At 70.0% G+C, this 55,779-nt stretch carries 51 protein-coding genes, 1 tRNA gene and 2 pseudogenes (2 of these 54 running past the window's edge); 28 read left to right on the top strand and 26 right to left on the bottom strand.

Going from position 1 to position 55,779, the window contains the following annotated elements; all coding sequences use genetic code 11:
• A protein-coding gene (locus FBY35_RS17535; protein ID WP_142214697.1) for a DUF3662 and FHA domain-containing protein crosses the window boundary here: on the bottom strand, positions 1-364 show its 5' portion. Its footprint begins 476 nt before the window's first position; only the first 364 of its 840 coding nucleotides appear in the window; it begins with the start codon at positions 362-364; the stop codon falls past the left edge of the window.
• Between the two features lie 316 nt (positions 365-680).
• Here FBY35_RS17535 and FBY35_RS17530 point away from each other — a divergent pair.
• Positions 681-764: transfer RNA gene (locus tag FBY35_RS17530), tRNA-Leu, on the top strand.
• A gap of 219 nt (positions 765-983) precedes the next feature.
• Here the strand turns inward: FBY35_RS17530 and crcB (FBY35_RS17525) are convergent.
• From crcB (FBY35_RS17525) to crcB (FBY35_RS17515), 3 genes are read right to left on the bottom strand one after another with little or no spacing between them, the layout of a single operon-like run.
• Positions 984-1,358, bottom strand: coding sequence for a fluoride efflux transporter CrcB (gene crcB, locus FBY35_RS17525; protein WP_142214696.1), 375 nt, complete (start codon positions 1,356-1,358; stop codon positions 984-986).
• Positions 1,355-1,702 carry a DUF190 domain-containing protein gene (locus tag FBY35_RS17520; protein WP_142214695.1) on the bottom strand — a complete coding sequence of 116 codons (348 nt, stop codon included), beginning with the start codon at positions 1,700-1,702 and terminating at the stop codon, positions 1,355-1,357. Before FBY35_RS17520 ends, crcB (FBY35_RS17525) begins: the two co-directional genes overlap by 4 nt.
• Positions 1,699-2,178 carry a fluoride efflux transporter CrcB gene (gene crcB, locus FBY35_RS17515; RefSeq protein WP_142214694.1) on the bottom strand — a complete coding sequence of 160 codons (480 nt, stop codon included), beginning with the start codon at positions 2,176-2,178 and terminating at the stop codon, positions 1,699-1,701. The genes FBY35_RS17520 and crcB (FBY35_RS17515) overlap by 4 nt, the downstream gene beginning before the upstream one ends.
• 294 nt (positions 2,179-2,472) lie before the next feature.
• On the opposite strand from crcB (FBY35_RS17515), the gene FBY35_RS17510 reads away from it, so the two are divergent.
• Positions 2,473-4,167 (top strand): sensor histidine kinase, encoded by a 1,695-nt coding sequence (locus FBY35_RS17510; protein ID WP_260848643.1) that lies wholly within the window; start codon positions 2,473-2,475, stop codon positions 4,165-4,167.
• A gap of 41 nt (positions 4,168-4,208) precedes the next feature.
• Entirely contained in the window at positions 4,209-4,889 is a 681-nt protein-coding gene (locus tag FBY35_RS17505) for a response regulator transcription factor (RefSeq protein ID WP_142214693.1), read from the top strand.
• A 180-nt stretch (positions 4,890-5,069) separates the two neighbouring features.
• On the opposite strand, the pseudogene FBY35_RS17500 reads toward FBY35_RS17505, so the two are convergent.
• Positions 5,070-5,438: pseudogene (locus FBY35_RS17500) on the bottom strand (NAD(P)H-dependent oxidoreductase); the annotation flags it as partial.
• Between FBY35_RS17500 and FBY35_RS17495 the strand changes: the two are divergent.
• From FBY35_RS17495 to FBY35_RS17480, 4 genes and pseudogenes are all read left to right on the top strand, one after another.
• Positions 5,435-5,654 (top strand): annotated as a pseudogene (locus tag FBY35_RS17495) (winged helix-turn-helix transcriptional regulator); the annotation flags it as partial. The pseudogenes FBY35_RS17500 and FBY35_RS17495 sit on opposite strands and share 4 nt — an antisense overlap.
• A gap of 228 nt (positions 5,655-5,882) precedes the next feature.
• Positions 5,883-7,424: a DUF2252 domain-containing protein gene (locus FBY35_RS17490; protein ID WP_142214692.1), complete on the top strand. Its 1,542-nt coding sequence runs from the start codon at positions 5,883-5,885 to the stop codon at positions 7,422-7,424.
• A 33-nt stretch (positions 7,425-7,457) separates the two neighbouring features.
• Positions 7,458-8,291, top strand: coding sequence for a hypothetical protein (locus FBY35_RS17485; RefSeq protein WP_142214691.1), 834 nt, complete (start codon positions 7,458-7,460; stop codon positions 8,289-8,291).
• Between the two features lie 73 nt (positions 8,292-8,364).
• Positions 8,365-8,709, top strand: coding sequence for a rhodanese-like domain-containing protein (locus FBY35_RS17480; protein WP_142214690.1), 345 nt, complete (start codon positions 8,365-8,367; stop codon positions 8,707-8,709).
• 16 nt (positions 8,710-8,725) lie between these two features.
• Here the strand turns inward: FBY35_RS17480 and FBY35_RS17475 are convergent, their stop codons facing one another.
• From FBY35_RS17475 to paaA, 6 genes are all read right to left on the bottom strand, one after another.
• Positions 8,726-9,895, bottom strand: a complete 1,170-nt coding sequence (locus tag FBY35_RS17475; RefSeq protein ID WP_142214689.1) for an acyl-CoA dehydrogenase family protein — start codon at positions 9,893-9,895, stop codon at positions 8,726-8,728.
• A gap of 124 nt (positions 9,896-10,019) precedes the next feature.
• On the bottom strand, positions 10,020-11,075 hold the full coding sequence (locus FBY35_RS17470; protein WP_142214688.1) for a 2Fe-2S iron-sulfur cluster-binding protein: 1,056 nt from the start codon (positions 11,073-11,075) through the stop codon (positions 10,020-10,022).
• Entirely contained in the window at positions 11,076-11,579 is a 504-nt protein-coding gene (gene paaD / locus FBY35_RS17465) for a 1,2-phenylacetyl-CoA epoxidase subunit PaaD (RefSeq protein ID WP_142214687.1), read from the bottom strand.
• Positions 11,573-12,289 carry a 1,2-phenylacetyl-CoA epoxidase subunit PaaC gene (paaC, locus tag FBY35_RS17460; protein WP_142214686.1) on the bottom strand — a complete coding sequence of 239 codons (717 nt, stop codon included), beginning with the start codon at positions 12,287-12,289 and terminating at the stop codon, positions 11,573-11,575. The genes paaD and paaC overlap by 7 nt, the downstream gene beginning before the upstream one ends.
• The gene (paaB, locus tag FBY35_RS17455; protein WP_142214685.1) at positions 12,286-12,576 is read right to left on the bottom strand and encodes a 1,2-phenylacetyl-CoA epoxidase subunit PaaB; all 291 of its coding nucleotides are present in this window, start codon (positions 12,574-12,576) and stop codon (positions 12,286-12,288) included. Before paaB ends, paaC begins: the two co-directional genes overlap by 4 nt.
• Positions 12,573-13,538, bottom strand: coding sequence for a 1,2-phenylacetyl-CoA epoxidase subunit PaaA (paaA, locus tag FBY35_RS17450; RefSeq protein ID WP_142214684.1), 966 nt, complete (start codon positions 13,536-13,538; stop codon positions 12,573-12,575). The genes paaB and paaA overlap by 4 nt, the downstream gene beginning before the upstream one ends.
• A gap of 114 nt (positions 13,539-13,652) precedes the next feature.
• Between paaA and FBY35_RS17445 the strand changes: the two genes are divergently transcribed.
• Positions 13,653-14,615 (top strand): DUF5819 family protein, encoded by a 963-nt coding sequence (locus FBY35_RS17445; RefSeq protein ID WP_142214683.1) that lies wholly within the window; start codon positions 13,653-13,655, stop codon positions 14,613-14,615.
• 56 nt (positions 14,616-14,671) lie between these two features.
• Positions 14,672-15,820 (top strand): HTTM domain-containing protein, encoded by a 1,149-nt coding sequence (locus tag FBY35_RS17440; RefSeq protein WP_260848703.1) that lies wholly within the window; start codon positions 14,672-14,674, stop codon positions 15,818-15,820.
• A 135-nt stretch (positions 15,821-15,955) separates the two neighbouring features.
• On the opposite strand, the gene FBY35_RS17430 is transcribed toward FBY35_RS17440, so the two are convergent.
• Complete coding sequence (locus tag FBY35_RS17430; protein ID WP_399208371.1) at positions 15,956-17,197, bottom strand: IS701 family transposase; 1,242 nt, start codon at positions 17,195-17,197, stop codon at positions 15,956-15,958.
• A 107-nt stretch (positions 17,198-17,304) separates the two neighbouring features.
• Here FBY35_RS17430 and FBY35_RS17425 point away from each other — a divergent pair, with 107 nt between their 5' ends.
• Positions 17,305-17,547: a hypothetical protein gene (locus FBY35_RS17425; RefSeq protein WP_142214681.1), complete on the top strand. Its 243-nt coding sequence runs from the start codon at positions 17,305-17,307 to the stop codon at positions 17,545-17,547.
• A 66-nt stretch (positions 17,548-17,613) separates the two neighbouring features.
• Here the strand turns inward: FBY35_RS17425 and FBY35_RS17420 are convergent, their stop codons facing one another.
• Positions 17,614-18,270, bottom strand: coding sequence for a hypothetical protein (locus FBY35_RS17420; protein WP_142214680.1), 657 nt, complete (start codon positions 18,268-18,270; stop codon positions 17,614-17,616).
• 201 nt (positions 18,271-18,471) lie between these two features.
• On the opposite strand from FBY35_RS17420, the gene FBY35_RS17415 reads away from it, so the two are divergent.
• Positions 18,472-19,248 carry an RNA methyltransferase gene (locus FBY35_RS17415; RefSeq protein WP_142214679.1) on the top strand — a complete coding sequence of 259 codons (777 nt, stop codon included), beginning with the start codon at positions 18,472-18,474 and terminating at the stop codon, positions 19,246-19,248.
• A 93-nt stretch (positions 19,249-19,341) separates the two neighbouring features.
• On the opposite strand, the gene paaN is transcribed toward FBY35_RS17415, so the two are convergent.
• Positions 19,342-21,018 carry a phenylacetic acid degradation protein PaaN gene (paaN, locus tag FBY35_RS17410; protein ID WP_142214678.1) on the bottom strand — a complete coding sequence of 559 codons (1,677 nt, stop codon included), beginning with the start codon at positions 21,016-21,018 and terminating at the stop codon, positions 19,342-19,344.
• Between the two features lie 122 nt (positions 21,019-21,140).
• On the opposite strand from paaN, the gene FBY35_RS17405 reads away from it, so the two are divergent.
• Together FBY35_RS17405 and FBY35_RS17400 are read left to right on the top strand one after the other, a co-directional pair.
• Positions 21,141-22,658 (top strand): 3-hydroxyacyl-CoA dehydrogenase, encoded by a 1,518-nt coding sequence (locus FBY35_RS17405; RefSeq protein ID WP_142214677.1) that lies wholly within the window; start codon positions 21,141-21,143, stop codon positions 22,656-22,658.
• Positions 22,655-23,248, top strand: a complete 594-nt coding sequence (locus FBY35_RS17400; protein WP_142214676.1) for a TetR/AcrR family transcriptional regulator — start codon at positions 22,655-22,657, stop codon at positions 23,246-23,248. The genes FBY35_RS17405 and FBY35_RS17400 overlap by 4 nt, the downstream gene beginning before the upstream one ends.
• 55 nt (positions 23,249-23,303) lie before the next feature.
• Here the strand turns inward: FBY35_RS17400 and FBY35_RS17395 are convergent, their stop codons facing one another.
• On the bottom strand, positions 23,304-23,828 hold the full coding sequence (locus FBY35_RS17395) for an Lrp/AsnC family transcriptional regulator (protein ID WP_142215122.1): 525 nt from the start codon (positions 23,826-23,828) through the stop codon (positions 23,304-23,306).
• Between the two features lie 205 nt (positions 23,829-24,033).
• Here FBY35_RS17395 and pdhA (FBY35_RS17390) point away from each other — a divergent pair, with 205 nt between their 5' ends.
• The 6 genes from pdhA (FBY35_RS17390) to FBY35_RS17365 all read left to right on the top strand — a co-directional run bounded on the left by pdhA (FBY35_RS17390) (position 24,034) and on the right by FBY35_RS17365 (position 31,060).
• Positions 24,034-25,173, top strand: a complete 1,140-nt coding sequence (pdhA, locus tag FBY35_RS17390) for a pyruvate dehydrogenase (acetyl-transferring) E1 component subunit alpha (RefSeq protein ID WP_142215121.1) — start codon at positions 24,034-24,036, stop codon at positions 25,171-25,173.
• The gene (locus FBY35_RS17385; protein ID WP_142214675.1) at positions 25,170-26,174 is read left to right on the top strand and encodes an alpha-ketoacid dehydrogenase subunit beta; all 1,005 of its coding nucleotides are present in this window, start codon (positions 25,170-25,172) and stop codon (positions 26,172-26,174) included. The genes pdhA (FBY35_RS17390) and FBY35_RS17385 overlap by 4 nt, the downstream gene beginning before the upstream one ends.
• Positions 26,174-27,577, top strand: a complete 1,404-nt coding sequence (locus FBY35_RS17380; protein ID WP_142214674.1) for a dihydrolipoamide acetyltransferase family protein — start codon at positions 26,174-26,176, stop codon at positions 27,575-27,577. The genes FBY35_RS17385 and FBY35_RS17380 overlap by 1 nt, the downstream gene beginning before the upstream one ends.
• 93 nt (positions 27,578-27,670) lie before the next feature.
• On the top strand, positions 27,671-28,576 hold the full coding sequence (locus tag FBY35_RS17375; protein ID WP_142214673.1) for an NTP transferase domain-containing protein: 906 nt from the start codon (positions 27,671-27,673) through the stop codon (positions 28,574-28,576).
• A complete protein-coding gene (locus FBY35_RS17370; protein ID WP_142214672.1) occupies positions 28,573-29,913 on the top strand; it encodes a molybdopterin molybdotransferase MoeA in 1,341 nt (446 codons plus the stop codon). Before FBY35_RS17375 ends, FBY35_RS17370 begins: the two co-directional genes overlap by 4 nt.
• Before the next feature lie 157 nt (positions 29,914-30,070).
• On the top strand, positions 30,071-31,060 hold the full coding sequence (locus FBY35_RS17365) for an NAD(P)H-quinone oxidoreductase (RefSeq protein WP_142214671.1): 990 nt from the start codon (positions 30,071-30,073) through the stop codon (positions 31,058-31,060).
• Positions 31,061-31,451: 391 nt separating this feature from the next.
• Here the strand turns inward: FBY35_RS17365 and FBY35_RS17360 are convergent, their stop codons facing one another.
• The 5 genes from FBY35_RS17360 to FBY35_RS17335 form a co-directional block, all read right to left on the bottom strand.
• Positions 31,452-31,994, bottom strand: coding sequence for a bacterial proteasome activator family protein (locus tag FBY35_RS17360; protein WP_142214670.1), 543 nt, complete (start codon positions 31,992-31,994; stop codon positions 31,452-31,454).
• A gap of 108 nt (positions 31,995-32,102) precedes the next feature.
• On the bottom strand, positions 32,103-34,964 hold the full coding sequence (locus FBY35_RS17355) for an ABC transporter permease (RefSeq protein WP_142214669.1): 2,862 nt from the start codon (positions 34,962-34,964) through the stop codon (positions 32,103-32,105).
• Entirely contained in the window at positions 34,961-35,722 is a 762-nt protein-coding gene (locus FBY35_RS17350; protein WP_260848642.1) for an ABC transporter ATP-binding protein, read from the bottom strand. The genes FBY35_RS17355 and FBY35_RS17350 overlap by 4 nt, the downstream gene beginning before the upstream one ends.
• Positions 35,723-35,858: 136 nt before the next feature.
• Positions 35,859-36,530, bottom strand: coding sequence for a PadR family transcriptional regulator (locus FBY35_RS17345; RefSeq protein ID WP_142214668.1), 672 nt, complete (start codon positions 36,528-36,530; stop codon positions 35,859-35,861).
• An 897-nt stretch (positions 36,531-37,427) separates the two neighbouring features.
• Entirely contained in the window at positions 37,428-39,044 is a 1,617-nt protein-coding gene (locus FBY35_RS17335; RefSeq protein WP_142214666.1) for a protein kinase domain-containing protein, read from the bottom strand.
• Between the two features lie 340 nt (positions 39,045-39,384).
• Between FBY35_RS17335 and FBY35_RS17330 the strand changes: the two genes are divergently transcribed.
• On the top strand, positions 39,385-40,908 hold the full coding sequence (locus FBY35_RS17330) for a protein kinase domain-containing protein (protein ID WP_142214665.1): 1,524 nt from the start codon (positions 39,385-39,387) through the stop codon (positions 40,906-40,908).
• A 12-nt stretch (positions 40,909-40,920) separates the two neighbouring features.
• On the opposite strand, the gene FBY35_RS17325 is transcribed toward FBY35_RS17330, so the two are convergent.
• Positions 40,921-41,925, bottom strand: coding sequence for a phosphotransferase (locus FBY35_RS17325; protein ID WP_142214664.1), 1,005 nt, complete (start codon positions 41,923-41,925; stop codon positions 40,921-40,923).
• A 468-nt stretch (positions 41,926-42,393) separates the two neighbouring features.
• Between FBY35_RS17325 and pdhA (FBY35_RS17320) the strand changes: the two genes are divergently transcribed.
• The 3 genes from pdhA (FBY35_RS17320) to FBY35_RS17310 are packed head-to-tail and all read left to right on the top strand — an operon-like array spanning position 42,394 to position 45,952.
• On the top strand, positions 42,394-43,542 hold the full coding sequence (pdhA, locus tag FBY35_RS17320; protein ID WP_142214663.1) for a pyruvate dehydrogenase (acetyl-transferring) E1 component subunit alpha: 1,149 nt from the start codon (positions 42,394-42,396) through the stop codon (positions 43,540-43,542).
• Between the two features lie 2 nt (positions 43,543-43,544).
• Complete coding sequence (locus FBY35_RS17315) at positions 43,545-44,525, top strand: alpha-ketoacid dehydrogenase subunit beta (RefSeq protein WP_142214662.1); 981 nt, start codon at positions 43,545-43,547, stop codon at positions 44,523-44,525.
• Positions 44,526-44,539: 14 nt separating this feature from the next.
• Complete coding sequence (locus FBY35_RS17310; RefSeq protein ID WP_142214661.1) at positions 44,540-45,952, top strand: dihydrolipoamide acetyltransferase family protein; 1,413 nt, start codon at positions 44,540-44,542, stop codon at positions 45,950-45,952.
• Between the two features lie 95 nt (positions 45,953-46,047).
• Here the strand turns inward: FBY35_RS17310 and FBY35_RS17305 are convergent, their stop codons facing one another.
• Positions 46,048-46,929 carry a D-alanyl-D-alanine carboxypeptidase family protein gene (locus FBY35_RS17305; RefSeq protein WP_186356999.1) on the bottom strand — a complete coding sequence of 294 codons (882 nt, stop codon included), beginning with the start codon at positions 46,927-46,929 and terminating at the stop codon, positions 46,048-46,050.
• A gap of 289 nt (positions 46,930-47,218) precedes the next feature.
• Between FBY35_RS17305 and FBY35_RS17300 the strand changes: the two genes are divergently transcribed.
• Both FBY35_RS17300 and FBY35_RS17295 read left to right on the top strand, forming a co-directional pair.
• Entirely contained in the window at positions 47,219-47,860 is a 642-nt protein-coding gene (locus tag FBY35_RS17300; RefSeq protein ID WP_142214660.1) for a GntR family transcriptional regulator, read from the top strand.
• Positions 47,857-49,158, top strand: coding sequence for a nitrate/nitrite transporter (locus FBY35_RS17295; RefSeq protein WP_142214659.1), 1,302 nt, complete (start codon positions 47,857-47,859; stop codon positions 49,156-49,158). The genes FBY35_RS17300 and FBY35_RS17295 overlap by 4 nt, the downstream gene beginning before the upstream one ends.
• An 86-nt stretch (positions 49,159-49,244) precedes the next feature.
• Here the strand turns inward: FBY35_RS17295 and FBY35_RS17290 are convergent, their stop codons facing one another.
• Positions 49,245-50,069 (bottom strand): maleylpyruvate isomerase family mycothiol-dependent enzyme, encoded by an 825-nt coding sequence (locus FBY35_RS17290; protein WP_142214658.1) that lies wholly within the window; start codon positions 50,067-50,069, stop codon positions 49,245-49,247.
• A gap of 163 nt (positions 50,070-50,232) precedes the next feature.
• Between FBY35_RS17290 and FBY35_RS17285 the strand changes: the two genes are divergently transcribed.
• Positions 50,233-51,030 carry a carbon-nitrogen family hydrolase gene (locus FBY35_RS17285; protein ID WP_142214657.1) on the top strand — a complete coding sequence of 266 codons (798 nt, stop codon included), beginning with the start codon at positions 50,233-50,235 and terminating at the stop codon, positions 51,028-51,030.
• 23 nt (positions 51,031-51,053) lie between these two features.
• Here the strand turns inward: FBY35_RS17285 and FBY35_RS17280 are convergent, their stop codons facing one another.
• Positions 51,054-51,554, bottom strand: a complete 501-nt coding sequence (locus tag FBY35_RS17280; RefSeq protein ID WP_142214656.1) for an LURP-one-related/scramblase family protein — start codon at positions 51,552-51,554, stop codon at positions 51,054-51,056.
• Between the two features lie 41 nt (positions 51,555-51,595).
• Here FBY35_RS17280 and FBY35_RS17275 point away from each other — a divergent pair, with 41 nt between their 5' ends.
• A complete protein-coding gene (locus FBY35_RS17275) occupies positions 51,596-53,419 on the top strand; it encodes an NHL domain-containing thioredoxin family protein (RefSeq protein ID WP_142214655.1) in 1,824 nt (607 codons plus the stop codon).
• A gap of 11 nt (positions 53,420-53,430) precedes the next feature.
• Here the strand turns inward: FBY35_RS17275 and FBY35_RS17270 are convergent, their stop codons facing one another.
• Positions 53,431-53,802, bottom strand: coding sequence for a hypothetical protein (locus FBY35_RS17270; RefSeq protein WP_142214654.1), 372 nt, complete (start codon positions 53,800-53,802; stop codon positions 53,431-53,433).
• Positions 53,803-53,876: 74 nt separating this feature from the next.
• Positions 53,877-55,169 (bottom strand): M18 family aminopeptidase, encoded by a 1,293-nt coding sequence (locus tag FBY35_RS17265; RefSeq protein WP_142214653.1) that lies wholly within the window; start codon positions 55,167-55,169, stop codon positions 53,877-53,879.
• A 206-nt stretch (positions 55,170-55,375) separates the two neighbouring features.
• Here FBY35_RS17265 and FBY35_RS17260 point away from each other — a divergent pair, with 206 nt between their 5' ends.
• Positions 55,376-55,779: the start of an IS1182 family transposase gene (locus FBY35_RS17260; protein ID WP_142214652.1), read on the top strand. It continues 1,261 nt past the right edge of the window; the window shows 404 of its 1,665 coding nt (coding positions 1-404); it begins with the start codon at positions 55,376-55,378; its stop codon lies beyond the right edge, outside the window.

Here is a 55,779-nt window from a genome sequence, read left to right as displayed (position 1 = left end):
GGGTGCGGCTGCGCACCCGGTACAGGCCGGTGTCGAGGTCGTCCGCCTTCTCCAGGTGGACCTTGATCGGCCCCATGAAGGTGTACCGCTGCTGCTTGGCGTAGTCGCGCACCAGGCCGGACAGTTCGTCGCCGAGCTGGCCGGAGTACGGGCTCAGGCGCTCGAAATCGGGCGCGCTGAGCTCCACGATGAAGTCGTTGGGGACGACAGTCCGCTCGCGGTTCCAGATCGTCGCGTTGTTGTCGCACTCGCGCTGGAGGGCGCCGGCGATCTCGACAGGCTGGACCTCGGACTTGAACACCTTGGCGAAGGTGCCGTTGACCAGACCTTCGAGTCGCTGCTCGAACTTCTTCAGGACTCCCATGAGGCACCTCCTCCGTCGTTGCCGTCCTGATACTGCTTACTGATCGTATCCACGCGTCGGGAAATCGGCTGGTTCCCCTTGTCTGCCCCGTCGATGAGTGTCACCTCTCACACGGATCGTAGAGGCGGCCTCCTGACAGTGTCCCGCACCCGGGGTGCTCCAAGGAGGAGCGGGGGCGGCCGCCTTCCGTTCCCTGTTCCCCGGCACCGTCCGCGAAACAATCGGATGTGAATCCACCCTGTGCAGCGTGCTAATCTTCTGCATGTCGCCAGGCGCTCGCACTGAACAAGTGGGGGACGGGGCGGCAACACCCAATGCGCGGGTGGCGGAATAGGCAGACGCGCTGGATTCAGGTTCCAGTGCCCGAAAGGGCGTGGGGGTTCAACTCCCCCCTCGCGCACAGACAGAGAGAAACCGACGAAACGGGTTCTCACCAGAGACGAAAGTCCTGGTGGGGCCCGTTTCTCGTTGACCGGACGGCTTGCGGGCCTCCGGGGTACCGTCGCAGGGGCCTGCTCGCGCAGTTCGGGGCCCGAACCGTGGCAAACCTCACGGAGCGGGCTCACCACTTCGGTGGTCCTGAGGCGATGCGGTTGGAGTTGATCAGGACACCCAGGGATCAGGCCCAGAGCGCCTCGGCGAACAGGGCGCCGAGGAAGGCCGCGCCGAGCCCGGCGGCCACGCTCGCGGTCACATTGACCGCCGCGTACAACTTCGCGCCGACCTCGACCAGCCGCAACGTCTCGTAGCTGAACGTCGAGTACGTCGTCAGTGCCCCGCACAGCCCCGTCCCCAGGAACAACTGCACGTGTGAGGACGCCGCCCCCGCCGTCACCGCCCCGGTCAGCACTCCCAGTGTCAGACAGCCCACGACGTTGACCGCGAAGGTCCCCCACGGGAAGACCGAGTCGTGCCTGGCCTGCACCGCCCGGTCGGTCAGGAAGCGCAACGGGGCGCCGACCGCAGCCCCCAGCACCACCAGCAGCCAGTTCACTTGGCTTTCTCCCTGCCCGCGTAACGGATGACTTCGCAGTGGTCCATGACGACCAGCCCCTCCGTGACCAACTCGTCGAGTTGCGGCAGGAAGGCGCGGATGCGTTCCTCGTCATCCACGATCACGATCGCCACCGGCAGATCCTCACTCAGGGACAGCAGCCGGACGGTGTGAATCAATGAGGAGGCGCCGAACCCCTCGATGCCCCGGAACACACTCGCGCCCGCCATGCCCGCCTTGTGTGCCCGGTGCACGATCTCCGTGTAGAGCGGTTTGTGGTGCCACAGGTCCGATTCCCCGATGAAGATCGTTACGCGCACCGCCATGCCTGTCAGCCTGGTCATGCCTGCCTCCACGCCACTACGCGGCGCGCCATCCACACCGCACTCCACACCGCCGCCAGCGACGCGAGCGGCGTCAGTCCCAGGTATGCCATCCCTGTACGGGCGTGGCCGCTGTCCACCAGACCCTGAATATCCACCGCATACGTCGAGAACGTCGTGAACCCGCCCAACACGCCGGTACCGAAGAAGGGCCGCACCAACCGGTGCGCCGCCCACACATCGGTGATCACCACCATGAACAGGCCGATCACCGCACATCCGATCACGTTCACGGCCAGCGTCGTCCACGGAAATCCGCCCGGCGGGGTGGGCCACATCAGCGAGGCCCCGTACCGAGCCGTTGCCCCGAGGGCGCCCCCAAGCGCCACCACAGCTACGACTGGGCCCAGCGGGCGTCGCCGGACGGGAGCCGGAGGACCGGCGTCAGGACCAGTGGGCTCATCCACCGACGGAGTGTGAGGGGCTTGCACGGACATGTCTCCTACTCGCAGGTCACCCGGACCGGGCGCGCTCCATCGCAAGTAGGGACCGTTGGCGGCATCCAGGCCGCGGTTCGGGTACGGCGGGCCCCACCGCCGTGCAGAAACCGTCACCGGTCCCTGCACGACAACGCTATCGTCCGCGCCGCCCCGGCGTGAACCAGCGCGCCAAGCCGATCAGACCTGGCGCCGGCCCATCGCCGGGGAGCAGCGTCGAGTGCGACGTTCGTCGCTCCCCGGTGAGACGAAAGTGGGCTGTGGGCGCCAGGGCGGGTTGCTTAGGGTGCGGCTGTGGACGCTTCATCGAGGATCCGGGCGGGCTGGGCGTGGCTGGCGGCACCCGAGCTGTGGTCGAGGCGGCGGACCGCCGGCGAGCTGGTACTCGCGTTGGTGCTCGGCCTCATGGCCGCCGGAACCGAGGAACTGCTGGGCAGTGAGGGACCGAGGCTGCTGCTCGTCGGAGCGTCGGTGGCGCTGCTGTCCCTGCTGCGACGCCGGATGCCGACGCCGGTCCTGGTGATGACCGGGGCGCTGGCGCCACTCCTGAGCGGCTTCGCGCCGCTGCTGATGGTCGTGGGGTGGTCGGCCGGGCGCAGGGTCGTGGGCGCCGGGCGAACGCTGGCCGCGTTCACTGTCGCGTACGCCCTCTTCATCGGCACCACGCTCGTGGACTCCTGGGCGCAGCACGCGCAGATGACGATGGTTCTGCTCTCCACGCTCTACTTCCTGGCGACGACGGTCGTGCCCGGACTGGCCAGCCGCTACTGGACGCAGCGCCGGACCCTGCTGCACACCCTGCAGGAGCGCAACGCCCAGCTCCTGCGGGAGCGGGCGATGGTGGCAGGGCAGGCGCGGCTGCTCGAACGGCAGCGGATCGCCCAGGACATGCACGACAGTCTTGGCCACCAGCTGGCGCTGATCTCCGTACACACAGGTGCGCTCGAGGTGGACCCCGAGCTGACACCACGGCAGCGGGAAGTCGTCGGTGTGCTCCGGGACGGTTCGGTGACCGCCATGCATGAGCTGCGCGAGGTCGTCGGGATTCTGCGGGACGGGGTCGAAGCGCCGCCGCCCGTCGACGAGTCGGGGCGTGCCGCCCGTGGGACGGCAGGCATCGCGGGCCTGGTGGAGGCGGCGCGGGCGGCGGGTAACACCGTGGAGCTGCGGTGCTCGGGCGAGGCGCGGCCCCTTGCGGCGGCGGGCGACCATGCGGCGTACCGCATCGCGCAGGAGGCGCTGACCAACGCGTACAAGCACGCGCCCGGGGCCGCGATAGGCGTGGAGCTGAGATACGAGCCGGACTCGTTCGTCGTCGAGGTCGTCAGCGGGGCTGCGGCGGCGCCCGCTCCCGGCGAAGTGGTCAGTGGCGGCCAGGGGCTGACCGGGCTGCGGGAGCGGGCCCGGCTGGTCGGTGGCATCGTGCACGCGGGTCCGGCGGACGACGGGGGCTTCCGGGTGGCGGGGGTGCTGCCGTACGGAGTCGTGGAGGCGGCGCCGTTCGTCGCGACGGAGGACGACTTTCGCCAGCAGTCGCCGAAGGCCGCGCTCGGGAACGGTGGTCCGGTCATGAACTGGACTGTTTCGGAGCGGGAGCTGGCGATGGGTGGACAGAACAGAAGCCGGGGCGGCGGTCTGGCGCTTGGCTGCGGGATCTCTGTGGCGGCGTTGCTGGTACTGGGGGCAGCGGGTGTCTTCGGGCTGTTCTTCCTGGTGGGCTCGATGAGTGAGGGGATGATTGACCCGGTCGAGTACGAGAAGGTGACGATCGGGGCCCCCGAGGACGAGGTGCGTGACGGGCTGCCGAGCGGGGACACGATCGCGACCGCCGGGCTGAGTGGCAAAGGCCCTGAAAAGCCTGTGGGCTCCGAATGCCTGGTGCTGATGTCCTCGGAGGTGGGGGACAACCTCGACACCGAGCCGGTGTTCCGGTTCTGCTTCAAGGACGGCAAGCTGATCGAGAAGAAGTCCTACGAGGTCAGCCGATAAGCGGGTTGGCCGCATGGGTGCGCGAGTGGGGGGGGGTGCAGGTGACGCAGTCGCCGATCCGGGTCGTCATCGCTGATGACGAGCCGCTCATCAGGGCGGGGATCCGGATGATCCTCACCTCCGACCGCGGGATCGAGGTCGTGGCGGAAGCGGCCAATGGGCGCGATGCGATCGCGTCCGCGCGTTCACACGGCGCCGATGTGGTGCTCCTCGATATCCAGATGCCGGTGATGGACGGGCTGACGGCCCTGGAAGAGCTGCGCAGGGCGGCACCGGCGGCACGAGTGATCGTGCTGACGACTTTCGGCGAGCGCGAGAACGTACTGCGGGCGCTGGAGCACGGCGGCGCGGGTTTTCTGCTGAAGGACACCGCGCCCGCGGAGCTGATCCGGGCGGTACGCGCGGCGGCTGCGGGGGATGCGTATCTCTCGCCCGGTGCGACCCGGCACGTGGTGGATCAGCTCGCCTCGGGGCGGGCGGCGGCCCGCGGCGAGCAGGCGCGGACGAGGGTGGCCGGGCTGAGCAGTCGCGAGCGGGACGTCCTTGCCCTGCTGGGGGAAGGGCTGTCCAACGCGGACGCGGGGCGGCGGCTGCATATGAGCGAGGCCACGGTGAAGACGTATGTGAGCCGGATCCTGGCGAAGCTGGAGTGCGAGAACCGGGTGCAGGCGGCGCTGCTGGCGCGGGATGCGGGGCTGGACGCGGGGTTGGACGCGGGGTGATGTGCGATGGCGCGTGATGCCTGGGCCCTGGCACGGGCGGGCCGGTCTCGTGAACCGGCGGCGTGATGCGTCGTCGTTCGTCGCTCCACGGGGAACATACGTGTTGCATGTTTCACGTGAAACGCCCGCCGGGGAGGACCCTCGGCGGACGTTCGCGCACGGTCGAGACGGTTTGAGCGGTCAGCCGGCCAGGCACGCGGCCAGGGTCTTGCCCTTCTCGGCAGCCTCATCCAGTGCCTTGGTGCGGGAGGCGTTGGCGAGCGGGATCAGTTCCGCCATCTCCGGCTTGGAGTGGGCCAGCGTCAGTTCGGGAACGATGAGGTCGACTTCAGCGCCGAGCATGCCGGTCAGCACCTTCTCCAGGTAGTTCTGAACGTACTCGAAGCCTCGCGCGGGGTACCCGGAGCATAGGAACCGCCGCGGCTGGCGACGACCGTGACCGGGGTTCCGGCTACCGGTCCGTCAGGACCCGCGTTGTGACCGACGACGATCACCTGGTCCAGCCACGCGTTGAGGAGTGGACGGGATCGTGAAGGTGTCCATGGCAGCTGAGGCGTGCCATTCCGGGCATCAGCGAGCGCATGCTCTCGGACCGGCTGACCGGGCTGGGGGCGGCCGGGCTGGTGGTGCGGGAAGTCGACCGGGCCGCCGCTGAGGGTCGCCTACCGGCTGACGGACGCCGGGGCGGCGATGGAGCCCGCGCTCAAGGAGCTGGCGCGGTGGGCGGACGGGCATCTGGCGAAGGGCGAGTCGGGCCACTGCTAGCGCTGCTTCCACTCGTGTGGTGTGGCAGAGGCCAGATGGGCTGGGGGATGTCTCCGGCCGAGTTGTGCCACAGCAGATGGGCCCGGTGTGGTGGATCTTCGCGGGCAGTGGAAGTGCCGAACGTTATCCACAGGGGGAGACGGCTGTCGGGGAGCGGCGGTACGGTCGTTGGCAGTTGATGTTGAAGGTGTACGTGTTCGTGCACGACGACGGGGGAGGCAGCGCTTCATGGGCGAGGCTGAGACGGGGACGCCGACAGGGCGGGCGGAGTTCGACGGAGCGGGCGCCGGCGGGTCCGGGGGTGCCGTGAGGGCACCCGGGGACGCGGCAGGGGTAGGGGCGCGTGTCCCGGTGGTGCCTGGATTCGCACGGCGTCCGGGTCAGGAGGTGGCTGGTGCCCCGGATGGCGCCAGGTCGCCGAAGGAGGCGGGGAAGGCGCTGCGGGACAGGATTCCGCGGGCCTCGCACGACTCGCTCGTACTTCCGGTGGCGCGGCCCGACGCAGTCCAGGCCGTCGAGGAGTCCAGCCGCGGCCGGGTGCCGGAGCTCACGCCGATACGGGTCGGCCGGATGGCCGCCTCGCCGTTCGCCTTTCTCCGCGGCTCGGCCGGCCTGATGGCCCATGACCTGGTGGGCACTCCGGTCACCGGAGTCGGCGCGCAGATCTGCGGTGATGCCCACGCGGCGAACTTCGGTCTGTACGGCGATGCGCGCGGCCGCCTTGTCATCGACCTGAACGACTTCGACGAGACCGTCGTGGGCCCATGGGAATGGGACCTCAAGCGGCTCGCCGTCTCGCTGGTGCTGGCCGGGCGCGTGGTCGGCGCGGACGAAACCGTCTGCCGGGCGGCGGCCTTCGACGCCGTGGGCGCGTACCGGCGCACGATGCGGCTGCTGGCCAGGCTGCCCGCGCTGGACGCGTGGAATGCCATCGCCGACGAGGAACTCGTCTCCCACACCGACGCGCGGGATCTGATCGGCACGCTGGAGCGAGTCTCGGAGAAGGCCCGGAACAACACCAGCGCGCGCTTCGCCGCCAAGTCGACCGAGGCCGTGTCCGACAGCGACTCCGCCCCGGGCGAGGGGGGACGGCGCTTCGTGGACGCGCCGCCGGTGCTGCGACGAGTACCGGACGCGGAAGCGGCGGCCGTCGCCGCGTCGCTGGAGGAGTATCTGAGCACGGTGTCCGAGGACCGGCTTCCGCTGCTCGCCTGGTACTCGATCCATGACGTGGCCTTCCGGGTGGTCGGGACCGGGAGCGTGGGTACCCGGTCATATGTCGTGCTGCTGCTCGACCACCGTGGCGACGCGCTGGTGCTGCAGGTGAAGGAGGCACGGTCCTCGGCGCTCGTTCCGTATCTGAAGGCTGCCGGGTTCCCTGTTCCGGACGTGGAGCACGAGGGGCGCCGGGTGGTGCTCGGCCAGAAGCGGATGCAGGTGGTCAGCGACATTCTTCTTGGCTGGACGACGGTCGACGGACGGCCTTTCCAGGTACGGCAGTTCAGGAACCGCAAGGGCAGCGTGGACCCGGCGGCCCTCGCGCCGGACCAGGTGGACGACTACGGACGGATGACCGGAGCGCTGCTGGCCCGGGCGCACGCGCACAGCGCCGATCCGCGGCTGCTCGCCGGATACTGCGGAAAGAACGAAGAGCTGGACGAGGCGGTGGCCGGCTTCGCCGGGATCTACGCGGACCGTACGGAGGCGGACCACGCGGATCTGCTGTCGGCGATCAAGAGCGGACGGATAGCCGCTGAGCTGGGGGTGTGACCGGGCGCTCGGCCGCGCCCGTAGGCTGGGCGGGTGACCCAGGATGCAGCCGGGGGCCCGACGACCCGGAACGACGAAGAGCAGGCCGCGCAGGCGCGGCCCGAGGCCCGGCTGGAGAAGGCTGTGCGCGCGGCCGAGCAGGCGCTGATCGAGTTCGAGATCGCGCTGGAGACGTTCCGGGTGGAGGTCGAGAACTTCTCCCGGCTGCATCACCAGAAGCTCGGCCCGATGTATGCGCGTCTGGACGAGCTGGATGCCCAGATCGCCGAGGCCACGGCCGCCCGCACCGGCGATCCGGAGGATCTGCGCAAGGCGCAGGAGGCCCGGGCGATGGTGATGCCCATGCCGGGCGTCGACGAGCTGTTCCACGACTGGATGGACTCCGACGGCCTCTCGCCCGAGGCCGCCGCGATGCTCACCGACCAGCCTGTGCGGGCGCCGAAGCGGGTGCGGCCGAGCGAAGAAGCACGCAAGCTCTACCGTGAGCTGGCCCGCAAGGCGCATCCGGACCTGGCTCAGGACGAGGCGGAACGGGTGCGGCGCGACGAGTTCATCACGCGCGTGAACGGCGCGTATGGGTTCGGCGATGTGGCGTTGCTGAAGGAGCTGGCCGCGGAGTGGGAGGCCGGTCCGGTGCCGGCCGAGCAGCGGCTGAGCGAGAGCGAGGAGCTCTATGCCCGGCTCGAGTGGTTGTCGCAGCGCAAGGAGATGCTGACCGCGGTCGCCAAGGAGCTGGAGGAAAGCGCGATCGGCGCGATGCTGCGGATGGCGCCCGAGGACCCGGACCGGCTGCTGGAGGAGATTGCCGAGCAGCTGCTCGCGCAGGTCGCAGAGCGCGAGGCGGAACTGTCCAAACTGGTGCAGTAGGTTTTCTGAGTGGCTCGGGAGACCTGGAGCACGCAGAGCCCTGCCGCCGTACGCACGAGAGAAGGCATAGCCCATGAATTTCGCCCCGCTGCCCGCGGTGGATGCCGCGGCGGTACCGTCCGACGGCCTGGTGCTGGACGTCCGGGAGAACGACGAGTGGGCTGCCGGACATGTCGAGGGCGCACTGCATGTGCCGATGAGCGACTTCGTGGCCCGCTTCGGTGAGGTGACCGAGGCTGTGGCGGACAAGGGCCGTGCCCATGTGATGTGCCGGGTCGGCGGGCGGTCCGCGCAGGTCACCCAGTATCTGGTGCAGCAGGGCATCGACGCGGTGAACATCGAGGGCGGCATGCTCGCATGGGACGGCGCCGGGCGGCCGATGGTCACCGACAACGACAGCCCGGCCTTCGTTCTCTGAGCTTGCCTCCGCGCTGCTAGCCCAGAGGATGGGCCGCCAGCAGCTCGCCCAGCGCCTCCTCGTGGGCGGCTGCGGGGCCGAGCGAGAGTTCGAGCTGCTTGGCCCAGGCGTGATAGCGATGCAGCGGATAGTCGGTGTCCGCGCCGAAGCCGCCGTGCAGATGCTGGGCGGTCTGCACGACACGGCGTACACCCTCCGATGCCCAGATTTTCGCAACCGCCACATCGCCGGACACGGGCAGCGGGCCGCCGACTCCCGCACTCCCCCGCGCCGGGCTCAGCCGCCAGGCCGCCTGCCAGAGGGTCGCCTCCATCGCGCGCAGATCGATATAACGGTCGGCGGCCTGGACGGCGACGGCCTGGAATGTCGCGACCGGAAATCCAAACTGCTCGCGCTTTCCGGTGTATTCACTGGTCATTGAGAGCACCGCCTCACCGAGACCGAGCGCCAGCGCACAGGTCCCGGTCGCCAGGAGCTGGCGCAGCCACTCCCAGGCTCCCTCGGCGGCGATCAGCTCGCGGCTCCCGACCCGTACGGAATCCAGGCTGACCTCGGCGAAGCGCTCGCCGCTGGTGGAGATCTGCTCGGCGAGAGCGAGCCCGCCACGGTCCCGGGGGACCAGCGCCAACACGGCTCGGCCGTCATCGGTGTGCGCCGGTATCGCGATCCGGTCCGCGGACTGGGCCCACGGCACGCCCGTCTGTACGCCGTCCAGCACCCAGCCTTCCCCGTGCCCGTCCCCGTGTGCGGCGTCCCGGCGGGCGGCGACGGCGAGCTCGGCGGGGTCGTGACCGGTGCGGCCATTGGCCCCGACGGTGAGGACCAGCTCACCGCGGCCGACGCGGGGGAGGACCTCGTCGCTCAACTCGGCGCTGCCATAGCGCTCCACTGCCATGGCGACCGCACTCGTCTCCAGCAGCGGTACCCGCGCCAGTACCTTCGCTGACTCACGCAGAATGAGGCAGAGTGCGATGGGATCGAGGCCCGCCCCGCCGTACTGCGGGGACACGACGAGGCTCAGCAGATCCGCGTCCGCGAGCTTGGCCCACAGCGGCCGGTCGAACTCCTCGGCCACCGCGCCCGGGGTGAGCGCGGGAGACGGCACACCATCGGGAGCGACGCCCGAGAAGACCGCCCTCGCCGCCTCGACGGCCGCCTGCTGCTCCTCGGTGAAAGTGAAGTCCACTGTCCTGTCCTCCCACGCACCGGCGCTGCCTACCTATCTGACGGTCCGTCAAGATAGAACAGCTCCTGGAAAAAGAACACAGCGCGGGAGGACCAAGGGCGCGCCGGGCTCGGCGCGCCGGGTCTCAGCGGTCGAAGTCCAACTCCACTTCCGGCGTCGCGGGATGGGACTGGCAGGCCAGCACATAGCCCGCCTCGGTCTCTTCCTGCTCCAGCGCGAAGTTGCGGTCCATTCGCACTTCGCCCGAGACCAGGAACGCCCTGCAGGTGCCGCAGACGCCGCCCTTGCATGCATACGGCGCGTCCGCGCGGCTCCGCAGCACTGTCTCGAGCAGCGACTCCCCTTCCCGGACGGGCCACTTGCCGGACCGGCCGTCGAGAGTCGCGGTGAGCTCGGCGTGGGCCGGAGCGGTCACCGCGACCTTGCTCGGCCCCGAGTCGTCATCCACATGGAAGATCTCCTCGTGGATGCGGCTGCGGTCCACACCGAGCCCGCGCAGTGCGCTCTCGGCACCCCGGACCAGGCCGAAGGGGCCGCACAGGAACCAGCCGTCCACGTCCGCCACCGGCACCAGCGCCGGCAGCAGCCCGGTCAGCCGCTCCTGGTCCAGCCGTCCGGACCCCAGCCCCGACTGCTGCTCCTCCCGGGAGAGCACGGTCACCAGCTGCAGACGGTCAGGGAAGCGGTCCTTGAGGTCGGCGACCTCGTCCAGGAACATCGTCGAAGCCGCGGTGCGGTCGCTGCGTATCAGGCAGAACCGGGCCTCCGGCTCGGCAGCCAGCAGCGTTGCCGCCATCGACAGCACCGGGGTGATGCCGCTGCCGCCGACGATCGCCGCGAAGTACCCGGGGCGGGGGGCGAGGAGGAAGCGGCCCATTGGAGGCATCACCTCGACGGTGTCGCCGACGGCCAGTTCCTTGAGCGCGAACGTCGAGAACTCGCCCCCGTCGACCAGCCGGATGCCCACACGCAGCATCGGATCAGCGTTGGCCGGGGCGGCCGGGGTGCAGATCGAGTACGTGCGGCGGATCTCCTCGCCCTGCACCAGGCGGCGCAGGGCCAGATGCTGGCCGGGGGTGTGGCGGAAGGTCTCGCGCAGCTCGGGCGGCACCTGGAAGGTGACGGCCACCGAGTCGTCCGTGAGCTGTTCGACCTCGCTCACCCGGAGCGGATGGAACATCTACAACTCCTTGAAGTGGTCGAATGGTTCGCGGCAGCTGACGCAGCGACGCAGAGCCTTGCAGGCGGTGGAGGAGAACCTGCTCAGCAGTTCGGTGTCGGTGGAGCCGCAGTGCGGGCAGCGCACGGAGAGCGTGAGCGCCACCGGTCCCTCAGCGGCGTGCGGGCGGGGCGGCGCTATCCCGAACTCGGCCAGCTTGCGCCGTCCTTCTGCGCTGATGTCGTCCGTCGACCACGCCGGTGAGAGAACCTTGACGACCGAGACGTCCGGCACCCCGTGGTCGTGGAGGATCTGCTCTATGTCCGAGGTCATGGCCTCGATCGCGGGGCAGCCGGTGTAGGTCGGAGTCAGTTCCACCTCGACCCTGCCGGGCCCGAGGATCTGGACCCCGCGCAGGACACCGAGCTCCTCCAGGGTCAGCACCGGCAGCTCGGGGTCCGGCACGGAGCCGGCGAGCCTGCGCAGCTCCTCCTCGAGACGCGTGTCGGTCACGTCGGTCACCATGACGCCCCCGGGTGGCTGCGGTGCAGATGCTGCATCTCGGCCAGCATCCGCCCGAAGGACTCGGTGTGCAGGCCCTGGCGGCCCGCCCCCGCCGCCCAGCCGCCGGAACGCGGCCCGTCGGGCACGGTCAGTGTGGACCGCTCCAGGACGGCGCTGACGCTCTCCAGCCAACTGGTCTGCAGTGCCTGCCAGTCGATGTCCAGCCCTTCGACCGGCTGGAACATCTCCCCGGTGAACCGCCACAGCGCGTCGCAGGCGCGCTGCATCCGCTCATGGCTCTCGGCCGTGCCGTCGCCGAGCCGCGCCGTCCAGTGTTCGGCGTGGTCCTGGTGGTAAGCGACCTCCTTGACCGCCTTCGCAGCGAGCCCGGCGAACTCGCTGTCGCCGGCCGCCAGCTGCCCGTACAGCAGCCGCTGGTAGACGGAGAAGTAGAGCTGGCGGGCGACGGTGTGCGCGAAGTCGCCGTTCGGCTGCTCGACCAGCTGGAGGTTGCGAAAGGCCCGCTCCTCGCGCAGATACGCCAGCTCGTCCTCGTCGCCGACGAGGGAGAGCAGCACCCGCGCCTGCCCCAGCAGGTCCAGCGCGATATTGGCGAGGGCGACCTCCTCCTCCAGGACGGGCGCATGGCCCGACCACTCCCCCAGGCGGTGCGAGAGCACCAGTGCGTCGTCGCCGAGGGCCAGTGCCGCGGCGTTCACCGTGGTGGTCACAGGTGCTTCACCCCTTCCGGGATCTCGTAGAAGGTCGGGTGGCGGTAGGGCTTGTCGGCAGCCGGCTCGAAGAACGGGTCCTTCTCGTCGGGCGAGGAGGCGGTGATCGAGGTGGAGGGGACGACCCAGATCGACACGCCTTCGTTTCGCCGGGTGTACAGATCGCGGGCGTTGCGCAGGGCCATCTCCGCGTCCGGGGCGTGCAGGCTTCCCGCGTGGGTGTGGGACAGCCCGCGGCGCGAGCGGACGAAGACCTCCCACAGCGGCCAGTCGGTCGAGCTGCTCATGCCGTCGCCTCCCCGGGCTTCAAGTGCTGTGCTTCATGCTTGCTTGCGTATGCCGCGGCCGCTTCCCGGACCCAGGCACCCTCTTCGTGCGCCCTGCGCCGCTGCGTAATCCGCTGTTCGTTGCAGGGGCCGTTGCCCTTGAGGACTTCCTGGAACTCCGACCAGTCGATCGCGCCGAAGTCGTGGTGTCCCCGCTCCTCGTTCCACCTCAGGTCGGGGTCCGGGAGGGTGAGCCCGAGCGTTTCGGCCTGCGGGACGCAGATGTCCACGAAGCGCTGGCGCAGCTCGTCGTTGGAGTGCCGCTTGATCTTCCAGGCCATGGACTGCGCGGAGTGCGCAGACTCGTCGTCCGGCGGACCGAACATCATCAGCGAGGGCCACCACCAGCGGTTCACCGCGTCCTGTGCCATCTCGTGCTGGGCGGGCGTGCCCCTGGAGAGGGTGAGCAGCAGCTCGTAGCCCTGGCGCTGGTGGAAGGACTCCTCCTTGCAGATCCTGACCATCGCCCTGGCGTAAGGGCCGTAGGAGCAGCGGCACAGCGGCACCTGGTTGGTGATCGCGGCGCCGTCAACCAGCCAGCCGATTGCGCCGACATCCGCCCAGGTCAGAGTTGGGTAGTTGAAGATCGAGGAGTACCTCTGGCGGCCGGCGTGGAGCTTGTCGAGCAGCTCCTCGCGGCTGGTGCCCAGGGTCTCGGCCGCGCTGTACAGATACAGACCGTGGCCCGCTTCGTCCTGGACCTTGGCCATCAGGATCGCCTTGCGCCGCAGTGAGGGCGCCCGGGTGATCCAGTTCGCCTCGGGTTGCATTCCGATGATCTCGGAATGGGCGTGCTGTGCCATCTGGCGCACCAGCGTCGCCCGGTAGGCGTCCGGCATCCAGTCGCGCGGCTCGATGCGCTCGTCGGCGGCTACGGCGGCGTCGAAAACCGCCTCGTAGGTATCCGCAGTCACTGCCGTCATCCGGGCTCCCCTACCGACCGATCGTTCGGTTCATTGACTTCAATGGTGAGTCGACGGCCCGTAGGGTGTCAACCCTGTGGATAACTGAGGTGGACCGATGGGGATCGGGGCGGGATGGACTCCTACGAGGACGAGGACGCCGGAGGCGCCGGGGGCCTGAGCTCCGAGACGCCCGCCGGCCACGGCTTCGAGCCCGTCCCCGCAGCCCGGCGTGAGGCGGTCGGCCGATCCGAGGCCGCACCTCAGTCCGAGCTGACCGAGCCCGAGCTGACCGAGCCCGAAATGCCTGAGGAGCCCGAGCTGCCTCAGGCCGCCATGCTTGAGCTGCCAGCGCCCGAGCTGCCTCACCTCGAAATGTCGCAGCAGGCCGAGCTGCCTCAGCCCGAGCGCAATTCCGGCCCGGGTCCTGCGCCCGCGCGGGGCATCGCGGCGCTCTCCCTCCCGTATCAAGTGGCTGCGGCCCTCTCACTCGCGATCATCGCCGCGCTCGCCTGCGTCCACCTTGCCATGGTGTTCCTGCACGTTGCCCCGCCCAACACGGTGACCAAGAAACACGGCGAAGCGGTCGACGGCTGGATCTATCCCGAGTTTGAGCAGAACTGGAAACTCTTCGCCCCGAACCCGCTTCAGCAGAACGTCGACGTAGAGGTGAAGGTCGAGTACGTCGCCTCCGACGGCAGCCGGGAGATCACCGGCTGGATCGATCTCACCGCCGATGACGGCCAGGCGATCCGCGGCAATCCCCTCCCCAGCCATGTCCAGCAGAACGAGCTGCGCCGGGCCTGGGACTTCTATGTCAATTCTCACGACAACGAGAACCGAGGAAACGGCCTGCGTGGCCAGCTCTCGGAGAACTATGTCCGCCGCATCGTGATGACGCGGCTCGACAAGCGCGACCTGGGAGGCCCGGTCGAGCGCATCCAGCTCAGGTCGTCGACCCGCTCGGTCAAGGCCCCGGAGTGGAGCGACGAGAAGATCGACACCCGCCCCGCCCACCGCGTTCTGCCCTGGTGGACGATCACCGCGGCGGACCTGCCCGGCGGAGTCCGTAACGGTCGTACGGAGGCGAGCCGGTGAGCGACACTCCCGACCGCAGGGCCGCCCGTGCCGTCCAGCACATCACCTCGACGGCCATGGGCCCGTACCAGAGCGCCGTCATCCGGATCGGCTTCGCCGCCACGTGGCTGCTCTTCCTGCTCCGCGAGCTGCCCAACCGCCGTGAAATGTACGGGCCCAACGGCTCCTGGAGCTGGGACATGGCGCGGCAGCTCATCGCGGGCAATGACGCCTTCACGGCCCTTATGTGGGCGGACAACAACGTCTGGTTCGAGGTCGTGTACGGCCTCGCGGTACTGTCCAGCGCGCTGCTGATGCTGGGCTGGCGAACCCGCACCATGTCCGTGCTCTTCATGGTCGGTGTGCTCTCGCTGCAGAATCGCTCCATCTTCATGGGCGACGGCGGGGACAACGTCATCCATCTGATGGCGATCTATCTGGTCCTGACCCGCTGCGGACAGGTCTGGTCGCTGGACGCGCGGCGCACGGCGCGGGCGGTTCCGGATCTGCGAGGCGTGCCACCGTGTGACCGGATGGGCCCGGCACTGTGGGCCGTGCTGGGATTCGCCCTGGTCATAGCCACCTTCCTGAATCAGACCGGCTGGTTCTTCCTGCTCCTTCTCTGGGGGCTCTGGGTGGGGCAGGGCCTGTGGTGGATGGCTGGCCGGTACGCGCCGCACAGCGAACCGCGCGCCCTGCTGGACGTTGTGGCCAACCTCGCGCACAACGCGGCCCTCGTCGTGATCATGGCCGAGGTCTGTCTGATCTACGCCACCGCCGGCTGGTACAAGATCCAGGGCTCGCGCTGGCAGGATGGCACCGCGCTGTACTACCCACTCAAGCTCGACTACTTCACGCCCTGGCCGGCCCTCTCGGACCTTCTCGCCTCCGGCGGCGTGATGGTGATGGTGCTGACGTACGGCACGGTCATCGTGCAGGTCGCCTTTCCCTTCACGCTCTTCAACCGCCGCGTCAAGAACGTCCTGCTCGTGGCCATGATGATGGAGCACGCGGCGATCGCCGTTCTGCTGGGGCTGCCGTTCTTCTCGCTGGCGATGATCGCCGCCGACGCCGTTTTTCTGCCGACCACTTTCCTGATCCGGCTCGGCGGGTGGACGGCGCGCGGCAGGGACCGGCTGCTCTCCCGAATGGGCGGGGCGGGGGGCGCAGCAGCGACGCGGGAGCCAGGACCAGCCCCCGACGCTCGTTGGGTGAGTACCACCTAGTAGTGCTTCGTTAGGTTGCGCCTGGTGGGTGACCGTCTGTCTGGGCCGGGGTCGGTAAGTCTCGGTGGCAGGTGGGGCATGCGCCGGTCCAGCACAGCAGGAGGTCCTGCAGGGTCTGGAGGACTTGGTAGAAGGTCAGGCCGGCGCTTGGGCTTTTGGGTCCAGGCGCCGGAGGGTGAGGAAGGCGTGGGCGGCGGTGACGAGGGTGACGTGGTGGTGCCAGCCGCGCCAGGTGCGGCCTTCGAAGTGGTCCAGGCCCAGCCCGTGCTTGAGTTCGCGGTAGTCGTGTTCGATCCGCCAGCGGATCTTCGCCATGCGGACCAGGTGTCGCAGCGCGGTGTCGGCGGGGAGGCTGGTCAGCCAGTAGTCAGTGGGCTCATCCTGGTGCGGCGGCCATTCGGCGATCAGGGTCTCGGCGGGCAGAACGCCGTCCCACCCGGCACGGCCACCGGCTTCCTCCCGCGCTGCCTTCGTCGCCGCGACACCGGCCGGGCGGACCTCCAGCACGATGAACCGGCTGGTCATCGCGCCTCTGCTGCCCTGGCGCCAGGTGCAACGCCGCAGCCGACGCCGCCCGGCGGTCGTGACCAGGTCTTTCAGGGAGCGGGCCGGCTCGCGGTAACGGGGCAGCCGTGGGGCGCCCATCCGCCCTTCTCGTTCCGGCGCGATGGGCACGGCCTGCCCGGGGTGAGCGCTGATGTCACCGCGAACCGCCACGGCGTAGTCCAGGCCGCGATCGGCCAGCCCGGCACGGAAGGCATGCATCTGGCCGTATCCGGCATCAGCCACCACGACCCGGCCGGGCAGCCCCCACCCGAGCGCCTCATCAATCGCGTCCAGGGCCAGACGCCACTTCTCCCGGTGCCCAACCTCCGCGGGCACCCCTGCCTTCGCGCGACGCCCATCGGCCGGATCAGCCCACTCGGCGGGCAGGAACAGCCGCCAGTTCAGCGGCACGGAGGCGGCGTCGGTGACCGCGTGCAGGCTCACTCCCACCTGGCACAGCGACTTCTTGCCCAAAGCCCCGCACCACTGGCGGGCCGCCCCCGCCGACTGGTCTCCCGCCTTGGGGAAGGAGGTGTCGTCGATCACCCACGCCTCCGGAGAGATCTCCGAGGCCACCTTCGTCGCAACGGACCGCAGCACCGGAACGTGGTCCCACGTCGACTGGCTGACGAACTGCTGCAACGCCTGCATGTTGCCGTCCGGCAGCCGCTCGGCCATCGGCTGGATCGACTTGCGCCGCCCGTCCAGCATCAGCCCACGCAAGTAACAGTCCCCCCACCCGCGCTGATCCTTTCGCTTCAACGACGCGAACGCCTCGGCAACGAACTCGCCAAGGTTCTCCCGCAGTTCCTCGATCTCCCCAAGATCCACGACCAGCAGCATGCACCACCACACGCCACCCGATCAAACCAACCTAACGAAGCACTACTAGAACCGGTTCAACGGCGCCGGCCAGGGGGCGGCTCACGGCCTCCTTGTTGCGGCGGGCTCAGGAGCGCGAACCAGTCCACGGCGAGTACGGCGCCCAGTCCGACGAAGAGGGCTGCGACATGCAGAAAGCGGGCTACGGTCTGCAGCATTGGATCGGGACGGATGTGACCGGACATCCAGCACACGGCGGCCAGGACGGCGCAGCTCAGGAGCCCTGCCGCCACGAGAAGCCCCAGCGGCGTGTGGGCGGCCTCGGACTGCTCCGGGGCTCGATGACCGGCGGCCACTGACTGCTTCGGCCGACCGGCAGAAGCCCCGGACCGATCTCTTGGTCCGGGGCTTGGGCTTCGCGGTGGCTACGGCGTGAAGACCTGCTCCAGGCGGTGGATGGCGCCGTCCTTGCCGGTCTCATACCTGAACACGAGTCCGGAGTCGGGGTGCGCATTGATCCAGTCGATCAGTTCCTGCACGCCGATCCGCTTGTTCTCACTGCTGTCGGTGATGGGGTTGGTGGCGGTGACATACGCGGCCTGGTCGAGAGCCCAGCGGCTGTGTTCGCCTGTGACGACGAAGGGCGCCCCGTCTGTGTCCTTCCCCGGGCAACCCCAGGCACCGTGCTCAACGACCAGGTTCACCTTCCCGGTGCTGCCGTCGAGTTCCTCAACTCGGTAGACGGCGAACTCGTCGGGATCGACATGGTCCGGGCTCGGCGGCTTGCTGGCACAGCCGGCGGCGGGCGCTTTGGTCGCGGGTGATCCTTTGTGCTTGGCGCCGGGCTTGCCGGCCGGCGTGCCGCCAACGCCGGCACCGGGGGACGAGGGGGCTGTGGCGCCCACGCTCGGCTTCGGGTCGGGCTTATGGGCAGTCGTGCTCGGTGACGGAGTTGCCTTGGCTCCCGCGCTCGGCGTCGCCGCCCCGGCGTCAGACCCGTCTTCCTTGCACCCGGTGAGCACAGCGGTCAGTGTGACGGCCGCGAGCGCGAGGACAACGGGTCTGAGTCGGTTGGCATTCATGAGGACGTCCCCCTGTTCACAGGCGGCCCAGTCGGCCGCACCCCCAAGCGGGACCGTAGCAACGGCGTTGTCGCACCGCTGCGCTGGAACTCCCGGTGTCACAGAGCCGGGACAAGCCCGTCACGGGGCACGGACGGTGGTGGCCCCACTGGGGTGTTTGCGATGTGTGAGAGCGGCTGTTCGGCACCGTAGCCTGAGGCGATGAGCGACGACGATGCCACGAAGGCCGTACGGCAATGGAGCGAGGCCGCGCCTGATGTTGTGCTGCTTGACGGCTTCCACGCGCTGAAGCATGCGCTCCGTTTCGGAGCGGACATACGAGTCGGCATCACCAGCGACAAGGAGGCCGTCCTGGCGCTGGCTGCTTCACTTGCCGACGACGTTACGGAACGCATCAGGGATCTTGTCGTCGAGGTACCGGGACAGACCCTGCGGGAACTGGTGCCGAGAGTTCACCCCACGCAGGTGGCCGCTCTTGCTACCAGGCCAAGCCGTCAGGCGAATGTGGCGGGCCTGGTGAGACTGCCGCGGACGTCTCCGATCGTCGTTCTCGACAACCCGCGCAATCTCGGGAATGTCGGAGCCGTGGTTCGTCTTGCTGCCGGGTTCGGGGCCACAGGCGTGGTCACCACCGGCGACCTGGACCCGTGGCATCCCAACGTGGTGAGGGCGGGGGCGGGTCTCCATTTCGCCACTGCCGTGGAACGGCTACCCGTCAGTGATCTTCCACCGGGCCCGCTGTACGTCCTTGACCCGGAAGGGGAGGGCATCAGGGCGGTGGGCATCCCTGGTGACGCGCTGCTTGTATTCGGCTCCGAGCGGCACGGGGTCTCGCCCGAGCTCCGGGGCCGGGCAACCAAGCTGCTGGCCCTCCCGATGCGGTCCCAGGTGTCGAGCTACAACCTTGCGACCAGTGTGGCCATGGCTCTGTTCCACTCGCGCGGTCCGCTACCGGGACCAGAAGCCCAGGTCGGCTGAACGGCGGGCCGTGAACCGAAGGCCCCGCAGCGCCGTGACCCCTGGCAAGGCCGTGACCCGTACGTCCCACGGGTCACGGCCTGCCCAGGTGCCTCAGGCCTGGCGGCGGACTTCCACCACACGGAAGCGGTTGGAGACGAACGCGCCGTCGCACAGAGCCGCGTTGGCCGCCGGGTTGCCACCCGAGCCGTGGAAGTCGGAGAACGCAGCCGTCTGGTTGACGTACACCCCGCCCGTCAGATTCAGGGAGAGCTGCGCCGACTCGTCGAGGCAGACGTCCTCGATCGAGCGCTCGGTCGCTTCCGAGGTCGTGTACGCGCCGACGGTCATCGCGCCCCTCTCGCGGACTGTGCGCCGCAGCAGCTCCAGCGCATCGGCCGTGGAGTCCACGGCGACCGCGAAGGACACCGGGCCGAAGCACTCCGAGAGGAAGACGGCATCGGAGTCGGCTCCCTCCCAGAGCTTCCGGGCGCCGTCGAGCTTGACGATGACCGGCGTACGGACGACCGCGTCCGGGAACTCCGGGTTGGTGATCTTCCGTGAGGGCAGAGCCACCTCGCCCGCTCCGGCCGCCGCGTCCAGGCGCGCCTTCACGTCAGGGTTGACCAGCGCGCCCAGCAGGGCGTTCGCCCGGGCGTCATCGCCGAGCAGGCCGCCCACGGAGGCCGCGAGGTCGGTGACGACCTCGTCGTAGGACTTGGGGCCCACGTCCGTGGTGATGCCGTCCCTCGGGATCAGGAGGTTCTGCGGGGTGGTGCACATCTGGCCGCTGTACAGGGACAGCGAGAAGGCCAGGTTGGACAGCATGCCCTTGTAGTTGTCGGTGGAGTCGACAACGACCGTGTTGACTCCGGCCTTCTCGGTGTGGACCTGCGCCTGGCGGGCGTTCGCCTCGAGCCAGTCACCGAAGGCGGTGGATCCCGTGTAGTCGATGATCTTGATCTCGGGGCGCACGGCCAGGGTCTTGGCGATGCCCTCGCCCGGGCGCTCGACTGCGAGAGCGACGAGATTCGGATCGAAGCCCGCCTCGGCCAGCACCTCGCGGGCCACACGCACCGTGAGCGCGAGCGGAAGCACCGCGCGGGGGTGGGGCTTGACCAGTACGGGATTGCCGGTGGCCAGGGAGGCGAAAAGCCCCGGGTAGCCGTTCCACGTGGGGAAGGTATTGCAGCCGATCAGCAGGGAGATGCCGCGGCCGGCCGTGGTGAAGGACTTCCGCAGCTCAAGGGGGTCGCGCTTGCCCTGCGGCTTGGACCAGTCGGCTGCCGCGGGGGTGCGGGTCTGCTCCTCGTAGGCGTACGCCACGGCCTCCAGGCCGCGGTCCTGGGCGTGCGGGCCGCCCGCCTGGAACGCCATCATGAAGGCCTGCCCGCTGGTGTGCATCACCGCGTGCGCGAACTCATGGGTGCGGGCATTGATCCGCGAGAGGATCTCCAGGCAGACCAGGGCACGGGTCTCGGGCCCGGCCTCGCGCCAGGCGGTCATGCCCGCCCGCATCGCGGGCAGCAGGACGTCCAGATCCGGGTGCGGGTACTCGATACCCAACTCCGGGCCGTACGGCGAGACTTCGCCGCCGGTCCAGCCGTCGGTGCCGGGCTGGTCCAGCTCGAAGCGGGTGTTGCGCAGGGCCTCGAACGCGGCGAGGCCGTCGGCCGGCGCGCTCTCTCCGTACGCCTTGGGGTGCTCGGCGTGCGGCGACCAGTAAGCGCGCGTGCGGATCGCTTCGAGGGCCTGGTCGAGCGTGGGGCGGTGGGTCTCGGTCAGCTGCATGAAGGACCAACTCCTCGTCGAGCTGGGCAGGGAAGGAATGACAGAGTTAGAGTAACCGAACGATCGGTCGGGACAAGGGGGCCGTCGAACCTGTGGACAACTCATCGGGGAGGATCACTCCCATGACCGCCATAGATCAGAGCCGGACCGTCGCCGTGGTCGGCACCGGCACCATGGGGCAGGGCATCGCGCAGGTCGCCCTGGTCGCAGGCCATCCCGTGCGTCTTTACGACGCCGTCGCCGGGCGGGCGGGCGAGGCGGCGGACGCCGTCGGCGCGCGCCTGGACCGGCTGGTCGAGAAGGGCCGGATGGACGCGGCGGCCAGGGATGCCGCCCGCGCCCGGCTGCACCCCGCGGCCGAGCTTGCCGAGCTGGCCGACGCCGCGCTCGTCGTCGAGGCGGTCGTCGAACAACTCCCGGTGAAGCAGGACCTGTTCACGTCGCTCGAGGAGATCGTTGCCGACGACTGCGTACTGGCCACCAACACCTCCTCACTCTCGGTGACTGCCATTGCGGGCGCTCTCAGGCACCCGGGCCGCTTCGTCGGCCTGCACTTCTTCAATCCGGCGCCCCTGCTCCCGCTGGTCGAGGTGGTCAGCGGCTTCGCCACCGAGGAGGCGGCCGCCACGCGCGCGTACGAGACGGCGAAGGCCTGGGGCAAGACCCCGGTGCGCTGTACCGACACCCCCGGTTTCATCGTCAACCGCATTGCCCGGCCCTTCTACGCCGAGGCCTTCGCGGTCTACGAGGAGAGCGGAGCCGATCCGGCCACCATCGACGCGGTGCTGCGCGAGTGCGGCGGCTTCCGGATGGGGCCCTTCGAGCTGACCGACCTGATCGGCCAGGACGTCAACGAGGCCGTGACCCGTTCCGTCTGGGAGTCCTTCTTCCAGAGCCCCAAGTTCACGCCGTCGCTCGCCCAGCGCCGGCTCGTCGAGTCGGGCCGGCACGGGCGCAAGAGCGGGCGCGGCTGGTATTCGTACGAGGAAGGCGCCCTGCGCCCCGAGCCGCACACCGCACCGGCCACCGAGCCGCCGTCCCACATCACCGTCGAGGGCGACCTCGGGCCGGCCCGGGAGCTGCTCGGGATGATCCGGGAGGCGGGTATCGGCGTCCGTGAGGAGGACGAGGACCGGGGCACCAGGATTCTGCTGCCCAGCGGCGGACAGCTGGCCCTGGCCGACGGACAGACCTCCGCGGAGTTCCGCGACGTCGTCTACTTCGACCTCGCCCTCGACTACCGGACCGCGACCCGGATCGCGCTCTCCGCCTCAGAGGTCACCGGCTGGGAGACGCTCAGGCAGTCGATCGGCCTCTTCCAGGCCCTCGGCAAGAAGGTCAGCGTCATCGGGGACGTCCCCGGGATGATCGTGGCCCGTACGGTCGCGATGCTCGTGGACCTCGCCGCCGACGCCGTCGCCAAGGGTGTCGCCACCCCTCAGGACATCGACACGGCGATGCAGCTCGGCGTCAACTATCCGCTGGGGCCGGTCGAATGGGGCCGGCGCCTCGGCCGGTTCTGGGCGCACGAGCTGCTGGACGAGCTCCACGCGCGCGTACCCACCGGGCGCTACGCCCCCTCCCTGGGGCTCTACCGGCAGGGGTACGTTCGGCCGGAGAAGGATGAGGCAGGCGCATGACCACGGCCAAGCGGGACACCTATACGCCGGAGACGCTGCTGACCGTCGCCGTACGGATCTTCAACGAGCGCGGCTACGACGGCACCTCCATGGAGCACCTCTCCAAGGCGGCCGGAATCTCCAAGTCCTCGATCTATCACCATGTGGCGGGCAAGGAGGAGCTGCTGCGCCGGGCCGTCAGCCGGGCGCTCGACTCCCTCTTCGCCGTTCTCGACGAGCCGGGGGCACTGCGCGGACGGGCCATCGAGCGGGTCGAGTACGTCACCCGGCGCACCGTCGAGGTACTGATGGCCGAGCTGCCCTATGTGACCCTGCTGCTGCGTGTACGGGGCAACACGGCCACCGAGCGGTGGGCCATGGAGCGGCGCCGGGAGTTCGACCAGCGCGTGGCCGATCTGCTCAAGGCCGCCGCGGCCGACGGCGATCTCCGTGCGGACATGGACATCCGGCTGGCGACCAGGCTGCTGTTCGGCATGGTGAACTCGCTGGTCGAGTGGTACCGGCCGCATCCCGGCGGCGGTTACGGCGGGGAGGAGGTCGCCGAGGCGGTCGTGCGGCTCGCCTTCGACGGGCTGCGTACGGACTCCTAGAGCACGCGCCCGCGCCTCCGGAGCACGCGCCCGCGCCTGACTTGTGCCACGGGCTCTACTGCAGCGGCTCCGCGTCCGGTGGCGGGCCTGAGCTGCCCGGCCCCGGGTCGAGATCCGTCTCCTCGAAGACCAGCAGCGTGCGCGTGGACAGGACTTCCGGGATGGACTGGAGCCTGGTCAGGACGAGTTCGCGCAGCGTGCGGTTGTCCGGGGTGTGCACCAGCAGAAGTACGTCGAAATCACCGCTGACCAGAGCGATGTGGGCCGCTCCGGGCAGCGCTTGCAGCTGCTCGCGCACCGTGCGCCAGGTGTTCTGCACGATCTTGAGCGTGATGTAGGCGGAGGCACCCTGACCTGCGCGCTCGTGGTTCACCCGGGCGCTGAAGCCCCGTATCACGCCGTCGTCGATGAGCCTGTTGATGCGCGCGTACGCGTTGGCGCGCGAGACATGCACACGCTCGGCCACGGAGCGTATCGAAGCGCGGCCGTCGGTCTGGAGGATCCGAAGGATGTCCCGGTCGATGGGGTCGAGGGGCCGTGCCGGAGGGGTCGGCTCCGTCCGGTCCCCGCCCTCGGCCATTTGTTCAGCTGCCATATCCCCCCGCCTTCTCAGCATGGACGACCTGTCTCCATCTCAGGCTGTGGAGAACCGTTTGTCCACAGGCTGAAGGTGCCTGTAGCCAAAATGCGTCCACGACCGAACAATCGGTAGGGAGGCGGGTCACACTGTCGTGCCGCTTCGTCGTCGCTCCCCTGAGGAGGTGCTCGCGTTGAGAAAGAGCAGCATGACGGTCCAGGAGCTGCCCGGTGCCGCTGCCGCCTACCGGCCCACACCGCCGCCGGCGTGGAAGCCCCGCACCGATCCTGCACCCCTGCTCCCGGACCCGGAGCCGTACCGCGTGCTCGGCACGGACGCCGCTGCCGGCGCGGACCCCGAGCTGCTTCTGCGGCTGTACGCGGAGCTGGTGCGCGGCCGCAGGTACAACGCGCAGGCGACCGCCCTGACCAAGCAGGGCAGGCTTGCCGTCTACCCGTCGAGCACCGGGCAGGAAGCGTGCGAGGTCGCGGCGGCGCTGGCGCTCGAGGAGCGGGACTGGCTCTTTCCCAGCTACCGCGACACCCTCGCGGCCGTGGCACGCGGGCTCGACCCCGTACAGGCACTGACACTGCTGCGCGGTGACTGGCACACCGGATATGACCCGCACGAGCACCGCATCGCGCCCCTGTGTACCCCGCTCGCCACCCAGCTGCCGCATGCGGTGGGACTGGCACACGCTGCCAGGCTCAAGGGCGACGACGTCGTCGCGCTCGCCCTGGTCGGCGACGGCGGCAGCAGCGAGGGCGACTTCCACGAGGCGCTGAACTTCGCGGCGGTGTGGCAGGCCCCGGTCGTCTTCCTCGTCCAGAACAACGGTTTCGCGATCTCGGTACCGCTGGCCAAGCAGACCGCGGCTCCCTCGCTCGCCCACAAGGCCGTGGGGTACGGCATGCCCGGCCGACTCGTCGACGGCAACGACGCGGCCGCGGTGCACGAGGTGCTCGCCGATGCCGTGGCCAGGGCCCGGCGCGGCGGCGGTCCGACGCTGATCGAAGCCGTGACGTACCGCATCGAGGCCCACACCAATGCCGACGACGCGACCCGCTATCGGGTCGAGAGTGAGGTCGAGGCCTGGCGTGCGCACGATCCGATCCGGCTGCTGGAGCGGGAGTTGACGGAGCGAGGACTGCTCGACGAGGACGGCATACGGGCGGCCGCCGACGCGGCCGAGACGATGGCCGCCCAGCTGCGCGACGGGATGAACGCCGACCCGGTGCTCGACCCCATGGACCTTTTCGCGCATGTCTACGCCGAGCAGACCAGCCAGCTGCGGGAGCAGGCGGCGCAACTGCGCGCCGAGCTCGACGCCGAGGGAGAAGCCAGATGACCACGGCAGCGGTGAAGCCGGCCTCGATGGCGCAGGCCCTCCAGCGGGCGATGCGGGACGCGATGGCCGAGGACCCGACCGTCCATGTGATGGGGGAGGACGTCGGCACGCTCGGCGGGGTCTTCCGGGTCACGGACGGGCTGGCCAAGGAGTTCGGCGAGGATCGCTGCACAGACACTCCGCTCGCGGAGGCGGGGATCCTCGGCACGGCTGTCGGCATGGCGATGTACGGGCTGCGACCGGTGGTCGAGATGCAGTTCGACGCCTTCGCCTATCCGGCGTTCGAGCAGCTGATCAGCCATGTGGCGCGGATGCGGAACCGCACCCGGGGCGGGATGCCGCTGCCGATCACCGTGCGTGTGCCGTACGGCGGCGGAATCGGCGGCGTCGAGCACCACAGCGACTCCTCCGAGGCGTACTACATGGCGACTCCGGGACTCCATGTCGTCACGCCCGCGACGGTCGACGATGCGTACGGGCTGCTGAGAGCAGCGATCGCCTCCGACGACCCGGTTGTCTTCCTGGAGCCCAAGCGCCTCTATTGGTCGAAGGCCGAGTGGTCGCCCGACGCGCCGTCCGCGGTGGAGCCGATAGGCCGCGCCGTGGTGCGGCGGCCCGGGCGGAGCGCCACGCTGATCACGTACGGGCCCTCCGTGCCGGTCTGCATGGAGGCCGCCGAAGCGGCCGCGGCGGAGGGCTGGGATTTGGAAGTCGTCGATCTGCGCTCCCTCGTGCCCTTCGACGACGAGACGGTCTGCGCGTCCGTGCGGCGCACGGGACGGGCGGTTGTCGTCCATGAGTCCACCGGTTTCGGCGGCCCTGGAGGGGAGATCGCCGCGCGGGTGACGGAGCGCTGCTTCCACCATCTGGAGGCTCCGGTGCTGCGGGTGGCCGGTTTCGACATCCCCTATCCGCCGCCGATGCTGGAGCGGCACCATCTGCCGGGAGTGGACCGGGTTCTGGACGCGGTGGCGCGGCTGCAGTGGGAGGCGGGGAGCTGATGGCTCAGGTGCTCGAATTCAAGCTCCCCGACCTCGGCGAGGGTCTGACCGAGGCGGAGATCGTGCGCTGGCTGGTGGACGTGGGCGATGTCGTCGCGATCGACCAGCCGGTCGTCGAGGTCGAGACTGCCAAGGCGATGGTGGAGGTGCCGTGTCCCTATGGGGGCGTGGTGACCGCGCGTTTCGGCGAGGAGGGTACCGAACTTCCCGTCGGGGCACCGCTGTTGACGGTTGCGGTGGGGGCGGCGGACCTGAGCGGGAACGGTGCCGACGGCTCCCTTGGCCAGTCCCGTACCGCTGAGGCCGCAGGCTCTTCCGAGGCCGCCGAAGAGTCGTCGGGCAATGTGCTCGTCGGCTACGGGACGGGTGCGCCCGCGGCCCGTCGCCGACGGATTCGGCCCGCTGGGCCCCTCGCGTCCGTTCCGGCGGCGCCCGCGCCCGTGTCCCGCCCGGCTCCTGCCGCGGCTCCGGCGCCCGAGCGGCGGCCGGTCGGCGCGGTGACGGTCGACGACGCGGCACAGAGCGGGCCCGTGCCCGTCATCTCCCCGCTCGTGCGTCGCCTTGCCCGTGAACACGGCGTCGATCTGCGCACGTTGACCGGTTCCGGGCCCGACGGCCTGATCCTGCGCGCCGACGTCGAGTCCGCGATGCGGGCCGTCGAGGCACCGGCCGCGCCCGCGCCCGTCGCAGGGGCACCGGTCTCCGCCGCGGCGCGCGGTGAGCGGGTACCGCTGCGCGGCGTACGCGGAGCCGTGGCCGACAAGCTGTCCCGCAGCCGGCGCGAGATACCGGACGCCACCTGCTGGGTCGACGCGGACGCGACCGAGCTGATGGCCGCGCGGGCCTCGATGAACGCGGCGGGCGGTCCGAAGATCTCGCTGCTGGCTCTGCTCTCCCGGATCTGTACGGCCGCGCTCGCCCGCCACCCGGAGCTCAACTCCATGGTGGACATGGAGGCCAGGGAGATCGTGCGGCTTCCCGAGGTGCATCTCGGCTTCGCGGCGCAGACCGAGCGTGGCCTGGTCGTTCCGGTCGTACGGGACGCCCACAGCCGCTCGGCCGAGTCGCTGAGCGCGGAGTTCGCGCGGCTGACGGAGGCGGCGCGGCAGGGAAAGCTGACTCCAGCCGATCTGACGGGCGGGACGTTCACACTCAACAATTACGGGGTGTTCGGTGTCGACGGCTCCACGCCGATCATCAATCACCCGGAGGCGGCGATGCTCGGGGTGGGGCGGATCGTGCCGAAGCCGTGGGTGCACCAGGGCGAGCTGGCCGTGCGCCAGGTCGTCCAGCTCTCGCTCACCTTCGATCACCGGGTCTGTGACGGTGGCACCGCGGGCGGCTTCCTGCGCTATGTCGCCGACTGCGTCGAGCACCCGTCGGTGCTGCTGCGCAGCCTGTAGCGACCGCCGTAGGCCGGCCCCGGTCACCAGCTGGGGATCAACAGAGATCACCCGGGGCTCCCGGCCCACACGATCGCGGCCCATACTTCAGGCATGACCGCCTATGACGCCATCGTGCTTGCCGGGGGTGCCGCCAAGCGGCTGGGCGGGGCCGACAAGCCCTCGGTGAGCGTGGGCGGGCGAGCCCTGCTCGACCGTGTACTCGGGGTGTGCCGTGACGCGGGGCGCACCGTTGTGGTCGGGGGACGCCGGGCCACGGCGCGCCCCGTGGTGTGGGCGCGCGAAGAGCCCCCGGGCGGCGGGCCGCTCGCCGCGCTCGACGCCGGGGTTCGGCAGGTCGAGGAAGGAGCCGTCCTGGTCCTCTCGGCCGATCTGCCGTTCCTGGGGCAGCGGACTGTACGCCGGCTGATCGGCACCCTTGGCACCAGCGGGCGCGAGGCTGCGCTGCTCTCCGATGCGGGCGGACGCGACCAGCCCCTCGTCGCCGCGTACCGCACCGAGCCGCTGCGCCGTGAACTCGCCCTTCTCGCCACCGAGTACGGCAGTCTGGCCGGGCTGCCACTGCGACTGCTGACACAGGAACTGGACCTTGCCCGGATCGACGCGGAGCCGCTCGCCTCCTTCGACTGCGACACCTGGGAGGACATCTCGGCCGCTCGGGCCCGCATCAGGGAGCATGGGAACGTGCTGGACGAATGGATCACCGCAGTCAAGGACGAACTCGGCATCGAACTCGACGTCGACACAGGCGCCCTGCTCGACCTCGCGCGGGATGCCGCGCACGGCGTCGCCCGCCCCGCCGCGCCGCTCACCACCTTCCTGGTGGGATACGCGGCGGCCCAGGCAGGCGGCGGCGGCCCGGAGGCGGTCGCCGAAGCGGCCCGCAAGGCGGCCGCGCTCGCCGCGCGCTGGGCGGAGGAGGCCGAACAGGAAGCCCCGGGACCCGGTCCCGCGAAGGCTTCCGGGCCTGCCGAGCCGAACGAGGGCGAAGCCGGATGAACGGTCGGGACCAGAAGGCCGAGTCCGACGGCGTCGAGGAAGCCCTTGCGCTCGTTGCCCACCGGACGCGGCACCCAGCCGCCCCGCGTTCGGCCTCCGACGCCTCACCAGCGCCGACGGGTGAGGCGGCCGCGGGCGGGCACCGCGTGACTCCGTGGCCCGACGCCCGGGCCCTCGCCGCGCGTATCGGGCGCGCCGCGCAGCCCCGTATCCGTCGGGTTGCCCTCGATCATGCCCTCGGTCACGTACTCGCCCAGCCGCTCACCGCGCTCTGCGATCTGCCGTCCTTCGACACCTCCGCCATGGACGGCTGGGCCGTCGCCGGCCCCGGGCCCTGGACCGTTCGCGGCGGCGGCTCGATTCTCGCCGGGCACGGCGAAGCCCCGCCGCTCCCAGACGGTGCCGCCGTACGGATCGCCACCGGCGCACGTATTCCTCCCGAGGCCACCGCGGTGATCCGCAGCGAGCACGCCCGTACCGATGCGGCCAAGGGCCAGCTGTACGCCGAGCGCGAGGTGGTCCAGGGACAGGACATCAGGCCGCGAGGGCAGGAATGCCGGTCCGGCGACCAACTCCTGCCCGCCGCCTCCCTGGTGACCCCTGCCGTGCTGGGGCTTGCCGCGGCCGCCGGTTACGACGAACTGGTCACCGCCCAGCGGCCGCGTGTTGAAGTGCTGGTACTCGGCGATGAATTGCTCAGCGCCGGACTCCCCCACGAAGGCCTCATCCGCGACGCGCTCGGACCGATGATCGGGCCCTGGCTCGCTGCGCTCGGCGTCGAGGTCGTCGCCACCCGGCGCCTCGGTGACGATGCCGAGGCCCTGCACCACGCTGTCATCACCTCCGACGCCGATCTCATCGTCACGACCGGGGGCACGGCCGCGGGCCCTGTCGACCATGTCCACCCGGTCCTGCGGAAGGCGGGCGCCGAGCTGCTGGTGGACGGGGTAGCCGTGCGGCCCGGCCATCCGATGCTGCTGGCCCGGCTAGCGCGGCACGTTGAGGGACCGTCCAGGCATCTGGTGGGGCTGCCCGGCAATCCTCTTGCCGCCGTCTCCGGGCTGCTGACCCTCGCGGAGCCGCTGTTGACCGGACTTGCGGGACGGCCGGCGCCCGTTCCGTATCGCGCCCCCGTACGCGACGACGTGCATGGGCACCCGTACGACACCCGTCTTGTGCCCTTCGCCCACCGCGCCGACCGGCTGGTGCCGCTGCACTACAACGGGCCCGCCATGCTGCGCGGAATCGCCGCCGCCGATGGTCTGGCGGTCGTGCCACCGGGCGGGGCGCGGGCCGGCGATGAGCTGGAGGTCCTCGACCTGCCGTGGACCTCCTGAGTTCCGTCGGCCGGCGGCGGAGGGCGTTTCACGTGAAACCTCCCAGCAGGTCGCCAAACGGCTGCTGATCACGATCGTGCGCACGGAGGACAGCGGTGGGGAGCTCGGCCCACGGCCTCCGCACTCAAAGGCCAGGTCGCGGAGTAGCCTCGCGCCCATGCATGCGATCACGATTCCCGAACCCGGTGGTCCCGAGGCGCTTGTCTGGGCAGAGGTGCCCGATCCCGTACCCGGCGAGGGCGAGGTCCTCGTCGACGTCGTGGCCAGCGCCGTCAACCGTGCGGATCTGCTGCAGCGGCAGGGCTTCTACGACCCGCCGCCCGGCTCGTCCCCGTATCCCGGCCTCGAATGCTCGGGGCGCATCGCCGCGCTGGGGCCCGGGGTATCGGGCTGGGCCGTGGGCGACGAGGTGTGCGCGCTGCTGGCCGGCGGCGGATACGCGGAGAAGGCCGCCGTGCCGATGGGGCAGTTGCTGCCGGTGCCGCAGGGGGTGGACCTGGTCACGGCGGCGGCGCTGCCCGAGGTGACGTCGACGGTCTGGTCCAACGTGTTCATGATCGCGCACCTGCGGCCGGGAGAGACGCTGCTGGTGCACGGCGGAGCGAGCGGGATCGGCACGATGGCGATCCAGCTCGCCAAGGCAGTGGGGGCGCGCGTCGCCGTGACCGCGGGCGGGCCCGAGAAGCTGGCCCGCTGCGCGGAACTGGGCGCGGACATCCTCATCGACTACCGCGAGCAGGACTTTGTGGAGGAGCTGCGGAAGGCGACGGAGGGGGCGGGGGCGGACGTCATCCTCGACATCGTCGGCGCGAAGTATCTGGACCGGAATGTGCGGGCGCTGGCCGTCAACGGCCGCCTTGCCGTGATCGGCCTGCAGGGCGGCGTCAAGGGCGAGCTGAACCTGGCGACTCTGCTGGGCAAGCGGGCGGCGGTGACGGCGACGACGCTGCGTGCCCGGCCGCTGGGCGAGAAGGCGTCGATCGTCGCGGCGGTACGGGAGCATGTCTGGCCGCTGATCGAGGCGGGCCGGGTGCGGGCCGTGGTGGACCGGAGGGTGGCGCTGGCGGACGCGGCGGAGGGACATCGGGTGCTGGAGTCCGGGGCGAATGTGGGGAAGGTGCTGTTGGTCTCGCCTGCGGGTGGGTGACGGGCGGAGGGGGTGCCCGGTGCCGCGGTCGCCTGCGGTGCGGGGGACGGGGTTGGCCGGTGCCACGAGGTGGCCCTCTGGTTGCCGCTCCGGGGTTGAGTCGGGACTGCATGACGTACGGCGCGTTTCTGTCGTGTGTGGGCTGCGGGCGTACGCGCGCCACACATCACGCATACGCGCGCCACACATCACGCTCTACGTCCCGACTCCACCCGCTGCGCGGCCCCCTTGCCGGGCAGCTGCAGCTGGTCGCCCCGCGCCGCGAAGCCGGCGCTCCGGGGGTGCGTGGCCGCGAAGCTCCCTCTCGCAAGCCACGGCAAAGACCGGCGGGCCGAGGTGCTTGCACCCCGGCCCGCCCGTCGTTGTGCCGCTCGAAGATTCGCGTTTCCGGTTACAGGTACGGGCCCGAGCGGATCGCGCCGTGCTGGCCGTCCTCGTCGTCCTCGTGGCTCACTCCCGGAGGGAGCGCTCGGCGCATCTGTTCCAGCTGGGCGCGGGCTGCCATCTGCTGGGCGAACAGCGCCGTCTGGATGCCGTGGAAGAGACCCTCCAGCCAGCCCACCAACTGGGCCTGCGCGATGCGCAGTTCGGCCTCCGAGGGGATTGCCTCGTCCGTGAAGGGGAGCGAGAGGCGTTCGAGTTCCTCGACCAGTTCGGGGGCGAGGCCGTCCTCCAGCTCCTTGACCGAGCTGGCGTGGATCTCCTTGAGCCGGACCCGGCTCGCCTCGTCCAGAGGTGCTGCTCTGACTTCCTCCAGCAGCTGTTTGATCATGCTGCCGATGCGCATGACCTTGGCAGGCTGCTCGACCATCTCCGTCACCGGGACCTCGCGCGACTCGTCGTCACTGTGACCGCCGCCGAGTGCCATTCCGTCCTGTCCCACGACAAGGACGTGGGGGCTCTCCTGCGACCGTTCATTCCTCGGCATCTCCATGCCGCCATTCTCTCGTACATGTGCGTCAGCACACGGTGTGCCCCCGTACGGGGGTGATCCACCCTCGTACGGGGACACAAAGCCGCTGGATATGGCCGGATGAGTCGGTCAGGTCGCCTCGCGGCGGGAGAGCGCACCGCGGGAGCGGGTCACCAGCGCCGCCAGGAGCGCCGCGCCGACGGGGACCACGACGAGCAGTGCGGCCAGGGTTTCCCAGGGCACGATGATCGGCACGTACGGCGCCGAGTCGACCGCGCGGTAGCCCTGGTCCAGCGCCTCCCGGTAGAACTTCATCTGCTCGCGCTTCTCGGTGAGCCGCAGCCCGACCGCCGGGAGAACACCCGCCGCCGAGCCGAGCAGCACCCCCATCGCGGCCACCACACCGCACTGGAACCCGCTGAGTGTCCTGCGCACCCGCGGCGGGGCGCCGACCGCGGCCAGAGTCTTCAGGTCGGCCTCCGCATCGGCCTGGGCCAGGCCCGTGGCGATACCCGCCGCGCCGATCGTGATGAGTCCGGCGAAGATGGTCAGCGACAGCAGAATGATGCTGTTCTCGCTGGTGTAGCCCTCCTCGACATGGAGTTCGACGTCCGATCCGGTCTTGTCGAGCTCGCCGTCCAGCCGCTGGCGCTGGGCACTGCTCGGCATCTTGTCCGTCGAGTAGTACGCCCCGAGCGGCACCGTGCTCAGACCCGCAGCCCTGGCCGCCGCGGGCGGGATGATCATGGGGACGCCGTACGACTTGGCGGTTCCGGCGACCTGGTACGCGGTGAACGACTTGATCTCGCCGGGCGCGTCCTTGCCCTTCGCTGCGGCCTCGTCGGCCTTCTTCGTGTCGGTGACCAGGCGGATGTTGATCTTGCCCTTGGTGTCGAGATTGCGCTTGTCGAACGAGACGATCTGCCCGTCCGCCAGCGCCTTCTCCGCCGCCGCGTCGTTGATCTCGAGCACCTTCAGCAGCTTCGCGTCAGCGACCACCACACCGGAGTCGAGGTATGCGAAGCCCCCGGAGTCCTTGCAGCGCCAGTCCTGGGCCAGCTTGCGGCGCTGCTCCTTGCTGAACTTCTCCGAGGGGTCCTCATCCGGATGAGCCGGGTCGCTCATCCACAGCGGGCACTGGTTTGCCTTGGGCACAATGACCTCGTAGCGGCCGCAGCCCTCCTTGCCGCTGTACATGGAGCAGGTGGACTTGCCGACCGAGATTCTGTCCACATCGGCCCGTACATCGATGGGCAGGAGCTTCTGGACGGTGGCGCGCACCGCCGGGACGTCCCGGCCACCGGCCTCGTCGAGCATCACGGAGACCGCGCCGTGCGGCAGATGTGCCGTGTAATCGGCCCTGCCCTGGGCGTCGTTGCTCGCGGTGTAGGTCGCCACGGCCACCGTCCCCGCGACAGCGGCCAGTACCGCGGCCACCGCGGGAGCCGTGCGGCCCCGGTTGCGTACCGCGTCACGCAGCGCGAGGCGCGGCGAGAGCGGCAGGATGCGTCCGGTCCGGCCGAACAGGCCCACCAGTGCGGGGGTCAGGGCGACCACGCCCAACTCGGCGACGGCGCTGCCTCCGGCGACGACGATGAACTGGTCCGTCATCATCGAGCCGTAGAGCGCGACTGCCGCGCCCAGCAGGACCGCGATCAGGCCGATCACCGGCAGCACCCTGTTGCTCCTGCGTACGCCACGACGGCCGGTGAGCGAGGCCAGCACCGACTGGCGGGACGAGGTGATCGCCGGGACGATCGCGGCCATCAGGCCGGTGAACACGGCGAGCAGCCCGATGCCGAGCAGTTCGAGCGGCCGCACGTCGAAGCTTCCGAAGCGCTTGCCCAAGTAGTCCTCGAGCACGGGCTGCAGCGCGAAGGTGAGCAGCAGACCGAGGACCGTGCCGACCACGGCAGCGACGAAGCCGATCACCAGACCGCCGGCGAGGACGATGGCGCGGATATGGCGGCGGTCTCCGCCGTTGGCGCCGACCAGACCGAGCTGGCGGCGCGAGCGGCGGGCGCCGACCGCGAAGGCGGGCCCTGCCAGCAGGCAGATCTCCAGCATGGCGAGGCCGACGACGGTGGTGGCCGCGGCCAGCGCGGCTGCCTTGGCGGCAGTGCTGTCCTCGAAGCTGCCCCAGCCCTCTTCCTGGTAGATCGGAACGTCCGCCCTGGCGGGCGGGTCGAGGGCCACGGCGCGCGAATTGACCGTCACACCCTTGGCGTTGGTCGCCTTGACCATGTTCCACGTGAAACCACCGGAGACACTCACCAGATGCGAGGTGGTGGCCTCGGTGCCCGGTAGCCCGGCCTTTTCGAGGGCCTTGTCGAGCGGTGCAAGAAGGGCGCCCGGCAGTGCGTTGACCTGGTCGGTCTTCAGCGCGTCTGGGAGTTCGTACGAGCCGACGATGGTGTACTCGCGGTCGAACCCGCGGGCCGTGAGCTTGGAGCCCACCGTCAGACCGCTGGACTCCAGGAAGTGCGTGGTCGCGGCGATTTCGTCGGATTTCTGCGGAAGGCGGCCCTGGTCGACGACCATGATGCCCCTGGCCATCGGGTCCGAGGCCTTCAGCTCACGGATCTCGGTGTTCAGCAGACCGTGCGTGGTACGCAGCTTGCCCGAACCCATCGAGTCCGTCAGGGACTTGGCACCTGCGGGCAGCACCTTGCCGATGTCCGCCTTGCCGTCGGGCCACGGCTTTCCGTCGAAGTCCCCGACCGGCGTGTAGCTGCTGCCGTCGGGCGTCTGCTTGAGGGGTAGGCCGCTCAGCCCGGGGTCGGACAGCCGGGCGTCGGCGGCGCCGAGCTTGCGCTCGAGGCTCTGCTCGGTCGACAACTCGGCGCTGCGCACAGTCAGATCCGCGGCGCTCACGCCGAGGATGGGGAGGGCGATCATCGCGAGGACGAGGAAGCTGCGTCCCTTGGAGCGCCAGGCGTCGCGGCGGGCGATACGTATCGCGGCCCGCCAGGAGTGGTACCAACTGTTCACAGTTCGGCCGCCTGGCCCGAGAGCAGCGAGTCGGCCTGGCTGCGGATGGTCTGGTCGACGACCGCGCCGTCACGCAGAAAGACCACGCGGTCCGCCCAGGCGGCGAAGCGCGGCTCGTGGGTGACGAGAATGCCGGCCGCTCCGCCGTCGCAGCGGGAGCGCAGCAGGGCGAGTACGGACTCGCCGGTCTCGGAGTCCAGGGCGCCGGTCGGCTCGTCGGCGAGGACGAGCCGCCGCTCGCCGACCAGGGCGCGGGCGATGGCCACGCGCTGCTGCTGGCCGCCCGACATCTCGTCGGGGAAGCGGTCGGCGAGATGGCCGAGATCCATCTCCTCCAGCGCGGCGACGGCCTCGGTGCGGGCCTTGCGTGCGGAGATGCCGTCCAGCTCGCGTGGCAGGGAGACGTTCTCGGCGGCGGTGAGGGCCGGTATGAGGTTGTAGTCCTGGAAGACATAGCCGATGCTGCGGCGGCGCAGGGCGGCGAGTGTCTTGCGGTGGGCGGTGGTGATGTCGGTGTTCTCGACGATCACCCGGCCCGAGGTGGGGGTGTCGAGGCCGCCCGCGATGGTGAGCAGCGTGGATTTGCCGGAGCCCGACGGGCCCATCACGGCGACGAGTTCACCCGGGAAGACGTCGAGGTTGATGCCGCGCAGGGCATGCACCTCGGTGGCGCCGCTGCCGTGGACGCGGGTCAGTTGCTGGAGTTGCAGTACGGGCTGTTGCGACTGTTGTGACTGCTGTGACATGCGGTCGGACATGAAGGGGTCCCCCTTGGACGGTCGGCTGACGAGCGAGCGGATGTGCGAAGAAGCGGCGAAGCGAAGAAGTGGAGAAGTGGAGAAGTGGAGAAGTGGAGAAGTGAAGAGGTGGAGCAGCGGAGAGGCTGAGTGCGCGCTAGGTCGGCGGCGTGGGCTGCCCCGGCGCCGATGTGGCGGACCGCCCCTGCCCCGACGACGATGCGGGCGCGGCCGGCGACCCGATCAGGGAAGCGGCCGTGGGGCGTTCGGCTCCCCGATCGGCCGTCGCGGAGAGCCTGATGAGACGCACCTCGCAGTGGTCGAGCCAGCGCGCCTCGGCCTCGGTCTGGAAGATCAGCTGCTCCAGCACGAGCAGCCATGCCACGTCGTCGCGCTCGGCCGAGCCTCCGCTCTCAATCGCGGCCAGTGCCTGCGCCTTGAGCCGGGTGTAGTCCTGCATCGCCTTCACGGTGTGGTGACGCTGGGACTGGATGACGGCGCGGATGTCCACGCCGGGCGCGCCCACGGCCATGGCGAGCTTGATGGCGAGTTCGTCGCGGGGCGGGCTGCTGCGGTCCACGGGCGTCGTGAACCAGTTCTTCAGCTCGGCGTGCCCGGCCCCGGTGATGACGTACAGAGCATGGCCGGCGTCGTCCTCGCCGCTCTGGGCGACCATGCCGTCGCGCTCCAGACGGCTGAGGGTCGTATAGACCTGGCCGACGTTGAGCGGCCAGGTGGCACCGGTGCGGGACTCGAACTCCGTACGGAGCTGGGAGCCGTAGCGAGGACCGTGCTCAAGGAGGGCGAGGAGCCCGTGGCGGATGGACATACTCAGTATGTATACCGAGTATGCCGCCGACGGCAACCCATCCAGGGGTGGAGCCTGTGCATCCGTCTCAAGGAGGACGGCTTGCTCAGCGACGCCGCAGCCGCAGCCCCAGGAAGCCGATTCCGAGCCCCATGAGAGCCATCCCGATCCCCAGGGACATCGGAGACATCTGCTGGGCGACGGGCTGGGGGAGGGCCTGAGGTGCCTGCTGACGTGCGGCGGCCGGTGCGCTGGGGACCGGCGCGGGCGTCGGAGAGGCCTCCGCCGCCTCCTGCTCGTCCGTCGCTGGTTCCTCGTCCTCCGCAGGAGGTGGTTTCCGCTCGCCCGGTCGCCTGTGGGACGGGGCGGCCGAAGCGGATCGTGACGAAGAATCCGAAGGGGAGGGTGACACCGACGGCGTACGGTCCGGCCGGTCCTCGCGATCCGCCGCCCCGGATTCGTCCCGCTCCCGGGACTCGCGAGTCCTGTGCTTGTCGGGAGCACGCCCCGGCCGCGGGCGCCCCTCACCGGCCGGACGGCCCGCGAAAGAAGCCAGGGCGGCAGGCGTGGCCGAGGGCCTGTGCTCGGGGGCCTCGGACTCCTCGGCGTACGCGATGGGCGTGGTCAGCAGCAGGAGCGAGGCGACAGTGATCGCAGAGTGTGCGCGGAGCCCTGGAGTCACCGGGTGACCCCCTCCCGTGCCGAGTCGCCGAGATATCGGACTCAGCGTCACATGCCATGGCATTTCCGGCATCCCGGGCGGGCGCACGAGGGAATCACGGGGAGTCACAAGAGACGCGGGGAGTCACAAGAAACCACGAGCCCACGACGAGAACGGCCCGGCATGCCAGATGCGTGCCGGGCCGTTCCCCTGAAGCGATGTGAAGCGATGTGAAACGAGGCCCTGTGCTGAAGGACCTAGCCGGCCTTGCCCGTGGAGATCTTGAGCTCGAACTCCTGGCTCTTCGGCACGACGGCCTCGCCCGAGCTCGGGTACTGCCCGATCACCGCGTCCTTGGGGTACTGAGGGTTGTCCTCCTCCGTCACCTTCCAGGTCCAGCCGGCCGCCCGCAGGCAGTCCTTCACCGAGAGGAGGTCCTTGTACAGAAGCTGAGGGGCCTGGACCTTCGACGGATCGTTGCCGTCCTCCGTGGCCTCCGAGCACTTGGTCGAATCGATCGTCCGGGTCCGGTCAGGCGCCAGAGCCCCGTCCGCATCCGCCGACACGCTCGGGTCTCCGCCGGCGTTGTCGCCGCCCGAGTCGTCCTTGTTCAGCACGATCGCCGTGATCAGGCCGCCGACCGCCAGCAGCGCCACCACGATCGCGCCCACGACGACCGGCATGTTCCGCTTGCCGCCGCCCGTGCCGCCCGGGACCGGGGGCTGCGGAGCGATGGAGTAAGGAGGCGGCGTCGAGACCGCCTGAGCGGGCGGCTGGTACGAAGGGACCGGGGCGGGCGTCTGGGGGTATCCGTACTGCGGCGCCGGAGCCGGTGTGGGTGCCGGAGTCGGCGGGCCGTACGGGCTGGGCTGGTACGGCGTCTGGACGCTCTGCGGCGCCGGTGTCGACTGGTCCAGCGGCGGGAAGACCGCCGAACCGACCCCTGCGCCGCTTGTCGTCGGAGCGCCGCCGATGATCACGGGCGCGCTCGCCTGCCCGGCGCTCGCCACCCGCGCGCACTCGTCGCGCATCGCGGCGGCGCTGGGGAAACGCTCGTTCGGGTTCTTCTTCAGTGCCCGTGCGACCAGCGCGTCCATCGCGGGAGTGACGGAGCGGTTGATGGTGGACGGAGCGACCGGCTCCTCCTGCACATGCGCGTACGCGATCGCCAGCGGAGAGTCCGCGTCGAACGGCAGCCGGCCGGTCAGCAGCTGGAACAGCATGATGCCGACGGAGTAGAGGTCGGACCGCGCGTCCACTCCGCGGCCCAGCGCCTGCTCGGGCGACAGATACTGCGGTGTACCGACCACCATGCCGGTCTGGGTCATCGAGGTGACGCCCGACTGCATGGCGCGCGCGATGCCGAAGTCCATGACCTTGACCACATTGCGCTTGGTCATCATCACGTTGCCGGGCTTGATGTCGCGGTGGACCAGGCCCATTTCGTGGCTGGTCTCCAGCGCGGCCAGCACATCGGCCGTCACCTTCAGCGCCTTGTCGGCCGGCATCGCGCCGTACTGCGCGATGTCCGCCTGAAGTACGGATCCGAGCGGCTGGCCCTCGACGTACTCCATGACGATGTACGGCATCAGCGAACCGTCGAGTTCGTCCTCGCCGGTGTCGAAGACCGAGACGATGTTGGTGTGCGACAGCTTCGCGACGGCCTGTGCCTCGCGCCGGAACCGCTCACGGAAGGACTGCTCGCGTCCGAGTTCGGTGTGCAGCGTCTTGATGGCGACCTGGCGGTCGAGCGCCGAGTCGTAGGCGAGATATACGGAAGCCATGCCGCCCTCGCCGAGCAGGTCGCGCAGCTGATAACGCCCGCCGGCGACCGAACCTCCCGCATAGCGGCCCTGTGCGCCGTCGTGGCTCATGTTGTGCTTCCCCCTCGGCGCGAGAGCCGCGATACCCGCGCTGCCCGCGATCCGCATTCCCGTGATCCCTATTTACGGGCCAAGTCTGCCCGAGGGCACAGACACGTCAAGCCAGGTGCCCGTTCCGTGACCGTACGCACAAGAAGAGTCTCGGAAGCGTTACAGGAACCCCATGGAATTTGCGCGGCCGCTGCCGAGCCGGGTTTGATGGCCGGTCTTCGAAACCGGCGCGTCCCGTGAAGGCTGTAGCGTGACGTGGCAGAGGACCCTGAGGACTACAGCGACCACCCGCACGCACAGTACACACTGTGCACGCGGACAGATACGACGGCGAGGACTGATGGCACCCGAACCCGAGGCAGGCGGCGGCGGAGTGCCGGATGCGGCGGACAACTGGGGCGTCGGCGGACTGGTCGGCGACGGCCGCTACCGCCTGACGCACCCGCTCGGACGCGGCGGCATGGCCGAGGTGTTCGCGGCGGAGGACGTACGGCTCGGCCGCACGGTCGCCGTCAAGCTGCTCCGTGCCGATCTCGCCGAGGACCCGGTCTCCAAGGCCCGCTTCACGCGTGAGGCGCAGTCAGTCGCCGGCCTCAACCACCATGCGGTGGTGGCCGTTTACGACTCCGGCGAGGACGTGGTCGGCAAACAGACCGTCCCGTACATCGTGATGGAGCTCGTCGAAGGGCGCACCATCCGCGACCTCCTGGTCAACGCGGAGGCCCCGCCGCCAGAGCAGGCGCTGATCATCGTCTCCGGTGTGCTGGAGGCGCTCGCCTACTCCCACCAGCACGGCATCGTGCACCGCGACATCAAGCCCGCGAACGTCATCATCACCAACTCCGGTGCGGTGAAGGTGATGGACTTTGGTATCGCGCGCGCTCTGCACGGCGCGCAGTCGACGATGACCCAGACCGGCATGGTCATGGGCACGCCGCAGTACCTGTCCCCCGAGCAGGCGCTGGGCAAGGCCGTCGACCACCGGTCCGACCTGTACGCGACGGGCTGTCTGCTCTACGAACTCCTCGCGCTGCGGCCCCCGTTCACCGGTGAGACGCCGCTGTCGGTGGTCTACCAGCACGTCCAGGACATTCCGCTGCCCCCGTCCGAGGTCTCGGACGTGGTGCCGCCGGAGCTCGACGGACTGGTGATGCGCTCGCTCGCGAAGGACCCGGACGACCGGTTCCAGAGCGCCGAGGAGATGCGCGGTCTGGTGCAGTACGCACTGCAGATGCTTCAGCAACAGGGCAGCCACAGCGGTACCTGGAACACCGGGCCGGTCGACCTGCACGACGCCCGGTTCACGCCTGCGATGGGGACGACCGCGCCGACCGCGGTGCACCACCCGGTGCACGGCGAGACCTCGCAGAGTCCGATCCTGCCTCCGATGAACCCGAACGACGGGGGCTTCGACGGCGGTCACCGGGACGGCCGCGGCGGACAGCGCGGCGGCCGGGGCAAGATGTGGCTGCTCGCGGCGCTCGCCGTGCTGGCGATCGCCGGTGGAGTCGCGTTCGCGCTGGACAAGGCGAACGAGGGCGGCACGGACCACAAGCCCAGCACGACGGTCTCCCAGACCCCGTCGACGGCAGACACCACGCCGACGCCGACGGAGGAGGACCCCTCGCAGAGCGAGGACCCGGACCCGACGGAGGACGAGCAGCAGCCGTCGTACACGCCCTCGTACACGCCGTCGTACACGCCCAGCGATCCGCAGACGCCTACGGATGATCCGACGACGCAGGATCCGACGGACCAGCCGACGGAGCCGACGGACCAGCCGACGACGGCGGATCCGACGCAGCCGACGGGCGATCCGACCGGCGACCCGACGGGGAATCCGGGCGACCCGGGCACCGGCTGAGTTCGCCGGGTCTCAGCCCGCGAAGGCATCCCGCACCGCCTCGTACTCCCTTGTCCACCACACCGCCAGGGCCGACGCCGCAGGAAACTGCGGGTCGGCCCTTCGGTCGTGCAGCTGGTAGCGCCAGCGCAGTATCCAGAAGTCGTTGAGCCGCTCCCACCACACCCGGTGCACCGCCGCGGCCAGTTCCGCCGAGTCCGCGCCGGCCGCGCGGCGGTAGGCGCGCGCGTATGCCCGTACCTTGCCCAGCTCCAGCTCGCCGGCGGGCTGTACGAAGAAGATCGCCGCCGCCCGCACGGCCTCCTCCGCGCGCGGGTGCACCCCCAGCCGGTCCCAGTCGACGATCGCGGCCGGTTCCGCGCCCCGGTAGAGCAGATTCAGCGGGTGGAAGTCGCCGTGCACCCAGCAGCCCGGGGAGGCGGGGGGCGGCCTGCGGTCGGCATGGCGTTCCAGGAGCGCGCGCCGTTCGAGGAGCCGGTGCTCGGCCAGATTGTCGAAGGCGTCGCGGGGGCGGGCGTCGCGCGCGAGAGCCAGCAGTTCGTCGATGAGGGCGAAGGTCTCCTCGGGATCGGCGCTCTCGTGCCGACCCCGGTGGGCGTCCACCTCCATCACCCGCTCCAGGCAGGTGTGGACGCGGCCGAGGAGGGAGCCGAGCCGCCGGGACTGGAGTGTCGTCAGCTGCGCGCCGTCGCGGTGCCGCCCCTCGATCCAGGGGTGCAGGGCGTAGCAACGCCCGCCGATCACCGCGACCGTGTCGCCGCGCGCGTCCTCGACGGGCGGGGCGACCGGCACACCGAGCGCCTGGAGCCGCTGGGTGGCCCGGTGCTGGCGCGCGATGGCCTCACGGTCTCCGTCGAGATGGTGCTTGAGGAAGTACGCGCCACGGGTGGTGGCGAGCCGGTAGCCGCGGTTGAGGAGCCCCTGGGTGACGGGTTCGCAGGAGAGCGGTTCCCCCGGGTTCTCGTAGCGGCGCAGTAGCGCACCGACGGGTGGGACAGTTGCAGATGAGCGCGGCACTCGCCAGATGTTAGATCACGCAGCGTGTCCGGCGGGATGCTCTTCGGGATAATCCAGTTCCTGTTCGGTGACGAACTGCGGTTCGACGCGAATGAACCCGAACGGGTGACCCCGGCCGGACGGCGTCAGTGGTGTCGGCGCTCCGCCGGTTCAAACATATTGACTCTTCCCGTGCCCGGGGTGCCCGGGATAACGTGCCGGTGTTCCGGCGGCCTGCAAGGCTGTGACCAGTGGTTGTTCCCGCATTTCTCGATTTACTTGGAAATCCAAGCAAAATCGCAGGTCAAGTGGGGTTTCGCACGAGTGCGCCCCACTGGGTAACGTGCCTTTGGCAGGCGCTCGCCGGGGCACCTGTCACGCCTGATTCCCGGCCGAGCGGCACCCACCCCGTGCACGGGTACGGAAATAGGCGAGCCGCACTGGCCACACCGGCAACCCCGGGGGCCGGACCGACGGAGGAGCACGCACGTGACCGTGGAGAGCACTGCCGCGCGCAAACCGCGACGCAGCAGCAAGCGCGTGAGCGCCGCGAAGAAGCCGCAGAGTTCTGAGCCCCAGCTCGTACAGCTGCTGACGCCCGAGGGTGAGCGCGTCGAGCACCCGGACTACGAGATCGACCTGACCCCGGACGAGCTGCGCGGACTGTACCGGGACATGGTCCTGACGCGCCGCTTCGACGCCGAGGCCACCGCTCTTCAGCGGCAGGGCGAGCTCGGGCTGTGGGCGTCGCTGCTGGGCCAGGAGGCCGCACAGATCGGCTCCGGCCGGGCGCTGCGCGACGACGACTATGTCTTCCCGACCTACCGCGAGCACGGCGTCGCCTGGTGCCGCGGGGTCGACCCGACCAATCTCCTGGGCATGTTCCGCGGTGTGAACCACGGCGGCTGGGACCCCACCACCAACAACTTCCACCTGTACACGATCGTCATCGGCTCGCAGACGCTGCACGCCACCGGCTACGCGATGGGCGTGGCCAAGGACGGCGCCGACTCCGCCGTGATCGCGTACTTCGGTGACGGCGCTTCCAGCCAGGGCGATGTCGCGGAATCGTTCACCTTCTCCGCGGTCTACAACGCCCCGGTCGTCTTCTTCTGTCAGAACAACCAGTGGGCGATCTCCGAGCCGACCGAGAAGCAGACCCGTGTGCCGCTCTACCAGCGCGCGCAGGGCTTCGGCTTCCCCGGCGTCCGCGTCGACGGCAACGACGTACTCGCCTGCCTGGCGGTGACCCGCTCGGCGCTGGAGCGTGCCCGCCGCGGCGAGGGGCCGACCCTCGTCGAGGCCTTCACGTACCGGATGGGTGCGCACACCACCTCGGACGACCCCACGAAGTACCGGCACGACGACGAGCGCCAGGCGTGGGAGGCCAAGGACCCGATCCTGCGGCTGCGTACGTATCTCGAGAACGAGGGCCTCGCCGACGAGGCGTTCTTCACCGCGCTGGACGAGGAGAGCGACTCGCTCGCCAAGCGCGTGCGTGAGGCGGTGCGGGCCATGCCCGACCCGGACCACATGGCGATCTTCGAGAATGTCTACGCCGACGGACACGCGCTGGTCGACGAGGAGCGCGCGCAGTTCGCCGCGTACCAGGCGTCCTTCGCCGAGGAGGGCAAGTAATCATGGCTGTACAGAAGCTTCCCCTCGCCAAGGCGCTCAACGAGTCGCTGCGCAAGGCACTCGAGACCGACCCCAAGGTCCTGATCATGGGTGAGGACGTCGGCAAGCTCGGCGGCGTCTTCCGGGTGACCGACGGACTGCAGAAGGACTTCGGCGAGGACCGGGTCATCGACACCCCGCTCGCCGAGTCCGGCATCGTCGGTACGGCGATCGGTCTCGCGCTGCGCGGCTACCGGCCCGTCGTGGAGATCCAGTTCGACGGCTTCGTCTTCCCCGCGTACGACCAGATCGTCACGCAGCTCGCGAAGATGCACGCCCGCGCGCTCGGCAAGATCAAGCTGCCGGTCGTCATCCGCATCCCCTACGGCGGCGGCATCGGCGCGGTCGAGCACCACAGCGAGTCCCCCGAGGCCCTGTTCGCGCATGTCGCGGGTCTCAAGGTCATCTCGCCGTCCAACTCATCGGACGCGTACTGGATGCTCCAGCAGGCGATCCAGAGCGACGACCCGGTCATCTTCTTCGAGCCGAAGCGGCGCTACTGGGACAAGAGCGAGGTCGACACCGAGGCCATCCCGGGCCCGCTGCACAAGGCCCGTGTCGCCAGGGCGGGCTCGGATCTCACGCTCGCGGCATACGGCCCGATGGTGAAGGTCTGCGTCGAGGCGGCGGCCGCGGCCGCAGACGAGGGCAAGTCGGTCGAGGTCATCGACCTGCGCTCGATGTCCCCGATCGACTTCGACACCATCCAGACCTCCGTGGAGAAGACGGGCCGGCTCGTTGTCGTCCACGAGGCCCCGGTCTTCTACGGCTCCGGCGCGGAGATCGCCGCTCGCATCACGGAGCGGTGCTTCTACCACCTGGAGGCCCCGGTGCTGAGGGTCGGCGGCTTCCACGCCCCCTACCCGCCGGCCCGGCTCGAGGAGGAGTACCTCCCGGGACTCGACCGGGTGCTGGACGCCGTCGACCGCTCGCTCGCGTACTGAGGAGTGCCGTGACCATGACTCAAGACACTTCGCTCCGCTTCCGTGAGTTCAAGATGCCCGACGTGGGCGAGGGACTCACCGAGGCCGAGATCCTCAAGTGGTACGTCCAGCCCGGAGACACGGTGACGGACGGCCAGGTCGTCTGCGAGGTCGAGACGGCCAAGGCGGCCGTCGAGCTGCCGATCCCCTACGACGGCGTGGTGCACGAGCTGCGCTTCGAGGAGGGCACGACCGTCGACGTCGGCACCTCGATCATCACGATCGACGTGGCGCCGGGCAGCGGTGACGCCCCCGCCGCACCCGCCGCCGAGGTGCCCGCCGCCCAGGCTCCCGTCGCCGAGCCGCCTGCCGCCGAGGAGGCCGAGCCGAAGGGCCGCACGCCCGTCCTCGTCGGCTACGGCGTCGCCGAGACCTCCACCAAGCGCCGCGCCCGCAAGGGCACGTCCCCCGTCCCGGAGCAGGCCGCGGCAGCCGCCGCGATCCAGAGCGAGATGAACGGCCACGGCGTCGCCCCCGGCGCCGCCCGCCCGCTCGCCAAGCCCCCGGTCCGCAAGCTGGCCAAGGACCTGGGCATCGATCTGGCGACGGTCACCCCGACCGGGCCGGACGGAGTCATCACCCGCGAGGACGTCCACGCGGCGGCCGCACCGGCTCCGGCGCCCGCGCCGGTCCTGGCCGAGCCCGCCGTCGCCGCGCAGCCCGCCCCCGAGCCTGTCGCGGCGGGCGCCCGGGAGACCCGTATCCCCATCAAGGGAGTACGCAAGGCCACCGCGGCGGCGATGGTCGGCAGCGCCTTCACCGCGCCGCATGTCACGGAGTTCATCACGCTCGACGTGACACGGACGGTGAAGCTCGTCGACGAGCTGAAGGCCGACAAGAACATGGCGGGGCTGCGGGTCAACCCGCTGCTGCTGATCGCCAAGGCGCTTCTGGTCGCGATCAAGCGCAACCCCGGCGTCAACGCCGCCTGGGACGAGGCCGCCCAGGAGATCGTGCAGAAGCACTACGTCAACCTGGGCATCGCCGCGGCCACGCCGCGCGGTCTGATCGTGCCGAACATCAAGGACGCGCACGACAAGACCCTGCCCGAACTGGCGCAGGCGCTCGGCGAGCTGGTCTCCACGGCCCGCGAGGGCAAGACCACTCCCGCGGCCATGCAGGGCGGGACGGTCACGATCACCAACGTCGGCGTGTTCGGCGTCGACACCGGTACGCCGATCCTGAATTCGGGCGAGTCCGCGATCCTCGCGGTCGGCGCGATCAAGCTCCAGCCCTGGGTCCACAAGGGCAAGGTCAAGCCGAGGCAGGTCACCACGCTCGCGCTCTCCTTCGACCACCGGCTGGTCGACGGGGAACTGGGCTCCAAGGTGCTCGCGGACGTCGCGGCGATCCTGGAGCAGCCCAAGCGGCTGATCACCTGGGCCTGACCGCCTGACCGCCTGACCGCCTGACGGCCCGACGGCCCGGAACACCGAGGTCCCGTGACGCGATGCGTCACGGGACCTCGTGTTTCACCGGTGCGTCAGTCGCGCTGAGCGCCGGCCGGAAGCGTTCGCACGGTCATCGTCCGGGCGGTGGTGGAGCCGAAACCGAAGTCCAGCAGCTTCGCCGCGTCCTTGGTGCGCTCGGTGACGCTGGAGCTGGCGAGGACGACGCCGACGTACGTCTTGGTGCCGCGGGTGGCGGCGAAGACGAGGCAGGGGCCGGCAGCCGTGCCGGTGCCGGTCTTCACGCCGATGGCCCCGCTGTACGAGCCGAGCAGGGTGTTGGTGTTGTACCAGGTGTACGTGCGGGTGGCGCCGGTGCTCGTCGTCGCGACGGTCTTGTACGACGTGGCCTTGACGACATCGCGGAAGGTCGCGCTGCTCATCGCGTGGCGTGCGAACTTCGCCAGGTCCCACGGGGTGGTGTAGTTGGCGCCGGCCGCGGAGATGCCGTCGAACGAGTCGAAGTGCGTGTTCACCAGGCCGAGCTGCTTGGCCTTCGCGTTCATCTTGCCGATGAACGAAGAGGTGCGCGCGGCGGTCGTCGTACCGGTGCCGTAGGCGTCGGCGAGGGCGTACGCGGCGTCGCAGCCGGACGGCAGCATCATCGCGGACAGCAGCTGGCGGACGGTCAGCTTGTCGCCGGTGCGCAGGTCCGCGGTGCTCGCGCCCTGCCGGACGACATAGTCCCGGTACGCCTGCTTGACGGTGACCTTCTTGTTGAGGTCCACGCCCGGCTGGGTGAGGACCGTGATGGCCGTCACCAGCTTCGTCGTGCTCGCCATCTGGCGGCGGATGTTGTTGGCCTTGCCGTAGATCGGCTTGCCGTCCGCCTGGTCGAGCAGAAAACCGCCCTTGGCGCTGATGGTCGGGATCGGCACCGCCGCCTGGGCTGTCGTGGCCAGGGGCGAGGCCGCCATCAGCAGGCCGCCGGCGAGGGCGGCGCCGGCGGCTCTGCGCAGGCCCTTGCTTTTGAGTATCAAAGGGAACGCTCCGATAGTCGCGTTTGCGTCGAAAGTCCGTTAAATACCGTGACTTTCAAAGTCGGTTGGGGGCCCAGGAAAACAGGGTCCCGAGGTGAGACACGCGAGCGGAGCGAATGGATGTACGGATGGTGCGTATTTCTCGTCCCGGATCTTCAAACCCCTTGCCCGTCCTGCATGGTGGACCGGACTTCTGATGCACCTGTGTTGTATCTAAGCTGTGTGCATGCCCGCCGCAGCACCAGCCGCCGAACGCGTCTACACCCACATCAAGCAAGCCGTCCTCGACCGCAGCTACGAAGGCGGAACGCTCCTCACCGAGGGCGAACTGGCCGACGCCGTAGGCGTATCGCGCACCCCCGTCCGTGAAGCGCTCCTCAAGCTGGAGGTCGAAGGGCTGATCAAGCTCTACCCGAAGAAGGGCGCCCTGGTCCTCGCCGTCTCCGCACAGGAGATCGCCGACGTGGTGGAGACCCGGCTGCTGGTCGAGGAGCACGCCGCCCGCAAGGCCGTACCGGCCTCTGCGCAGCTGATCGCCCGCCTTGAAGAGCTCCTCGAACAGCAGAAGCGACAGGGCGAGGAGGGCGACCTGGCCGCCGTCGCCGTCACCGACCGCTGTTTCCACGCCGAGATCGTGCGCAGCTGCGGCAACGCGATCCTCTCCCGCCTCTACGACCAACTCCGCGACCGGCAGCTGAGGATGGGCGTCGCGGTCATGCACTCCCACCCCGACCGGATCGCCAAGAACGTCGCCGAGCACAGCGAAATTCTTGAGGCCCTGCGCGCCGGAGACCCGGACGCCGCGGCCGCCCTCGTCCACCGCCACGTCGGCTGGTTCAGCAACCTGGCGCGGGGCGAGGTACGGTGAGCGCGTCCGCCGTCGCCCTGCCGGGCGATCCACCCGGCGGACGGCGGGCCGCCGCGGTCTGGGGCATCGGCGTCGCCGTCTACTTCGTCGCGGTCATCTTCCGCACGTCCCTGGGCGTCGCCGGCCTCGACGCCGCCGACCGCTTCGACGTCAACGCCTCCGCGCTGTCCACCTTCTCCATCCTCCAGCTGCTCGTGTACGCGGGGATGCAGATACCCGTCGGTCTGCTGGTCGACCGCCTCGGCACCAAGAAAGTCCTCACGATCGGCGTGGTGATGTTCACCGCCGGACAGCTGGGCTTCGCGTTCTCCCCCTCGTACGGCATGGCACTCGCCTCGCGTGCGCTCCTCGGCTGCGGTGACGCGATGACCTTCATCAGCGTGCTGCGGCTGGGCAGCCGCTGGTTCCCGGCGCGCCGCGGACCCCTCATCGGGCAGGTCGCCGCGCTCTTCGGGATGGCGGGCAACCTCGTCTCGACCATCGTCATCGCCCGGATGCTCCACGGCCTCGGCTGGACGGCCACCTTCGCGGGAAGCGCGGCGGCCGGACTGGTCGTCCTCGTACTGCTCGTGCTCTTCCTCAAGGACCACCCCGAGGGCCACGAGCCGCCACCCGTCCAGCACGCGGGGCCGGCTTTCGTACGCAAGCAGATCGCCCGGTCCTGGCAGGAGCCCGGCACCAGGCTCGGCCTGTGGGTGCACTTCACCACCCAGTTCCCCGCGATGGTGTTCCTGCTGCTGTGGGGAATGCCCTTCCTGGTCGAGGCGCAAGATCTGTCCCGGGAGACGGCCGGGGAGCTGCTGACCCTGCTGGTGCTCTCCAACATGGTGGTGGGCCTGGTGTACGGGCAGATCATCGCGCGTCACCATGCGGCCCGGGTCCCGCTCGCCCTCGGCACGGTAGGGACGACCGCACTCCTGTGGGCGACCACCCTCGGGTACCCCGGCGACCATGCCCCGATGTGGCTGCTGATCACACTGTGCACGGTCCTCGGGACCTGCGGGCCCGCATCGATGATCGGCTTCGACTTCGCCCGCCCCGCCAATCCCCCGGAGCGGCAGGGAACAGCGTCGGGCATCGTCAACATGGGCGGCTTCGTGGCCTCCATGACGACACTGCTGGCGGTCGGGGTGCTGCTGGACGCGACCGGCGGCAACTACCGGATCGCGTTCTCGTCGGTGTTCGTGCTGGAGGCCGTCGGGGTCGGGCAGATCCTGCGGCTGCGGGCACGTACGGTGCGGCGGGAGCGGGAACGGCTGGTGGCGAGCCGGGTGGAGGTCGTGCACGTACCGGCGTGAGGGGCCGGGCGTGGAGCGTCCCGCGTCACCGGACCGGCGCGGACCCTCCTGCGCGCGTGGCGGGTGCCGAGCGCCCGGCCGCTGCGCTACGGCGTGACCGCGAACTCCCGCAGAATCGCCGCGCCCAGCTCCGCGTCACCGTCCACCTTGACCCGGTCCTGCACGGCGGCCGCCCGCACCCGGCCGCACGCCAGGCGGACGTACGTCTCCCAGTCCATGGCGAGGGTCACCACCGGCCCGAGCGAGGGCGCGCCGTCGACCGTGCCGCGGCCGTCCGCGTCCACCCGGACCGTCCGCAGGAACTCCACCGGACCGTGCACATCGAAGACGACGGCCGAATTCGCGGGCGCACCCGCGTCCTTGGCCACGACCTTCGGAAGGGCTTCGAGCAGGCAGTCCCGGGCGACGTACGCGCCGGGGGAGTCGAGGTTGCCCGGCCTGCCGAGCGCCGTCCGCAGATCCTGCTCGTGCGCCCACGTGTCGAACGCACGCATCCGCATGGCGAGTTCAAGGGTCTGCTCGGCGCCGAGCGGGGCACGGACCATCGTGTCGGGGGCGCGCGTCTCATTGCGGAGCTGACGGGCCCGCCGGATGATCGTGTACTCCAGCTCCGAGGTCATCTCCGGGGCCGTGTGGTGCCGGCGCACATCGACCTGCATCTCCATGTAGCGGGCGAACTCGCTCTGCACATGGTAGAGATCACGTGGCAGCGTATGGATCGGCCGGGGGTCGCCGAGCATCTCGCACTCCATGCCGATGACGTGCGAGACGACATCGCGGACCGACCAGGACGGACACGGCGTCGCTCGGTTCCACTCGCCTTCCACGAGTGGCTGCACCAGTTCGGCTATTGATTCGATGGAGTGGGTCCAGGCGTCGGCGTAGGTCTGGAGGCTGGGATGGACGGTCACGGGACCCCTCGGCGGTTCTGCGGTACGCGGGCTGGGCTGCTGACTGCTGGGCTGCGTGGGAAGCTCGGCAGTTAAGTTACGCTGCCGGGCGGCACCCCGGCAGTGCTTTCGTGTGACGATCGTAGGCCCGCGTTGACGGCTCGAATGCCAGGACGGTGGTAGTGTGCGCGCCTCTCTCATCCAGATCGCAGTAGACCCGGACGAATCGGTCAATTCTCGTAGAGTGCGGGTTGCTTCGCTGGTACGCGAACAACGGGACGCCGATCTGGTTGTCCTGCCGGAACTGTGGCCCGTCGGCGCGTTCGCCTACGAGTCCTTCGCCGATGAGGCGGAGACGGTCACAGGGCCGACCTACGAGGTGATGGCGAAGGCCGCCGGCGACGCGGGCGTGTGGCTGCACGCGGGCTCCGTCGTCGAGAAGGCCGCGGACGGCAACCTCTACAACACCTCTCTCGTCTTCTCCCCCGCCGGTGAACTGGCCGGCACCTACCGCAAGATCCACCGCTTCGGCTTCGACAAGGGGGAGGCGGTGATGATGGGCGCGGGCGACGAGCTCGTCACCGTCCCGCTGCCCGGCCTCACCGTCGGCCTGGCGACCTGCTACGACCTGCGCTTCCCCGAACTCTTCCGCGGCCTAGTGGACGCCGGAGCCCAGGCCTTCGTCGTCCCGGCCGGCTGGCCCGCCCGCCGCCGCGAGCACTGGACCCTGCTGGCCCGCGCCCGCGCGGTCGAGAACCAGGCCTATGTCCTGGCCTGCGGCACCGCGGGGACCCACGCGGGGGTCGAGCAGGCGGGCCACAGCGTGGTGGTCGACCCGTGGGGCGAGGTCCTGGCGGAGGCGGGGCCGGGCGAGGAGGTCCTGAGGGTGGAGCTGACGGCGGAGAAGGTGACGACGACGCGGGAGCAGTTCCCGGCGCTGAAGGACCGCCGGCTGGGCGTGGACGCGCCGCCCCGGACCTAGCTTCCGGCGGGCGACGCCACAGACTAGTCGTCGTCGCCCCCGCGTTCCCTCTCCGCCATGCGGATCACGCAGACCGCCACCGCGATCATCAGCGCCGTGTCCGCGTCCTCCCGGACGACATCGACCGCGTATGTCTCCCGTACCCGGAACCACTTTTTCGAGATGTGCGCCAGCAGTTCGCCCTCGTACTCGACCACGAACTCCCGGTCCAGGATCCGGCCGCTGACGTCCAGTTCGGTGCCCTCGGCGAGCGTCACCCGGTAGTGGTTGCGCAGCAGCGAGAGCCGTTTCCTGCGGATCGTGGCGAGCGGTGTGTCGCCCCGTTCGACGGTCATCGTGTCCCGCAGGCTCAGCAGCTTCTTGCGCAGCGTGATCAACACCCGCCCGCTCGGGTCCTTGAGCTCCAGCGTGTCGCGCAGCCGCAGCGCCTTGCCGTCGACGAGGAAGGCTTGGCGCCCCTGCTCGTCCTCGATCCAGTAGTCGTCACCGAGCGCGAAGATCTTGTCGCGTACGAGGTATTTCATGGCAGGAATGCGTACCCGCTCGCGTGCGGTTGGATGGGGGTATGGCTACACGTGCACGCGTTCGGGCCCCCGAGCTCATCGGCAAGGGCGGCTGGCTCAATACCGGCGACACCCAGTACACCCTTGCTGACCTGCGAGGACGCATCGTCATCCTCGATTTTTGGACATTTTGCTGCATTAACTGCCTGCATGTCCTGGACGAGCTGCGCGAGCTGGAGGAGAAGCACCGCGACACCGTGGTGATCATCGGCGTCCACTCGCCGAAATTCGTGCACGAGGCCGAGCACCAGGCCGTCGTCGACGCCGTCGAGCGCTACCAGGTGCATCACCCCGTGCTCGACGACCCCGAGCTCGCCACCTGGAAGCAGTACGCCGTACGCGCCTGGCCCACCCTCGTCGTCATCGATCCCGAGGGCTATGTGGTCGCCCAGCACGCGGGCGAGGGGCATGCACACGCCATCGAGAAGCTCGTCGAGGAGCTGGAGGCCGAGCACGCGGCCAAGGGCACGCTGCGGCGCGGTGACGGGCCGTATGTCGCGCCCGAGCCGGTCGCCACGCATCTGCGCTTCCCCGGCAAGGCGCTCGTGCTGCCGGACGGCGGTTTTCTGGTCTCCGACACCACCCGTCATCAGCTGGTGCGGCTGTCGGCCGACGCCGAGACGGTCCTCCAGCGGTACGGAGACGGTGAGCGCGGGCTCGTCGACGGCGGCCCGGAGCGGGCACGGTTCAGTGAGCCGCAGGGTCTCGCCCTGCTGCCCGGGGGACACGTCGTCGTCGCCGACACGGTCAACCACGCCCTGCGCGTTCTGGACCTGGAGAGCGGCGAGACCAGCACCGTCGCCGGGACCGGCAAGCAGTGGTGGCAGGGCTCGCCGACGAACGGTCCGGCCCTCGACGTGGACCTCTCCTCGCCGTGGGACGTGGCCTGGTGGCAGGGCGAGGTGTGGATCGCCATGGCGGGCGTCCACCAGCTGTGGGCGTACGACCCCGGGCAGGGCACGGTACGCGTCGCGGCGGGCACCACCAACGAGGGCCTGGTCGACGGCCCGGTCGCCGAGGCGTGGTTCGCCCAGCCGTCCGGTCTCGCGGCGACCGAGGAGCGGCTGTGGGTCGCCGATTCGGAGACCAGCGCGCTGCGGTACGTCGACCGCGAAGGCGCCGTGCACACCGCCGTCGGCACCGGACTCTTCGACTTCGGTCACCGCGACGGGGCGGCCGGACAGGCTCTGCTCCAGCACCCGTTGGGCGTGACCGCGCTGCCGGACGGTTCGGTGGCCGTCAGTGACACCTACAACCACGCGCTGCGCCGCTACACACCTCCTCTTCAGGAGGGGCACAGCGGCGAGGTGACCACCCTGGCCACCGATCTGCGGGAGCCGAGCGACGCCGTGCTGCTGGGCGAGGACATCGTCGTGGTCGAGTCCGCGCGGCACCGGCTGACCCGGTTGCGGCTGCCGGAGGAGGCGGTGCGCGTGGAGGCCGTCGCCCACCGCACGCAGCGTGCCGCGACCGAAGTCGCCGCGGGCAAGCTGCGGTTGGACGTGGTCTTCCAGGCCCCGGCCGGCCAGAAGCTGGACACCCGGTACGGGCCCTCGACCCGGCTGCTCGTCTCCTCGACCCCGCCGGAGCTGCTGATCTCCGGCGAGGGCGTGGGCACGGACCTCGCGCGCGACCTGGAGATCGATCCTGCGGTCTTTGAGGGGGTGCTGCATGTCTCGGCGATGGCGGCGTCCTGCGACGACGATCCCGCGAACGAGTACCCGGCCTGCCATGTGCACCAGCAGGACTGGGGTGTTCCGGTGCGGGTGAGCGGGGACGGGGTCACGCGGCTGCCGCTCGTACTGGCCGGGATGGACCAGGAGTAGCGCGGCAGCACCTAGTGGAAGAGCCCCTGTCGCAGGGGTTGGCGGCCCGCCGCACCGTCCAGGCAGCCGTTCACCCACAGGCCGGGTTCGTACGTCGCCTTGCGTCCGCCCCAGCCGGCGGACCGGATCTTTGCGCATCCGCCGGCCAGGAGCTTTTTCACCTCCTGGCCGGTCGGGTCGTACATCCGGACCCGTTTGCCCTGGACGTACCCCGCTTCGTATGAGATGTCCTCGGCCCACGGCGGCCGCTCGTTGTACTGCTGGATGACGAACCAGCACCCTGCGACAAGGACCGCGACCGCCGAGGCGAGCGTGAGGGACAGGGTGCGGCGCGAGGGGCCGGGCCGGTGGGTGACCACCTTGTGATGACCGATGAGAACCATGGTGGTCACCGTTGCGTACGGCTGCTTTCGCAGATGTTTCGCAAACCCCCAACTGGCACTCGGATCAGGGGATTTCAGGACTCCAGGAATGCGGAGAGGGCGTTCGCCAGCAGATACGGGTCCTGCGCGCCGCACAGTTCACGTGCGCTGTGCATCGACAGGATCGCGACGCCGATGTCGACGGTCTGGATGCCGTGCCTGGCTGCGGTGATCGGGCCGATGGTGGTGCCGCACGGCATCGCGTTGTTCGACACGAACGTCTGCCACGGCACCCCCGCCCGCTCGCAGGCTTCGGCGAACACCGCGCGGCCGCTGCCGTCGGTGGCGTACCGCTGGTTCACGTTCACCTTGAGGATCGGGCCGCCGTTGGCCCGCGGGTGGTGTGTGGGGTCGTGCCGTTCGGCGTAGTTGGGGTGCACGGCGTGGCCCGTGTCGGAGGACAGGCACACCGTGCCGGCAAAGGCGCGCGCCTTGTCCTCGTAGGTACCGCCGCGCGCGAACACCGAACGCTCCAGCACATTGCCGAGCAGCGGTCCGTCGGCGCCGGTGTCGGCCTGGGAGCCGTTCTCCTCGTGGTCGAAGGCGGCGAGGACCGGGACGCAGGGCAGGTTCCCGGACTCGGCGACGGCGGCGAGCGCGGCCGTGCCCGCGTGGACCGAGAGCAGGTTGTCCATCCGCGGACCGGCGACCAGTTCCCGGTCGCGGCCCAGATAGGACGGCGGCTCGATGGAGTGCACCATCAGATCCCAGCCGGCGACGTCGCCTTCGGCGAGGCCCGACTCCTGCTCCAGGAACCGGATCAGATCGCCTTCCTCGACGTCGCCGAGGCCCCAGATCGGCTGGAGGTGTTTCTGCCGGTCCAGCTTCAGCCCGTCGTTGACCGAGCGGTCCAGGTGGATGGCGAGCTGCGGTACGCGCAGCAGCGCACGGTCGATGTTGACCAGGCGGTGGCTGCCGTCGCGCAGGGTGAGCCGGCCGGCGAGACCGAGGTCCCGGTCCAGCCAGGTGTTGAGCAGCGTCCCCCCGTACACCTCGACGGCGATCTGCCGCCAGCCGTACGCGCCGGTGTCCGGCAGCGGCTTGACCCGCAGGTTGGGTGAGTCGGTGTGGGCGCCGACGATCCGGAACGGGGTGCGCGGCTCGGCGCCCTCGGGCACGTACCAGGCGATGATCGCGCCGCCGCGCAGCACGTACTTGCCGCCGGACGTGGCGTCCCAGGCGTCCGTCTCGAGGACCTGCCGGAATCCGGCCTTCTCCAGCCGCGCGGCCGCGTTCGCGACGGCGTGGTACGGCGACGGGCTCGCCGCCAGGAAGGACATCAGGTCGTCGGTGTGGCCGCCGTCGAAGCGGGCGGATCTCGCGCTCATGGGGTCACCTTAACGAGGGATGCCCCTCGCCCGTTTGCCGTTCGGGGCGCGCGGTCGGCGGCGCGTCCGCTCCGGGCCGGTCATGGCTGTGGCCCGCCCCCGAGCCGGGACGCTGTTGGCGAATTGCGGGGCTCGTGCGTGACGTTGGTCTCCAAGACCTGGTTGTGGTCTTGGAGACCGACGTTTGTGTTTGGGGTGGGGTACGGGTGTCGATGAAGCCGCTGGTGCCGGGAGAAGTTCCGGCGGAGACGGTGCGGGTGGCGCGGGCGGCGTTCCCGAGGGGCAGTCTGGCGATCAGGGTTCGCGACGAGCTGGGCGTGATGTTCACGGACGAGCAGTTCTCGGCTCTGTTCCCGGTGCGGGGCAAACGTGCCTGGTCACCGAGGCGGCTGGCCCTGGTGATGGTGTTGCAGTTCGTGGAGAACCTCACCGACCGGCAAGCCGCCGAGGCGGTGCGGGCCCGGATCGACTGGAAATACGCGCTCGGGCTGGAACTGACTGACCCCGGCTTCGATCATTCAGTGCTCTGTGAGTTCCGGGACCGGCTGATCGGTGCCGAGGGCGGGCGCGAGGTCCTGGACGGCGTCCTGGCCGCGGCCCAGGAGCGGGG

This window comes from Streptomyces sp. SLBN-118, assembly GCF_006715635.1.
Lineage (GTDB): Bacteria > Actinomycetota > Actinomycetes > Streptomycetales > Streptomycetaceae > Streptomyces.
This window is presented reverse-complemented; position numbering and strand designations above follow the sequence as displayed.

Bases quoted from the DNA above. Each gene is read 5' to 3' on its own strand.
- FBY35_RS17330 (WP_142214665.1), top strand. From the start codon at position 39,385: ATGGCACCCGAACCCGAGGCAGGCGGCGGCGGAGTGCCGGATGCGGCG.
- FBY35_RS17375 (WP_142214673.1), top strand. From the start codon at position 27,671: ATGACCGCCTATGACGCCATCGTGCTTGCCGGGGGTGCCGCCAAGCGG.
- FBY35_RS17470 (WP_142214688.1), bottom strand. From the start codon at position 11,075: ATGTTCCATCCGCTCCGGGTGAGCGAGGTCGAACAGCTCACGGACGAC.
- FBY35_RS17270 (WP_142214654.1), bottom strand. From the start codon at position 53,802: ATGGTTCTCATCGGTCATCACAAGGTGGTCACCCACCGGCCCGGCCCC.
- FBY35_RS17490 (WP_142214692.1), top strand. From the start codon at position 5,883: ATGGGCGAGGCTGAGACGGGGACGCCGACAGGGCGGGCGGAGTTCGAC.
- FBY35_RS17305 (WP_186356999.1), bottom strand. From the start codon at position 46,929: ATGGCGGCCTCGCCCCTGGCCACGACAGCCCAGGCGGCGGTGCCGATC.
- FBY35_RS17405 (WP_142214677.1), top strand. From the start codon at position 21,141: ATGACCGCCATAGATCAGAGCCGGACCGTCGCCGTGGTCGGCACCGGC.
- FBY35_RS17380 (WP_142214674.1), top strand. From the start codon at position 26,174: ATGGCTCAGGTGCTCGAATTCAAGCTCCCCGACCTCGGCGAGGGTCTG.
- FBY35_RS17280 (WP_142214656.1), bottom strand. From the start codon at position 51,554: ATGAAATACCTCGTACGCGACAAGATCTTCGCGCTCGGTGACGACTAC.
- FBY35_RS17395 (WP_142215122.1), bottom strand. From the start codon at position 23,828: ATGGCCGAGGGCGGGGACCGGACGGAGCCGACCCCTCCGGCACGGCCC.
- FBY35_RS17400 (WP_142214676.1), top strand. From the start codon at position 22,655: ATGACCACGGCCAAGCGGGACACCTATACGCCGGAGACGCTGCTGACC.
- FBY35_RS17265 (WP_142214653.1), bottom strand. From the start codon at position 55,169: ATGAGCGCGAGATCCGCCCGCTTCGACGGCGGCCACACCGACGACCTG.
- FBY35_RS17345 (WP_142214668.1), bottom strand. From the start codon at position 36,530: ATGTCCATCCGCCACGGGCTCCTCGCCCTCCTTGAGCACGGTCCTCGC.
- FBY35_RS17360 (WP_142214670.1), bottom strand. From the start codon at position 31,994: ATGGAGATGCCGAGGAATGAACGGTCGCAGGAGAGCCCCCACGTCCTT.
- FBY35_RS17480 (WP_142214690.1), top strand. From the start codon at position 8,365: ATGAATTTCGCCCCGCTGCCCGCGGTGGATGCCGCGGCGGTACCGTCC.
- crcB (WP_142214694.1), bottom strand. From the start codon at position 2,178: ATGTCCGTGCAAGCCCCTCACACTCCGTCGGTGGATGAGCCCACTGGT.
- FBY35_RS17415 (WP_142214679.1), top strand. From the start codon at position 18,472: ATGAGCGACGACGATGCCACGAAGGCCGTACGGCAATGGAGCGAGGCC.
- FBY35_RS17440 (WP_260848703.1), top strand. From the start codon at position 14,672: ATGGGCCCGTACCAGAGCGCCGTCATCCGGATCGGCTTCGCCGCCACG.
- FBY35_RS17365 (WP_142214671.1), top strand. From the start codon at position 30,071: ATGCATGCGATCACGATTCCCGAACCCGGTGGTCCCGAGGCGCTTGTC.
- paaN (WP_142214678.1), bottom strand. From the start codon at position 21,018: ATGCAGCTGACCGAGACCCACCGCCCCACGCTCGACCAGGCCCTCGAA.
- paaD (WP_142214687.1), bottom strand. From the start codon at position 11,579: ATGGTGACCGACGTGACCGACACGCGTCTCGAGGAGGAGCTGCGCAGG.
- FBY35_RS17310 (WP_142214661.1), top strand. From the start codon at position 44,540: ATGACTCAAGACACTTCGCTCCGCTTCCGTGAGTTCAAGATGCCCGAC.
- FBY35_RS17385 (WP_142214675.1), top strand. From the start codon at position 25,170: ATGACCACGGCAGCGGTGAAGCCGGCCTCGATGGCGCAGGCCCTCCAG.
- FBY35_RS17445 (WP_142214683.1), top strand. From the start codon at position 13,653: ATGGACTCCTACGAGGACGAGGACGCCGGAGGCGCCGGGGGCCTGAGC.
- FBY35_RS17350 (WP_260848642.1), bottom strand. From the start codon at position 35,722: ATGTCCGACCGCATGTCACAGCAGTCACAACAGTCGCAACAGCCCGTA.
- paaA (WP_142214684.1), bottom strand. From the start codon at position 13,538: ATGACGGCAGTGACTGCGGATACCTACGAGGCGGTTTTCGACGCCGCC.
- FBY35_RS17370 (WP_142214672.1), top strand. From the start codon at position 28,573: ATGAACGGTCGGGACCAGAAGGCCGAGTCCGACGGCGTCGAGGAAGCC.
- FBY35_RS17420 (WP_142214680.1), bottom strand. From the start codon at position 18,270: ATGAATGCCAACCGACTCAGACCCGTTGTCCTCGCGCTCGCGGCCGTC.
- paaB (WP_142214685.1), bottom strand. From the start codon at position 12,576: ATGAGCAGCTCGACCGACTGGCCGCTGTGGGAGGTCTTCGTCCGCTCG.
- pdhA (WP_142215121.1), top strand. From the start codon at position 24,034: ATGACGGTCCAGGAGCTGCCCGGTGCCGCTGCCGCCTACCGGCCCACA.
- FBY35_RS17275 (WP_142214655.1), top strand. From the start codon at position 51,596: ATGGCTACACGTGCACGCGTTCGGGCCCCCGAGCTCATCGGCAAGGGC.
- FBY35_RS17315 (WP_142214662.1), top strand. From the start codon at position 43,545: ATGGCTGTACAGAAGCTTCCCCTCGCCAAGGCGCTCAACGAGTCGCTG.
- FBY35_RS17335 (WP_142214666.1), bottom strand. From the start codon at position 39,044: ATGAGCCACGACGGCGCACAGGGCCGCTATGCGGGAGGTTCGGTCGCC.
- FBY35_RS17300 (WP_142214660.1), top strand. From the start codon at position 47,219: ATGCCCGCCGCAGCACCAGCCGCCGAACGCGTCTACACCCACATCAAG.
- FBY35_RS17520 (WP_142214695.1), bottom strand. From the start codon at position 1,702: ATGACCAGGCTGACAGGCATGGCGGTGCGCGTAACGATCTTCATCGGG.